The 56,873-nt window shown below is 67.2% G+C and carries 52 protein-coding genes (1 of these 52 only partly in view); 23 read left to right on the forward strand and 29 right to left on the reverse strand.

Going from position 1 to position 56,873, the window contains the following annotated elements; genetic code table 11:
- Positions 1 to 33 precede the first annotated feature (33 nt).
- The 4 genes from GV027_RS09360 to GV027_RS09375 all read right to left on the reverse strand — a co-directional run bounded on the left by GV027_RS09360 (position 34) and on the right by GV027_RS09375 (position 4,347).
- A complete protein-coding gene (locus GV027_RS09360; protein WP_031394298.1) occupies positions 34 to 354 on the reverse strand; it encodes an AtpZ/AtpI family protein in 321 nt (106 codons plus the stop codon).
- A gap of 264 nt (positions 355 to 618) precedes the next feature.
- Entirely contained in the window at positions 619 to 999 is a 381-nt protein-coding gene (locus GV027_RS09365) for a YdbL family protein (RefSeq protein ID WP_031439562.1), read from the reverse strand.
- 1 nt (position 1,000) lies between these two features.
- On the reverse strand, positions 1,001 to 1,177 hold the full coding sequence (locus tag GV027_RS09370; RefSeq protein WP_081874129.1) for a YnbE family lipoprotein: 177 nt from the start codon (positions 1,175 to 1,177) through the stop codon (positions 1,001 to 1,003).
- A gap of 47 nt (positions 1,178 to 1,224) precedes the next feature.
- A complete protein-coding gene (locus tag GV027_RS09375) occupies positions 1,225 to 4,347 on the reverse strand; it encodes a YdbH domain-containing protein (RefSeq protein WP_236559134.1) in 3,123 nt (1,040 codons plus the stop codon).
- A 173-nt stretch (positions 4,348 to 4,520) separates the two neighbouring features.
- On the opposite strand from GV027_RS09375, the gene radC reads away from it, so the two are divergent.
- Positions 4,521 to 5,213, forward strand: coding sequence for a RadC family protein (radC, locus tag GV027_RS09380; RefSeq protein WP_159511689.1), 693 nt, complete (start codon positions 4,521 to 4,523; stop codon positions 5,211 to 5,213).
- 74 nt (positions 5,214 to 5,287) lie between these two features.
- Here radC and GV027_RS09385 read toward each other — a convergent pair whose 3' ends face one another.
- Positions 5,288 to 5,725, reverse strand: coding sequence for an EF-hand domain-containing protein (locus GV027_RS09385; protein WP_159511690.1), 438 nt, complete (start codon positions 5,723 to 5,725; stop codon positions 5,288 to 5,290).
- 234 nt (positions 5,726 to 5,959) lie between these two features.
- On the opposite strand from GV027_RS09385, the gene purB reads away from it, so the two are divergent.
- Positions 5,960 to 7,258, forward strand: coding sequence for an adenylosuccinate lyase (gene purB, locus GV027_RS09390; RefSeq protein ID WP_031441496.1), 1,299 nt, complete (start codon positions 5,960 to 5,962; stop codon positions 7,256 to 7,258).
- Between the two features lie 392 nt (positions 7,259 to 7,650).
- Here purB and GV027_RS09395 read toward each other — a convergent pair whose 3' ends face one another.
- The 3 genes from GV027_RS09395 to dnaK all read right to left on the reverse strand — a co-directional run bounded on the left by GV027_RS09395 (position 7,651) and on the right by dnaK (position 11,355).
- A complete protein-coding gene (locus GV027_RS09395) occupies positions 7,651 to 8,118 on the reverse strand; it encodes a hypothetical protein (RefSeq protein ID WP_236559135.1) in 468 nt (155 codons plus the stop codon).
- Positions 8,119 to 8,153: 35 nt separating this feature from the next.
- A complete protein-coding gene (dnaJ, locus tag GV027_RS09400) occupies positions 8,154 to 9,290 on the reverse strand; it encodes a molecular chaperone DnaJ (RefSeq protein WP_159511692.1) in 1,137 nt (378 codons plus the stop codon).
- Positions 9,291 to 9,447: 157 nt separating this feature from the next.
- Positions 9,448 to 11,355: a molecular chaperone DnaK gene (gene dnaK / locus GV027_RS09405; protein WP_031441499.1), complete on the reverse strand. Its 1,908-nt coding sequence runs from the start codon at positions 11,353 to 11,355 to the stop codon at positions 9,448 to 9,450.
- A gap of 156 nt (positions 11,356 to 11,511) precedes the next feature.
- On the opposite strand from dnaK, the gene GV027_RS09410 reads away from it, so the two are divergent.
- Both GV027_RS09410 and GV027_RS09415 read left to right on the forward strand, forming a co-directional pair.
- A complete protein-coding gene (locus GV027_RS09410) occupies positions 11,512 to 11,958 on the forward strand; it encodes a copper chaperone PCu(A)C (protein ID WP_236559136.1) in 447 nt (148 codons plus the stop codon).
- Positions 11,955 to 12,437, forward strand: coding sequence for a vgr related protein (locus tag GV027_RS09415; RefSeq protein WP_159511693.1), 483 nt, complete (start codon positions 11,955 to 11,957; stop codon positions 12,435 to 12,437). The genes GV027_RS09410 and GV027_RS09415 overlap by 4 nt, the downstream gene beginning before the upstream one ends.
- Positions 12,438 to 12,497: 60 nt before the next feature.
- Here the strand turns inward: GV027_RS09415 and GV027_RS09420 are convergent, their stop codons facing one another.
- From GV027_RS09420 to hrcA, 4 genes are all read right to left on the reverse strand, one after another.
- Entirely contained in the window at positions 12,498 to 12,737 is a 240-nt protein-coding gene (locus tag GV027_RS09420) for a hypothetical protein (RefSeq protein ID WP_159511694.1), read from the reverse strand.
- Between the two features lie 95 nt (positions 12,738 to 12,832).
- Positions 12,833 to 14,056 carry a threonine synthase gene (locus tag GV027_RS09425; RefSeq protein ID WP_159511695.1) on the reverse strand — a complete coding sequence of 408 codons (1,224 nt, stop codon included), beginning with the start codon at positions 14,054 to 14,056 and terminating at the stop codon, positions 12,833 to 12,835.
- Between the two features lie 137 nt (positions 14,057 to 14,193).
- A complete protein-coding gene (gene grpE / locus GV027_RS09430) occupies positions 14,194 to 14,733 on the reverse strand; it encodes a nucleotide exchange factor GrpE (protein ID WP_031394645.1) in 540 nt (179 codons plus the stop codon).
- A 25-nt stretch (positions 14,734 to 14,758) separates the two neighbouring features.
- Positions 14,759 to 15,802, reverse strand: coding sequence for a heat-inducible transcriptional repressor HrcA (gene hrcA / locus GV027_RS09435; protein ID WP_031441504.1), 1,044 nt, complete (start codon positions 15,800 to 15,802; stop codon positions 14,759 to 14,761).
- A gap of 202 nt (positions 15,803 to 16,004) precedes the next feature.
- On the opposite strand from hrcA, the gene rph reads away from it, so the two are divergent.
- A complete protein-coding gene (gene rph, locus GV027_RS09440) occupies positions 16,005 to 16,721 on the forward strand; it encodes a ribonuclease PH (protein ID WP_031441505.1) in 717 nt (238 codons plus the stop codon).
- A complete protein-coding gene (gene rdgB, locus GV027_RS09445) occupies positions 16,718 to 17,353 on the forward strand; it encodes an RdgB/HAM1 family non-canonical purine NTP pyrophosphatase (protein ID WP_056405330.1) in 636 nt (211 codons plus the stop codon). The genes rph and rdgB overlap by 4 nt, the downstream gene beginning before the upstream one ends.
- A gap of 50 nt (positions 17,354 to 17,403) precedes the next feature.
- Here the strand turns inward: rdgB and GV027_RS09450 are convergent, their stop codons facing one another.
- Positions 17,404 to 17,961: a CAP domain-containing protein gene (locus GV027_RS09450; RefSeq protein WP_159511696.1), complete on the reverse strand. Its 558-nt coding sequence runs from the start codon at positions 17,959 to 17,961 to the stop codon at positions 17,404 to 17,406.
- Positions 17,962 to 18,004: 43 nt separating this feature from the next.
- Between GV027_RS09450 and hemW the strand changes: the two genes are divergently transcribed.
- Positions 18,005 to 19,177 carry a radical SAM family heme chaperone HemW gene (gene hemW / locus GV027_RS09455; protein WP_159511697.1) on the forward strand — a complete coding sequence of 391 codons (1,173 nt, stop codon included), beginning with the start codon at positions 18,005 to 18,007 and terminating at the stop codon, positions 19,175 to 19,177.
- A 47-nt stretch (positions 19,178 to 19,224) separates the two neighbouring features.
- Here the strand turns inward: hemW and GV027_RS09460 are convergent, their stop codons facing one another.
- Complete coding sequence (locus tag GV027_RS09460; RefSeq protein WP_037531892.1) at positions 19,225 to 20,439, reverse strand: penicillin-binding protein activator; 1,215 nt, start codon at positions 20,437 to 20,439, stop codon at positions 19,225 to 19,227.
- A gap of 10 nt (positions 20,440 to 20,449) precedes the next feature.
- Between GV027_RS09460 and rsmI the strand changes: the two genes are divergently transcribed.
- The 4 genes from rsmI to GV027_RS09480 all read left to right on the forward strand — a co-directional run bounded on the left by rsmI (position 20,450) and on the right by GV027_RS09480 (position 23,395).
- Positions 20,450 to 21,295, forward strand: a complete 846-nt coding sequence (gene rsmI / locus GV027_RS09465) for a 16S rRNA (cytidine(1402)-2'-O)-methyltransferase (RefSeq protein ID WP_236559137.1) — start codon at positions 20,450 to 20,452, stop codon at positions 21,293 to 21,295.
- Positions 21,292 to 21,690 (forward strand): YraN family protein, encoded by a 399-nt coding sequence (locus tag GV027_RS09470; RefSeq protein WP_052149316.1) that lies wholly within the window; start codon positions 21,292 to 21,294, stop codon positions 21,688 to 21,690. The genes rsmI and GV027_RS09470 overlap by 4 nt, the downstream gene beginning before the upstream one ends.
- A 64-nt stretch (positions 21,691 to 21,754) precedes the next feature.
- Positions 21,755 to 22,708 carry a glutathione synthase gene (gene gshB / locus GV027_RS09475; RefSeq protein ID WP_031441512.1) on the forward strand — a complete coding sequence of 318 codons (954 nt, stop codon included), beginning with the start codon at positions 21,755 to 21,757 and terminating at the stop codon, positions 22,706 to 22,708.
- An 87-nt stretch (positions 22,709 to 22,795) separates the two neighbouring features.
- Positions 22,796 to 23,395 carry a DedA family protein gene (locus GV027_RS09480; RefSeq protein WP_031441513.1) on the forward strand — a complete coding sequence of 200 codons (600 nt, stop codon included), beginning with the start codon at positions 22,796 to 22,798 and terminating at the stop codon, positions 23,393 to 23,395.
- A gap of 7 nt (positions 23,396 to 23,402) precedes the next feature.
- Here the strand turns inward: GV027_RS09480 and GV027_RS09485 are convergent, their stop codons facing one another.
- The gene (locus GV027_RS09485; RefSeq protein ID WP_236559138.1) at positions 23,403 to 24,302 is read right to left on the reverse strand and encodes a tyrosine recombinase XerC; all 900 of its coding nucleotides are present in this window, start codon (positions 24,300 to 24,302) and stop codon (positions 23,403 to 23,405) included.
- A 140-nt stretch (positions 24,303 to 24,442) separates the two neighbouring features.
- On the opposite strand from GV027_RS09485, the gene GV027_RS09490 reads away from it, so the two are divergent.
- From GV027_RS09490 to GV027_RS09500, 3 genes are all read left to right on the forward strand, one after another.
- The gene (locus GV027_RS09490; protein WP_236559139.1) at positions 24,443 to 25,849 is read left to right on the forward strand and encodes a sensor domain-containing diguanylate cyclase; all 1,407 of its coding nucleotides are present in this window, start codon (positions 24,443 to 24,445) and stop codon (positions 25,847 to 25,849) included.
- An 88-nt stretch (positions 25,850 to 25,937) separates the two neighbouring features.
- Positions 25,938 to 28,109 carry a primosomal protein N' gene (locus tag GV027_RS09495; RefSeq protein ID WP_159511700.1) on the forward strand — a complete coding sequence of 724 codons (2,172 nt, stop codon included), beginning with the start codon at positions 25,938 to 25,940 and terminating at the stop codon, positions 28,107 to 28,109.
- A gap of 40 nt (positions 28,110 to 28,149) precedes the next feature.
- Entirely contained in the window at positions 28,150 to 29,238 is a 1,089-nt protein-coding gene (locus tag GV027_RS09500; protein WP_236559140.1) for an acyltransferase family protein, read from the forward strand.
- 6 nt (positions 29,239 to 29,244) lie between these two features.
- Here GV027_RS09500 and GV027_RS09505 read toward each other — a convergent pair whose 3' ends face one another.
- The 5 genes from GV027_RS09505 to GV027_RS09525 all read right to left on the reverse strand — a co-directional run bounded on the left by GV027_RS09505 (position 29,245) and on the right by GV027_RS09525 (position 34,181).
- The gene (locus tag GV027_RS09505; RefSeq protein ID WP_031394429.1) at positions 29,245 to 29,499 is read right to left on the reverse strand and encodes an ATP synthase F1 subunit epsilon; all 255 of its coding nucleotides are present in this window, start codon (positions 29,497 to 29,499) and stop codon (positions 29,245 to 29,247) included.
- A 126-nt stretch (positions 29,500 to 29,625) separates the two neighbouring features.
- Complete coding sequence (atpD, locus tag GV027_RS09510) at positions 29,626 to 31,098, reverse strand: F0F1 ATP synthase subunit beta (RefSeq protein WP_037530472.1); 1,473 nt, start codon at positions 31,096 to 31,098, stop codon at positions 29,626 to 29,628.
- A gap of 17 nt (positions 31,099 to 31,115) precedes the next feature.
- Positions 31,116 to 32,009, reverse strand: a complete 894-nt coding sequence (locus GV027_RS09515) for a F0F1 ATP synthase subunit gamma (RefSeq protein WP_056405313.1) — start codon at positions 32,007 to 32,009, stop codon at positions 31,116 to 31,118.
- A gap of 70 nt (positions 32,010 to 32,079) precedes the next feature.
- The gene (atpA, locus tag GV027_RS09520; protein ID WP_031394432.1) at positions 32,080 to 33,609 is read right to left on the reverse strand and encodes a F0F1 ATP synthase subunit alpha; all 1,530 of its coding nucleotides are present in this window, start codon (positions 33,607 to 33,609) and stop codon (positions 32,080 to 32,082) included.
- 2 nt (positions 33,610 to 33,611) lie between these two features.
- Positions 33,612 to 34,181: a F0F1 ATP synthase subunit delta gene (locus GV027_RS09525; RefSeq protein ID WP_031394433.1), complete on the reverse strand. Its 570-nt coding sequence runs from the start codon at positions 34,179 to 34,181 to the stop codon at positions 33,612 to 33,614.
- A 323-nt stretch (positions 34,182 to 34,504) separates the two neighbouring features.
- Here GV027_RS09525 and GV027_RS09530 point away from each other — a divergent pair, with 323 nt between their 5' ends.
- Positions 34,505 to 35,182 carry a dienelactone hydrolase family protein gene (locus tag GV027_RS09530; RefSeq protein WP_159511702.1) on the forward strand — a complete coding sequence of 226 codons (678 nt, stop codon included), beginning with the start codon at positions 34,505 to 34,507 and terminating at the stop codon, positions 35,180 to 35,182.
- Between the two features lie 78 nt (positions 35,183 to 35,260).
- Positions 35,261 to 36,346: a bifunctional transcriptional activator/DNA repair enzyme AdaA gene (locus GV027_RS09535; RefSeq protein ID WP_159511703.1), complete on the forward strand. Its 1,086-nt coding sequence runs from the start codon at positions 35,261 to 35,263 to the stop codon at positions 36,344 to 36,346.
- A gap of 27 nt (positions 36,347 to 36,373) precedes the next feature.
- On the opposite strand, the gene GV027_RS09540 is transcribed toward GV027_RS09535, so the two are convergent.
- Together GV027_RS09540 and GV027_RS09545 are read right to left on the reverse strand one after the other, a co-directional pair.
- Complete coding sequence (locus GV027_RS09540) at positions 36,374 to 37,960, reverse strand: hypothetical protein (protein WP_159511704.1); 1,587 nt, start codon at positions 37,958 to 37,960, stop codon at positions 36,374 to 36,376.
- A gap of 79 nt (positions 37,961 to 38,039) precedes the next feature.
- On the reverse strand, positions 38,040 to 39,557 hold the full coding sequence (locus GV027_RS09545) for a S1C family serine protease (RefSeq protein ID WP_159511705.1): 1,518 nt from the start codon (positions 39,555 to 39,557) through the stop codon (positions 38,040 to 38,042).
- 131 nt (positions 39,558 to 39,688) lie between these two features.
- Here GV027_RS09545 and GV027_RS09550 point away from each other — a divergent pair, with 131 nt between their 5' ends.
- The 4 genes from GV027_RS09550 to GV027_RS09565 all read left to right on the forward strand — a co-directional run bounded on the left by GV027_RS09550 (position 39,689) and on the right by GV027_RS09565 (position 45,780).
- Positions 39,689 to 41,215: a CpaF family protein gene (locus GV027_RS09550; RefSeq protein ID WP_166746812.1), complete on the forward strand. Its 1,527-nt coding sequence runs from the start codon at positions 39,689 to 39,691 to the stop codon at positions 41,213 to 41,215.
- 231 nt (positions 41,216 to 41,446) lie between these two features.
- Positions 41,447 to 42,727, forward strand: coding sequence for a glycosyltransferase 87 family protein (locus tag GV027_RS09555; RefSeq protein WP_236559141.1), 1,281 nt, complete (start codon positions 41,447 to 41,449; stop codon positions 42,725 to 42,727).
- A gap of 261 nt (positions 42,728 to 42,988) precedes the next feature.
- Complete coding sequence (locus tag GV027_RS09560) at positions 42,989 to 44,254, forward strand: PDZ domain-containing protein (RefSeq protein ID WP_236559142.1); 1,266 nt, start codon at positions 42,989 to 42,991, stop codon at positions 44,252 to 44,254.
- A complete protein-coding gene (locus GV027_RS09565) occupies positions 44,254 to 45,780 on the forward strand; it encodes a hypothetical protein (protein WP_159511707.1) in 1,527 nt (508 codons plus the stop codon). Before GV027_RS09560 ends, GV027_RS09565 begins: the two co-directional genes overlap by 1 nt.
- On the opposite strand, the gene GV027_RS09570 is transcribed toward GV027_RS09565, so the two are convergent.
- Entirely contained in the window at positions 45,732 to 47,315 is a 1,584-nt protein-coding gene (locus tag GV027_RS09570; protein ID WP_201302603.1) for an amidase, read from the reverse strand. The genes GV027_RS09565 and GV027_RS09570 overlap by 49 nt on opposite strands.
- A 62-nt stretch (positions 47,316 to 47,377) precedes the next feature.
- Positions 47,378 to 48,205 carry a ferredoxin--NADP reductase gene (locus GV027_RS09575; RefSeq protein WP_031441376.1) on the reverse strand — a complete coding sequence of 276 codons (828 nt, stop codon included), beginning with the start codon at positions 48,203 to 48,205 and terminating at the stop codon, positions 47,378 to 47,380.
- A gap of 282 nt (positions 48,206 to 48,487) precedes the next feature.
- Here GV027_RS09575 and uvrB point away from each other — a divergent pair, with 282 nt between their 5' ends.
- On the forward strand, positions 48,488 to 50,686 hold the full coding sequence (uvrB, locus tag GV027_RS09580) for an excinuclease ABC subunit UvrB (RefSeq protein WP_159511708.1): 2,199 nt from the start codon (positions 48,488 to 48,490) through the stop codon (positions 50,684 to 50,686).
- Between the two features lie 122 nt (positions 50,687 to 50,808).
- On the opposite strand, the gene GV027_RS09585 is transcribed toward uvrB, so the two are convergent.
- Positions 50,809 to 51,186 (reverse strand): PRC-barrel domain-containing protein, encoded by a 378-nt coding sequence (locus tag GV027_RS09585; RefSeq protein ID WP_159511709.1) that lies wholly within the window; start codon positions 51,184 to 51,186, stop codon positions 50,809 to 50,811.
- A gap of 117 nt (positions 51,187 to 51,303) precedes the next feature.
- On the opposite strand from GV027_RS09585, the gene GV027_RS09590 reads away from it, so the two are divergent.
- A complete protein-coding gene (locus tag GV027_RS09590; protein ID WP_159511710.1) occupies positions 51,304 to 51,852 on the forward strand; it encodes a hypothetical protein in 549 nt (182 codons plus the stop codon).
- 561 nt (positions 51,853 to 52,413) lie between these two features.
- On the opposite strand, the gene GV027_RS21710 is transcribed toward GV027_RS09590, so the two are convergent.
- From GV027_RS21710 to GV027_RS09605, 3 genes are all read right to left on the reverse strand, one after another.
- Complete coding sequence (locus GV027_RS21710; RefSeq protein WP_159511711.1) at positions 52,414 to 52,944, reverse strand: DUF2501 domain-containing protein; 531 nt, start codon at positions 52,942 to 52,944, stop codon at positions 52,414 to 52,416.
- A gap of 71 nt (positions 52,945 to 53,015) precedes the next feature.
- Positions 53,016 to 54,533, reverse strand: a complete 1,518-nt coding sequence (locus GV027_RS09600) for a fumarate hydratase (RefSeq protein WP_159511712.1) — start codon at positions 54,531 to 54,533, stop codon at positions 53,016 to 53,018.
- A 207-nt stretch (positions 54,534 to 54,740) separates the two neighbouring features.
- On the reverse strand, positions 54,741 to 55,490 hold the full coding sequence (locus GV027_RS09605) for a hypothetical protein (protein ID WP_159511713.1): 750 nt from the start codon (positions 55,488 to 55,490) through the stop codon (positions 54,741 to 54,743).
- Between the two features lie 205 nt (positions 55,491 to 55,695).
- On the opposite strand from GV027_RS09605, the gene GV027_RS09610 reads away from it, so the two are divergent.
- The gene (locus GV027_RS09610) at positions 55,696 to 56,397 is read left to right on the forward strand and encodes an NAD-dependent deacylase (RefSeq protein ID WP_159511714.1); all 702 of its coding nucleotides are present in this window, start codon (positions 55,696 to 55,698) and stop codon (positions 56,395 to 56,397) included.
- On the opposite strand, the gene lgt is transcribed toward GV027_RS09610, so the two are convergent.
- A protein-coding gene (lgt, locus tag GV027_RS09615; protein WP_159511715.1) for a prolipoprotein diacylglyceryl transferase crosses the window boundary here: on the reverse strand, positions 56,398 to 56,873 show its 3' portion. Its footprint extends 355 nt past the window's final position; only the last 476 of its 831 coding nucleotides appear in the window; its start codon lies beyond the right edge, outside the window — the gene reads right to left on this strand; it ends in the stop codon at positions 56,398 to 56,400.

The following is a 56,873-nucleotide window of genomic DNA, read 5'->3' on the forward strand; positions in this document are numbered from 1 at the left end:
AATCCCTGCCGTCTTGAAACGACAAACGCCCGGCTACTCCGGGCGTTCGCCTGAAATTCGAATGATTTGCCTGAACGCGACCGCTATTCCGAGGAACAGCAACACGATCAGACCCCAAGGCCCAGTGCCGACCCAATGGTCAATCAACCATCCGATCAGCGCACTGCCGACGAGACTCCCGATCAGGGCGGAGATGACCCGATTGCCCTGCGAGTAACCCCGCTCGGCATCCGGCCCTCCCTGCCCCTTTTTCAGCGTCTCCCGAGCCTTGACCTCCCTCAATCGCTCATCGAGCGCGGAAAGTCGCGGATCTTCAACACCGTAGGGGTCCTGTCCGGGTTCGATCTCCGCCACGACATGCTCTCCACCTGATACGACACCGGGGAGATATACGCAGCGACGAGCGATCCCGCCAAGGCGCGGTCCGTTTAGAAAAGGGGGGGGGCCAAGTCAACCGGTGTGACAGTATCGTCATCAATGTGGTGACTGCGGGGCGCGTTACGCCGTCTATCATCCGTCATCCTGACGAAAGCCAGGATCCAGAGCCGCAGGCGGACCATGTGTGGTTCTGGATCCTGGGTCGAGCCCAGGATGACGGAGGGCATCAGGACAGCATGCTCAGACGCAGCGCGAATCACGCTCCGGTGCGGCGGCGGTGCGCGTCTTCCAGACACCACCCGGCGTCTTGTACTTCTCACCCGGATTGGTCCCCGCGATCAGGTTGCAACCGCTGGTGAACGCCAGCTGCTCGACCGTCGCGCCGCTCGCCTGCGCTTTTGCGGTATAGGCCGACTTGCGCTGGATGTTGATGCTGTTGACCAGCGCGCGCAAATCGCCGCTCGCCGCGCCGACCAGCCCGAGATAGCCGTCGGGCTGCTCGCCGACCTCGCCGCCCGCGCGCGCTGCGGCATAGGCGGGGTCACGCTGCGCCGACGCGGCGACCGACAGGCCGCCAAGCACAGCCACCGCCGCGATCATCGTCAAAGCCTTGATCTTCATCTCAGAATATCCCCGGATTCTGCTGGATCAGCGATTTCGCCTCGCCATCGAGACGATAGACCACTTCCTGCGTCACATTGATGTTGAGGTTGATCTCGATCGGCTTGTCCGGCGCCGACACGTTGATGCAGCCCGGCAGGGCGGCGGCGGTCGTGACCAGAAAGACGATCGTCCTCATCCTGTGCAAGATCGGTCTTTGCTCCAGCTTGTTCAATCCTGTTTCGGTCATGGCACGATCCTGCTTTCGGCGGGCTGAATGGATGGGGCTGCGGGGACGGCAGGCCCGGGGGATGGCGGCGCGGACTGCTGCTGGATCAGCGCGGGCAGGTTGCGTTCGATCAGCCGCTTCGGATCATAGAAGCTCTGCGCCGAATCGAGCAGTCCGCGAAACGGCGCCTTGATCCGGATGTTGAACACGAAGGGCAGCTTCTGCAGCCGGCGGACGATGAAGTTCGACTTCGCCCCCTCGCCCTGGCTGATTCCGGCGAAGCGCACATCGGTCACCATCTCGCCCGCGAGCGGCCCGTTCATGCCGACGCGGAGCGACTGGTAGCGCAGCGACTTGAGCGCCTGGAAGGCGATGTTCGCCCAGATGCCAAGATCCTTCTGGCTGAGATCGCCGACATAGGCGAGCGTCCCGCCGCCCGGCCGGACGCGCAGGTCGCCGCCCTCGATCCGACCGCCCGTCTCGTCGAAGATCATCGGCAGCACGCCGTCGAAGATCCCCGTCGCGTCGAGATTCTTGAAATCGAACTGCTGCAGGAACTGGTCCGCGGCCATGTTGGCGATGTGGAACGTCATCCGCCGCTCGCTCTGCGCGGAGAAATCGAGCAGCGTCGGGTCGAGCGTCAGCGATCCGCCCGCAAACGGCCACGCCCCGCCCTCGACCTGGACGCGCGCACCCGGCAGGGTCTGATAGCGGATCGTCCCGTCGCTGACCGGGATGCCGGGGTTGAGCGTCCGGATCGTCGCGACCTGCCCCGGTGCGCTTTGCAGATTGAGCAGGTCGGTGAAGCGGATCTCGGTCGCGATCCCGGTCACCGGGCCGAACGCGGCGGCAAGGTCGGTGCCCGCGGTCCGAAACACCCCCGTGCTCGTCACGCCGTCGGGGGTCCACGCGATGTGCCCGTCGCCGCTGACCGATCCATTGACGTCGGCGATCACGCCGAACGTCAATGGCGTCAGCGCCTCGGGTTGCAGCGCGTCCTTGGCGAACACGATCCCCGGCACCAGCAGGTCAGCGCGGCCGATGCCCGTGCTCAGTGCGTGGACAAGCGTGACGTCGGCGACCTTGGTGCTGCTGACCGGTTCGAACAGCGTTCCGGCCGCAGTGATCGTGCCGCCGACCAGCGACAGCGTCACGCCGCGCGCCGCGACCGGCTTGAACCGCGCGGTGGCGGCGGCGTCGCTGACACCCATCGTGCCTTCGAGCGCCAGCGCACCGCCGATCAGCGTCCAGTCGCCCGCCGCCTCGTTCAACAGCAGCGGCACAGTGCCGATCTGCCCTGCCCCGCCGGTGAACGCGCCGGCGATTCCCTGCGCTGTCATCCGCCCGGTGATCGTCGCGAAGTCGAGCCGCGTGACCCGCTCGGGCGCGCCGATCCGGGTCTGCACGCCGTCGATCGCAAAGCCCCGGTCGGCCAGCCGCAGCGTCGCTCCGCTCGCGTTCAGCGTAAGCGGCGTCCGCCCCAGCCGCCCCGACAGCGCGGCCGCGGCGATCCGCGCACCGCCGCGCAGACGTCCGCGATCGGTCTGCACCAGCGCTCCGTCGATCGGGCATAGCGACAGCCGCGCAGGGTCGAGCACCAGCCCCGACACCGCCAACCGCTGCACCGCTAGCGGCGTGCAGCCAGTGTTGACGACGAGCCGCGTGTTACCGTCCCAGCGGGCATCGATCGGCATCGACAGGCCTTCGACCCGGTCCTTGCCGCCGCTGCCGATCGGACCGTCGAGTGTCACCCGCGTCGTGATCGCGGTCGCCCCGCCGGGCGTCGCGCTGAACCGCACCGGGGTCAACACCAGCCGCGCGCCGTCCACGACATAAGGCGCGACCGTCGCGACGCCGCGGACGGGCGCACCCGGCCGGGCCTGGGCTAGCGCGATGCGCGCCTGCGGCAACCCGCCACCCTGCGTCGCAAGAGTCGTATCGAGCGTGACGCCTCCGCCAGAGGCACCGCGTCCGGGCCATGCGAACCGGAGCCCCTCCCCGCCATCAAGCGAGATCCTCGCGCCGCTCGCCGATGCGAGCGCGAGGCGTGACAGCACGGCCTCGCCGCGCCCGCCGCGCTGCCGCACCGCGATCACCGCATCGGCGGCAAAGCCCTTTGCGGCCCGCGTCACGGCCTGCACCGCGGCGTCCATGAGGGGCGCGACCGGCGACCCGGCTGCCGATCCCTGCAACGCCTCCACCCCGGCAAGCCGACGTGGGGCGATCGCGGCACCCGCCGCGCGAACGCGGCCCTCGAACGCGATCGTCTCGCCGAGCCGGTAGGATCCCGCGATCGCCACACGGCGTGCGCGGCCCTCGGCCGTCCGCACGGTATCCGCTGCGATATCCGCCTTGCCCGAGGTTCCCGCAGCAGTGCCCGCGAAGTCGACGTCGTCCTTTGCCGCGGCGAACGTCGCACCCGGCAGGACGGCCGGGCCTGTCGCCAGCGCGGCCCCCCCCTGCCAGCGATCGAGCGCCGCACCGAGCGTCAGGTCGAGCGTGGCGACGACGCTGTCCGCGCGCGAATCGCCGCACGCCAGCCGCCCGAGCCGCACCGGGCCCTTCAGGATCGGTTTCGCCGCATCGATCCGCACGCGGACCGTCGCGGCAAGGCGATCGCCCGTACAGCCGCCGACGCTCAGCCGGTCGCTGACCGCAGCAAGCGAGCCCCTGAAACCGTCATCGAGCTTCCCCGTCCCGGTGAGTTTCAACCCGACCAGCCCGTAAGGCGTCTCCAGCCGCATCCGCGCATCGTTGACGGTCGCGTCGAGCGCGGGCAGCGCGAACGGCTTGCCCGAGGGGGCGGGCAGAAGGCGGTCGATCGCCCCCAGCGACAACCGTCCACCGACCAGCCGCCCGCGCAGCCGCACCCGCCCCGCGCGCACCGCCTCCAGATACGGTCCCGACAGCCCGATCCCGGTCCGCGTCTCGACCCAGTCTGCGACCAGATCGGGATCGGCCGGATCGCCGAGCACGACATTGGTCAGCCTTTGCCCGCCAAGCGCCAGATCGGCGATCTCGTAGCGCGCAGGCACCTCGGCACGCGCGAGTTCGCGATCGATGAAGCCCGTAGCGATCTGCTTCCGGAGTACCCAGACTCCGATGAGCAGGGCGAGCAGGAGGAGCGCTACGACCAGCACGATTCGCTGAATCCGCGCGAGCCCGCCGCGACGGCGAGCCGGCGCGTGACGGCGAGGGTCGGGCCCTGTCTCGCTCGTCTCCGTCAACCGCTTACTCCGTCACGCTTTCCCGGCCTGCATAGGCGGTAGCGGGGGCGTCATGCAATTGCGGCTGGATGTGCTAGCATCCGGCCATGGCGGGGGCAGACGATATAGTCGACGAGCGCAAGGGGCACCGGGCGCGGCTGCGCAAGCGGCTGTTCGAGGGTGGCGGAGAGGCGCTGCTCGATCACGAGCTGATCGAATATCTCCTCGCCGTCGCAATTCCCCGTGCCGACACCAAGGCGCTCGCCAAGGCGCTGATGCGCGAATTCGGCGGGATCGGCGGCGTGCTGACCGCCGATCCGGCGGCGCTGGCGCGTGTCGATGGCATGGGCGAGATTTCGACCGCCGCGGTCAAGATCGCCCACGCCGCCGCGCTTCGCCTGTTGCAGGCGCGCGTCGGCGAGCGGCCGGTGCTCGCCAACTGGCAGGCGCTGCTCGACTATCTGCGCGCGGACATGGCGCACCACGTCATCGAGCGGTTCCGCGTCCTGCATCTCAACACGCGTAACATGCTGATCCGCGACGAGGTGATGAGCGAGGGCTCGATCGACCAGGCCGCGGTCTATGTCCGCGAGGTGATCCGCCGCGCGATCGATCTCGGCTCGGCCTCGATCATCCTCGTCCACAATCATCCCAGCGGCGACCCCTCCCCCAGTCGCGCGGACATCGAGATCACCCGCACGATCGCGGAGGCGTGCAAGCGGCTGGGAGTCGCCGTGCACGATCACATCGTCATCGGCACCGCCGGGCATGTGAGCCTCCGCGCGCAGGGACTGATCTGACGGACGCATGACACGAAAAGGCCGCCGGGGTCAGCCGGCGGCCTTGAGGTCGCGAGGATCCGCCCGCGCGTGGTTCAGCCGGCCTGGGTCAGGAACCTGGTCAGCTCGGTCTTGGTCAGCATCTTGTTCTTGTCGGCATCCGCCTGCGCGAACGCACTATCGACCCATTTGCGCGTCTCGGGCGCGGCCGCGACCGTCGTCGGGTCCGACTGCGTCTTCAGCGCGACCATCCAGGCGCCGAATTCGGACGTACTCAGCAGATTGTCGCCATTCTTGTCATATCCCGGAAATTCCGCATCGACGACCTGCGCCACCTGCGCCCCCGTCACCGGCTGCTGCGCAGTCGCTCCCGCAGGATTGCCCTGCATCGTCGAAGATGACGGCGACTGCGGCGAAGATTCCGTCTGCGCCATGGGCTGCGCCGGTGAGTTGGGCGTGCCGCCGGTCATGGTCTGCGCGGATGTCGGCGTCGCAAGCGCAATCGCACCGATAAGTAGAGTGAATTTCAGCATGTCTTCTCTCCTGCTGCGACCTAGGTGGCGACTTCTCAGTCGCGAAGGTCGTTCGTTCGGATAGTAGGCGCAACCAATGCATGACTGCCTTTGATGGTTCCGCCGGCATTGCCCGATACCCCCGGGGTTGGGTTTGAACCTTGCCGTCCGGCCTGCTACCGCGCGACCGATCGCCGCCGTGGGTCCCGCCGGGGCGCGCGTCGCGCCTCCTCTCCCCAGCCACAGGAAATCCCGATGGTCCCCCGCTATTCCCGCCCCGACATGGTCGCGATCTGGACGCCCGAAGCGCGCTTCAAGATCTGGTTCGAAATCGAGGCGCACGCCACCGACGCGCTCGCCGAACTCGGCGTCGTGCCGAAAGAGGCCGCGGCCGCGATCTGGGAAAAGGGCGCGTTCGAAGTCGACCGGATCGACGAGATTGAGCGCGAGACCAAGCATGACGTCATCGCTTTCCTGACCAACGTCGCCGAGCATGTCGGCCCCGAGGCGCGCTTCATGCACCAGGGCATGACCTCGTCCGACGTCCTCGACACCTGCCTCGCGGTGCAGCTGGCCAAGGCGAGCGACATCCTGATCGCCGACCTCGACGCGCTGTTGGTCGTGCTCGAACGCCGCGCGCGCGAGCACAAGATGACGCCGACGATCGGCCGCAGCCACGGCATCCACGCCGAGCCCGTCACCTTCGGCCTGAAGATGGCGCAGGCGCATGCCGAGTTCGCGCGCAACCGTGCACGACTGGTGGCAGCGCGCGCCGACGTCGCGACCTGCGCGATCTCTGGCGCGGTGGGCACGTTCGCCAACATCGACCCGTTCGTCGAGGACTATGTCGCGGGCAAGCTCGGCCTGTCGGTCGAGCCCGTCTCGACCCAGGTCATCCCGCGCGATCGCCATGCGATGTTCTTCGCGACACTCGGCGTGATCGCCAGCTCGATCGAGCGGCTCGCGACCGAGATCCGCCATCTCCAGCGCACCGAAGTGCTCGAGGCGGAGGAATATTTTTCGCCTGGCCAGAAGGGCTCGTCGGCGATGCCGCACAAGCGCAACCCGGTCCTGACCGAGAACCTGACCGGCCTCGCGCGCATGGTCCGCGGCTATGTCACCCCCGCGCTCGAGAATGTCGCGCTGTGGCATGAGCGCGACATCTCGCACTCGTCGGTCGAGCGGTACATCGGGCCCGACGCGACGATCACGCTCGACTTCGCGCTCGCGCGACTGACCGGGGTGATGGACAAACTCGTCGTCTATCCGGCACGAATGGAGAAGAACCTCAACAAGATGGGCGGGCTCGTCCATTCGCAGCGCGTCCTCCTCGCGCTGACGCAGGCCGGGGTGAGCCGCGAGGACGCCTATCGCCTCGTCCAGCGCAACGCGATGAAGGTGTGGGATTCGGACGGCGCACTTTCGCTGCTCGACCTGCTCAAGGCCGATCCGGAAGTGACGCTGAGCGATGCCGAGCTCGAGGACAAGTTCGACCTCGGCTATCACCTGAAGCACGTCGACACGATCTTCGCCCGGGTGTTCGGCGCGGCCTAACGGCACGGCATTAGGCCCCCACCTGTCATCCTGACGAAAGTCAGGACCCAGGGCCACGCACGGTAGCGACTGGTACTCTGGGTCCTGACGTTCGTCAGGATGACGGTGGATGAATGAGGGGATGCTGCGGACCACCTCCAAAGTGCACGCAACGCAATTACGATTTCATGTTACAAAATTGCGACAACTCGCAACTATCGCCATATCACCGATGCCGGATATTACTCCGGCATCGGAGACCTACCCATGCGCATGTTCGAAACCGTGACCAGCTCGATGCTGGCGATCGCGGCTCAAGCGCTGGTGGTCGGGGTGGTCATTTCCACCCTCTGATCCATCGGCCCGCCCGCCCCTCCAAGGAGGGGCGCGGCTAGGGTCGCAGGCTCCACCCTTCAGGCTGCTAGCGCTACACCCCGTCGATGATCGTCATCGTTGGCGCCACTAAGTGCGTCGGGTTTGCGCACGCGTATCGCACGGCGGTTTGCACCCACCGGCCGCCCACGTCGTAGAACCGCCGCCAGCCGCGCCGGCAAACCCCGGATCCGCAGGCTCGACGTAGCGCCGATCACACCGATCGCCACGTCCAGATACGCCGACACTTCGAACGATGTCAGCCAGATCGCGATGTCGGGCGCGCCCATCATGGCGACCCGGACCCTGTCGCCGTCATCGGCGAACATCATGACGCACGCTGCCGCAATCAGCACCAGACCGACCGCGACGTCGCCGCGCGTCAGCCGCTCCAGCCGCCTGACCGGCGCCTCGACCAGAAGCACGCGGAGGAACCGCGACAGGGGGATCGTGGGCGCGGCTATCATCAGCAACCAGCAAGCGAGAAACGTCAGACCGATTGCCGCCACACTATCCCCCTGTCACTCGCGCCAAGCAGCGCGGCCTATTCCGCCGCGAAGACGCCCTTCAGTTTCGCAAAGAACCCCTGGCTGTCGGGGCATTCGTCGCCGGTCTCGGTCTCGCGGAACATCTCGAGCAGTTCCTTCTGCCGGTTCGACAGACGGGTCGGGGTCTCAACGTCGATCTGCACGACCAGATCGCCATGACCACGCCCCTGCAACACCGGCATGCCCGCACCGCGCTGACGAAGCTGCTTGCCCGACTGGATGCCCGCCGGGATCTTTACCTCATGCGTGCGCCCGTCGAGGCCGGGGATCGAAAGCGATCCACCGAGCGCCGCGACCGTGAAGATGATCGGTGCGCGCGCGAACAGCGTCGTCCCCTCGCGCTCGAACAGATTATGCTTGGTGACGTGGAGGAAGATATAGAGATCGCCCGCCGGTGCACCGCGCGCGCCGGCCTCGCCCTCGCCCGTCATCCGGATCCGCGTGCCTTCATCGACACCGGGCGGCACGTTGATGCTGAGCGTCTTGGTCTTCTCGACCCGGCCCTCGCCGCGGCAATCGGGGCATGGATCGGCGATCACCTGACCCGCGCCGTTGCAGACCGGGCAGGCGCGCTCGACCACGAAGAAGCCCTGCTGTGCACGGACCTTGCCGTGACCGCCGCAATGCTGGCAGGTCTTGGCCCGCGTACCGGCCTTCGCGCCCGACCCGTCGCACGTGTCGCACACGGCCGAGACGTCGACGGTGATCTCGGTCGCCTTGCCGTGAAACGCCTCTTCCAAGCTGACTTCCATGTCGTACCGCAAATCCGCGCCGCGACGTGCCGACGATCGGCCACCACCGCCGCGCTGCGCGCCGCCCATGAATTCGCCGAAAACGCTCTCGAAAATGTCGCTGAAGCCGCCGAAATCCTGCGCGCCGCCGCCATGACCGCCGCCGCCGCCATTCTGGAACGCGGCATGGCCGAAGCGATCATAGGCCGCACGCTTCTGGGGATCCTTGAGGCAGTCATAGGCCTCGCTGACCGCCTTGAACTGGGCCTCGGAATCCTTGCAACCGGCATTCTTGTCCGGGTGATATTTCATCGCGAGCTTGCGGTAGGACGACTTGATCGTCCCCGCATCCGCGGTCCGCTCGATCTCGAGCAGTTCGTAATAGTCTGTCTGGGTACTCATAGCGGCCCTCTTAGCCCTCTCCCCTCCGGGGAGAGGGTTGGGTGAGGGCTCGTTCCGGGCGACAGTGCGCGGAACTGCCCCTCACCCCGGCCCTCTCCCCGACCGGGCACCCATGAAAATATTACTTTCATGGGACCCTGGGGAGAGGGAGTTTCAGTTACGCCTTCGGGTTCTCGTCGACTTCCGAGAATTCGGCGTCGACGACGTCGTCGTCCTTCTTCGCCGCATCACCGTCAGCCGAAGGCGAAGCGTCCGCCTGAGCCTGCTTCTCGTAGATCGCCTGGCCGAGCTTCATCGCGACCTGGGCGAGCGCGGTGCTCTTCTCGGTCATCGCGTCCGCATCGCCGCCCTCGACCGCGGCCTTGGTCGCGTCGATCGCGGCCTGGATCTCGGTCTTGAGCGCGTCGTCGACCTTGTCGCCGTTATCGGCAAGCTGACGCTCGGTCGTGTGGATCAGGCTCTCGGCGTTGTTCTTCGCCTCGGCGCCGGCACGACGCTTCTTGTCTTCCTCGGCAAAGGTCTCGGCATCGCGGACCATCTGGTCGATGTCGCTGTCCGAAAGGCCACCCGATGCCTGGATGCGGATCTGCTGCTCCTTGCCGGTGCCCTTGTCCTTGGCCGAGACGCTGACGAGACCGTTGGCGTCGATGTCGAACGTGACCTCGATCTGCGGCACGCCGCGCGGTGCCGGCGGGATGCCGACGAGATCGAAATTGCCGAGCATCTTGTTGTCGGCCGCCATCTCGCGCTCGCCCTGGAACACGCGGATCGTCACCGCGCCCTGGTTGTCGTCCGCGGTCGAATAGGTCTGCGACTTCTTGGTCGGGATCGTCGTGTTGCGATCGATCATCCGGGTGAACACGCCACCCAGCGTCTCGATGCCCAGCGACAGCGGCGTCACGTCGAGCAGCAGCACGTCCTTGACGTCGCCCTGCAGCACGCCGGCCTGGATCGCGGCGCCCATCGCGACGACCTCGTCCGGGTTGACGCCGGTGTGCGGCTCCTTGCCGAAGAATTGCTTCACGACTTCACGGACGCGCGGCATGCGCGTCATGCCGCCGACCAGCACGACCTCGGAGATGTCGTCGGCCTTCAGACCGGCGTCAGCGAGTGCCTTCTTGCAGGGGTCGAGCGTCCGCTTGACCAGATCCTCGACCATCCGCTCCAGATCGGCGCGGGTGATCGACTTCACCAGATGCTTCGGCCCGTTCTGGTCCGCGGTGATGAAGGGCAGGTTGACCTCGGTCGACTGTGCCGAGCTGAGCTCGATCTTCGCCTTCTCGGCCGCTTCCTTCAGACGCTGCAGCGCCAGCTTGTCCTTGGCGAGGTCGATGCCCTCCGCCTTCTTGAACTCGTCGGCGAGGAATTGGACGATCTTGTTGTCGAAATCCTCACCGCCGAGGAAGGTGTCGCCGTTGGTCGCCTTAACCTCGAACACACCGTCGCCGATCTCGAGGATCGAGATGTCGAACGTGCCGCCGCCGAGATCGTAGACCGCGATCGTCTTGCCGTCCTGCTTGTCGAGGCCGTAGGCCAGCGCCGCTGCGGTCGGCTCGTTGATGATGCGCAGCACTTCGAGGCCGGCGATCTGGCCGGCGTCCTTGGTCGCCTGGCGCTGTGCGTCGTTGAAGTATGCGGGAACGGTGATGACCGCCTGCGTGACCGTCTCGCCGAGATACGACTCCGCGGTTTCCTTCATCTTCTGCAGCGTGAACGCCGAGATCTGCGAGGGCGAGTAATCCTTGCCGCCGGCCGAGACCCATGCGTCGCCGTTCGGCCCGCGCGAGATCTTGTACGGGACCAGCTCGGTGTCCTTCTTGGTGATCGGATCGTCGAAACGACGGCCGATCAGGCGCTTCACCGCAAAGATGGTGTTGTCGCCGTTGGTCACTGCCTGGCGCTTGGCCGGCTGGCCGACCAGTCGCTCGCCGTCCTTGGCGAATGCGACGATCGACGGCGTGGTGCGCGCGCCTTCGGAATTCTCGATGACCTTGGGCTTGCCGCCTTCCATGACGGAAACGCAGCTGTTGGTCGTGCCGAGATCGATACCGATTACTTTAGCCATGAGTTTAAATAGCCCCTCACACATCGTAAAAAAGTCTCGGGCTCCACCCCGTTACGGCAGTGGAACCTTTCGATTGATGGGCGCGATATAGGTTGGCTCGCGCTTGCCGCAAGATTGTACGGCCCGTAGAGATCGCAAGAGGGGTATGAAGTGGCGATGATGACGATGCGTGGTATTTTTGCCGTGACGGCCCTGATCGGGGTGGCGGCCTGTGCACAGCCGCGACAGCTGTCCGTCGAGAAGGCGTGGGTCCGGCTCGCGGCGGTCAAGGGCGGACCGGCGGCAGGCTATTTCACGATCCATGGCGGGCCGACCGATGCGACGCTGATCAACGTCACCACCGACGTCGCGATCCGGAGTGAGATGCACGAGAGCATGTCGGCCGGCGGCGTGTCGTCTATGAAACCGATCGCGCGCGTCGAGATCCCGGCCAAGACCGATGTCGTGTTCGCGCCGGGCGGGCGTCACGTGATGCTGTTCGACGTAAATCCCGGCATCAAGCCCGGTGAGCGCACCATCACCTTCACCCTCACCTTCGCCGACGGCACCAGAATCCTGCAGAACGCAGCCGTGGTCGGCGCTGGCGACACCGGAACCAAGTGAGCGTTCGCGATCGGTCGACGCGAGCGCTGACCCCGGCCGAGACCAGGCTTGCCGCGTCGGTCTTCGGCGATGCGATCGACTATGCGCCGGTGCGGCTGGCACGCCGCAAATGGGCCTTCTTCCAGCCGCGCGACACGGTGATGGCGCCGCGCGGGTGCATCCATTTCCACCCCAAGGGCGATCTGTGGTGCGACGATTTCGCGCATGCCCATCTGACGTTGCAAGGACTGTTCATCCACGAGATGACGCATATCTGGCAGCACCAGCGCGGTATCTTCCTCCCGCTCGTACGGCATCCCTGGTGCCGCTACGACTATGCGCTGCGCCCCGGCGTCGCGCTGCACCGCTACGGTATCGAGCAGCAGGGCGAGATCGTCCGCCACGCCTTCCTGCTGCGTGCCGGCGCGACGGTCGCAGGCGCCCCGCCGCTCGCGCAGTACGAGACGCTGCTGCCGTTCAAGCCGCGGGTGTCGGCCTAGTCCGCCACTCCCCAAACCGTCACCCCAGCGAACGCTGGGATGACGTGGGCTAGGACAATATCAGAGCCAGCTACGCCCATCCGATCCCGCACAGCCATAAGGCGGCAACTGCCCGAAGAACCGTTCCTGCATCTTGTGACAGCCCCAGGCGCGCAGCGGCGCGGGCGCATAGCCGTTCAGCGCGATGCCGACCTCGTCATACGGGGTCTCGCCGCGCGCGACATACATGTACCAGCGCCCGCCGAACATGACCGCCGCCGCGACCAGCACGACACACACGACCTGAAGAATCTTCTGCATTTCCGCCCTTTTCGTGATGAAGGGCGCCCCGTTGCAGATAACATGGATTAATATCAACCACCGGAAGGCGGGCCCCGCCGGTGGCGATTCCCATCCTACAATGCGTCGAAATCGATAGCTTGTGTTCTATCAAGCGCTTGCGGCGCTTCGGGCATCGGATATTTCAGTCCGGTCGCACAATTAAAAAGTACGACGTGGTCGTCTTCGTCGACCAGACCGGTGTTCAGCGCCTGTCGATAGGCCGCGAGCGTCGCGCCGCCCTCGGGACACAGCAACAGCCCGTCCTGCTTCGCGGCGGCCTCGACCGCCTTCAAGATCGCCGGATCGCCGACCGCCAGCGCCCGGCCACCGCTCTCGCGGACCGCGCGCAGGATTAGGAAGTCGCCGACCGCCTTAGGCACGCGAATGCCCGCTGCGACGGTGCTCGCATCCTCCCAGCGCTCGGCATGCTCCTCGCCCGCCTCGAACGCGCGGACGATCGGCGCGCAGCCGCTGGCCTGCACCGCAAACATCTTGGGTCGTTCGGAGCCGATCCAGCCGAGCTGTTCGAGCTCGTCGAACGCCTTCCACATGCCGATCAGGCCGGTGCCGCCGCCGGTCGGGTAGAAGATCGCATCGGGCAGTTTCCAGCCAAACTGCGCGGCCAGTTCCAGCCCCATCGTCTTCTTGCCCTCGATTCGATAGGGCTCCTTCAGCGTCGAGAAGTCGAACCAGCGCCCCTCGGCGGCGCCCTTGCCGACGATCGCACCGCAATCGTCGATCAGCCCGTTGACGCGCCAGACGCGTGCGCCCTGCATCGCAATCTCGCGGACGTTGATCTCGGGCGTGTCGTCGGGACAGAGCACGATCGTCTCGATCCCGCAACGCGTGGCGTAGGCCGCCAGCGCCGCGCCCGCATTGCCGTTGGTCGGCATCGCGATTCTGGTGACGCCGAGCTCCTTCGCCATCGCCACCGCCATGACCAACCCGCGGGCCTTGAAGCTGCCGGTCGGGAGCCGCCCTTCGTCCTTCACGAGGACGTTGGGGCCACCGGACTTCGGGATCGGTACCAGCGGCGTCTCGATCTCGCCGAGGCTGACGATATTGGACGTCTGCCGCACGGGCAGCAGTTCGCGCCACCGCCACAGATCGGTGGGACGCGCCTCGATCGTGTCGCGCGAAATCGCCGAGCGCACCGCGTCGAGATCGTAGCGGACGAGCAACGGCCTGCCCGCACGCGAAAGGCCATGAAGCTGGTCCGCCTCATAGCGTTCGCCGGTGATCGAACATTCGAGATGCGTGACGAACGTCTCGCGATCGGTGGTCAGATTCTCGTTCATGGCGTCATCCCGGCGAGGCAGAAAGTTGAGCGCCGCCTCCTGCCGTTCCCCCGCAAAGGCGGTAGCCCTGGGTTACAGGCGACAGCGTTTGAAACCCTGGGCTCCCGCCTTCGCGGGAGAACACCAGGCCGACAGGCTCACCCCGCCTTGGCGACGCCCACCATCGCAGGCCGCAGCAGGCGATCCTTGATCATGTAGCCCGCCTGCATTTCCTGGACGATCGTGCCGGCCGGCTGATCGCTCGGGATCTCCAGCATTGCCTGATGCTTGTTCGGGTCGAGCATCTGGCCCTCGGCAGCGATCTTGGTGATGCCGTGGCGCTGGAACACGCTCTCCAGCTCGCGACCGGTGGCCTCGAGCCCGGTGACGAGGCCCTTCATCTTGTCGTCCGCACGCAGGTCCGCCGGGATCGCCGACAGGCCGCGGGCGAGGTTGTCGGCAACCGACAGCACGTCGCGCGCGAACGCGGTGGCGGCATAGGCGCGCGCGTCCTGCGCTTCCTTCTCGGCGCGGCGGCGGACATTCTGCACCTCGGCCTGCGCATAGAGGACATTCTGCTTGGCCTCGGCAAGCTGGTTCTCCAGCTCGGCGACGCGATCGTTCGAGGCCACTTCGGGTGCGGCTTCGGCGGTCTCTTCGCGCAGGTCGGCAGGCGTGTTCTGATCGATATCGGACATTGTTTTCCCTATAAGTTGGGCCGGCTCAACCCATCAACCGGGCGAGCGTTGCAGCCGTGAAATCCACCATGGGCACGACGCGCGCATAGTTCAACCGCGTGGGGCCGATCACGCCCACCACGCCGACCACCCGCCCGTCCAATCCGCGGAACGGTCGCGCGATCACCGACGAGCCGGACAGGGCGAATAATTTGGTCTCCGCACCGATGAAGATCCGCGTCGAATCGCCCGCCCGCGCGCTGTCGAGCAGCGATGCGACCTCCTGCTTTCCCTCGAGGTCGTCGAGCAGGTCGCGGACCCGGTCGAGATCGGCGGCGGCGGCGGCATCGATCAGCCGCCCCTGCCCGCGGACGATCAGCACCGGGCGGCGATCCGCATCCTCGCTCCACACCGCGATCCCGCCCTCGACCAGCATCCGCGCCGCACCGTCGAGCGCCGCCTGTCCGTCCGCCAGCTCGCGCTCGATCCGCAGCCGCGCCTCGGCCAGCGTCAGCCCGCCGAGCGTCGCCGACATGTAATTGCCCGCCTCGACCAGGGTCGACGGCGACATGCCCTTGGGCAGCGCGATCACGCGGTTCTCGACCGAGCCATCCTCGCTGACCAGCACCGCGAGCGCCTGATCGGGCGACAGCGCGACGAACGCGATCTGGCGCAGCGTCATCTCGCGCTTCGGCACCATCACCAGCCCCGCGCACGCCGACAGCCCCGACAGCGCAAGCGTGGTGGCGGCGAGCGCCTCCTCGACCGGGCCACCGACGCCGGCGCGCGCCTCGATCGTCTGGCGCTCCTCGAACGACGGCTCCATCGCCTGCATCATCCCGTCGACGAACAGCCGCAAGCCGCGATCGGTCGGCATCCGCCCCGCGCTCGTATGTGGGCTGGCGAGCAGTCCCAGCCCCTCCAGCTCCCCCATCACCCCGCGAATCGAGGCGGGCGACAGGCTGAGCCCGGCCAGCTGCGCGATCGTCTTCGACCCCACCGGCGTGCCGCTAGCGAGATAGCTGTCGACGACCGCACGAAAAATATCGCGCGCGCGGTCGGTCAGTTCGGTGACGGGGGGCGTGGCCATGCGGCTGATCTAGGCTGGCGAGCCGGAATGCGAAAGGCTAGGCAGCGCTTATTGCCCACCACCCGTTCGTCCTGAGTAGGGACTGAGCGAAGTCGAAGGCCCGTATCGAAGGATGTGCCTCAAGCGGGCCGATCCTTCGATACGCCGCTTCGACGAGCTCAGCAGCTACTCAGGACGAACGGAAGAAGTTTAGGAATACATCATGCGCCCATCCGGCCGTGCCCCAGACCAGATGCGCAGCATCACGATCGAACCCCGCTTCACCAAGCACGCCGAAGGCTCCGTCCTGATCGGTTTCGGCGACACGAAGGTGCTCGTCACCGCCAGCATCGAGGAGAAGGTCCCGCCGTTCCTGCGCGGCAAGGGCGAAGGCTGGGTGACCGCCGAATATGGCATGCTCCCGCGCTCGACCAACACACGCAACAACCGTGAAGCGGCCAAGGGCAAGCAGTCGGGCCGCACGCAGGAAATCCAGCGGCTGATCGGCCGTTCGCTCCGCGCCGTCACCGACCTGAAGCTGCTCGGCGAGCGCCAGATCGTGCTCGACTGCGACGTGCTTCAGGCGGACGGCGGCACGCGCACCGCTTCCATCTCGGGCGCCTGGGTCGCGCTGCGGCTCGCGATCGACGGGCTGCTGGACAGTGGCAAACTGACCGCCGATCCGCTGACGCAGAAGGTCGCCGCGATCAGCTGCGGCATCTATCAGGGCAATCCGGTGCTTGACCTCGACTATATCGAGGATTCGGGTGCGGACGCGGATGCGAATTTCGTCCTGCTCGAAAACGGCAACATCGCCGAGGCGCAGGCGACGGCCGAGGGCGCGACCTATGACGAGGAGGCGCTGCTCCGCCTGTTGCGGCTCGCCCGGATCGGCTGCGCGGACATCTTCGCGGCACAGGCCAAGGCGGTCGCCAAGTGAGCGGCGAAGGCAGCACCCCCCAGGCGATCCGCAAGCTCCAGCCCGGCAAGCTCGTCATCGCGAGCCACAACAAGGGCAAGGTCCGCGAGATCGCCGACCTGCTCGCAGGTCGCGGGTTCGACGTCGTGTCGGCGGCGGATCTCGACCTGCCCGAGCCGGTCGAAACGGGGACGACCTTCTTCGCCAATGCCGAGCTGAAGGCACGCTCCGCCGCCGACCTGTCGGGCTATCCCGCGCTCGCCGACGATAGCGGGCTGTGCGTCGATGCGCTGGGTGGCGATCCGGGCGTGTACACCGCCGACTGGGCGGAGACGCCGAACGGTCGCGACTGGTCGATGGCGATGCAGAAGGTCGAGGACGCGCTCGCCGCCAAGGGTCCCGACGCGACCCGCGGCGCGCATTTCGTCAGCGTGCTCGCGCTCGCCTGGCCCGACGGCCATGTCGAATGGTTCGAAGGCCGCGCCGAGGGCACGCTGGTCTGGCCGCCACGCGGCAAGGTCGGTTTCGGCTATGACCCGATGTTTGTGCCGCTGGGCCATGACCAGACCTATGCCGAGCTGCCGCACGAGACGAAGAACGCGATCAGCCACCGCAATGTCGCGTTCGAGCTGCTGAAGGCCGCCGTGTTCTGAAACGCCGCCGGACCGCCACCCCCGGGTGACGGTCCGGCGATCTCGGGTGCCTAGTAAGTCCGCTCGCCCACCACATTGCCCGGCGGCGAATAGCGGCACACCAGATAATCGTCGCGTTCGTTGCTCGCCATCGCGCATCCCACCGCGGTCGAACTGCGCCAGACGATCTGCGTGTAGTGCGCGACATCCTCATATTTGCCGGTCCGGCTGAACGCGGGCGTCACACCGTTGACGAAATCCTTCCGTTCGGCGACCCAGTGGCCGATCATCTCGGGATAGGCATAGGCATAGCGCGTGCCGGTCCACAGATTCTCGCCCTCGCGGCCGGGCCCCTGAACCTGATGCGCGTGCGCAAATTTGCGCGTGTTGGCCATTTCCTCGGCATAGGCGCGCGCGGTGGTCGCCAGCGTATCGCTCCATACCAGCGGCGGAACACCCACCGCCGCCCGCGCGGCATTATGCCCGTCCATCATCGCCTCCTTGAGAAGCGCGGGCCCGCGGGGCGCCGGCGCCTGCGTCTCGCGCCGCTCCACGACGCGTTCCGGCCCCTGCGCGCAGCCTGCGGCAAGCAACGCCGCCGCAACTGCCAGACCCAACCGAACCGTCATTGCGCTTCCTTCTGTCGCTCCGTGCGACCATATGCGCGAGATAATGCCCCCGATCGAAACGCCAAGCCCCGCCCCGCCGCCTTCGGGGGACCTCGCGCTCTACGTCCATTGGCCGTTCTGTGTGTCGAAATGCCCCTATTGCGACTTTAACAGCCATGTCCGCGAGGGCGTCGACCAGGCGGCGTGGCGCGCGGCGCTGCTCACCGACCTCGCGCACGAAGCGTCGGTGCTGCCGGGACGCAAGCTTCAGTCGATCTTCTTCGGCGGCGGCACGCCCTCGCTGATGCCGCCCGCAACGGTCGCCGCGATCCTCGACGCCGCCGAACGCGCCTGGGGCTTTGCCGAGGGAATCGAGATCACGCTCGAGGCCAATCCCTCCTCGGTTGAGGCCGCGCGCTTCGCCGACCTGGCCAGTGCGGGCGTCAACCGCGTGTCGCTGGGATTGCAGTCGCTCGACGATCAGGCGCTGAAATTCCTCGGCCGCGCGCATGACGTGAACGAGGGACAGGCCGCGCTGGCGACCGCGCAGAGTGTCTTTCCGCGGGTGAGCTTCGACCTGATCTATGCGCTTCCCGGCCAGCGCCTCGCCGACTGGCGCGCCGAACTCGCGCGCGCGCTGAGTTTCGGGACCGAGCATCTGTCGCTCTACCAGCTCACCATCGAGCCCGGCACGCGGTTCGCGACCGAAGCGCTGGCGGGCCGCATCGTCATTCCCGACGGCGACAGCGCAGCCGACCTGTTCGAGGCGACGCGCGCCGACACCAAAGCCGCCGGGCTCCCCGCCTATGAAACCTCGAACCACGCGCGACCGGGGTCGGAGAGCCGCCACAATCTCGCCTATTGGCGCTATCAGGATTATGCCGGGATCGGCCCCGGCGCGCATGGCCGCCGCGGTGGCCTGGCGACCGTGCGTCGCAAGAAGCCCGAAAACTGGCTCGCGGCGATCGAGCGCAACGGTCACGGCATGGAGGTCGAGGAGCCCCTCACCCCCTCGACGCGCGCGACCGAGGCGCTGCTGATGGGGCTGCGCCTGGCCGAGGGAGTCGATCTCGACCGGATCACGCAGCTCAACGCCGGCGTGGTGCCGGTGGATCTCGCCGCCGTCGCACGGCTCGAGGATCTCGGCCTCGTCGCCCGCTCACCGGGCCGGCTGCGCGTCACCGAAGCGGGGGCGCTGCTGCTCGACGCGATCCTGCCCGAGATCGTGACGGCGTAACCCTGCCGGCCTCCCCGCGCAGGCGGGAAGGCCGGTAAGGCGCTGGCTTATTTCCCGAAGCCGGTCGGCGCCGGCGACACTACGCTCGTCGTGCCGCCGCGGATTTCCTTCACCTCCAGCGCGCGCTCGGCGACATTGTCGCGGCCGAAGCGAAACGCACCGTCGATGCCCGAAAAGCCGTCGCCATCGCGCAGCCGCGACACGGGGAACGCGGTCCCCGGCTTCCAGTCGCGCGCGATCCGCACCGTCAGCAGCACCGAATCATAGCCGAGGCTCGACAGGCGGTACGGTCCGCTGCCGAAGCGTGCGCGGTATTTGGCGGCATATTGCCGGTACAGCGTATCCGACACGCTTGCGTACCAGGCGCCGTTCAACGCCGGCTTGGCGGCGACGCTCGATTCGGAATTCCACAGCTCGGTGCCGAGGATCCGGGTCGATGCGCCCGCGCCGCGCTTCACCAGCGCCGCCGCCGACGCCGCGGTCGAACCGCTGTCGGCGATCAGCACGGCGTCATAGGGTGCCTTTGCGGCGAGCCGCGTGACCGCGCCCGACACACCACCGGCGGTCCGGCCATAGGTCTGCAGCGACACGACCTGGCCGCCCGCCCCCTCGACCGCGCGGAGGAATGCGGTCGAGGCGCGCTCCCCGTAGAGTCCGTTCGGGACCAGCCCGGCAAAGTTCGACACGCCGCGCTCGCGCGCGAAATCGACGACGCGCGAAATCGACTGGGTCGGCACATAGCCCATCAGATAGGCGCCGTTGCCGGCCACCCCGAGATCGTTCGAGAAGCTCAGCACCGGCACGCCCGCCGCGCGCGCGATCGGCGCGACCGTCCGCACGTCCTCGGACAGCAGCGGCCCGAGGATCAGCTGCGCGCCTTCAGCGATCGCGCGCTGGGCCGCGGCCGCGGCACCCGTCGCGGTATCGTAATTGGTGATCCGCACGCGCTGGTTCTGCGTGTCGAGCAGCGCCATCATCGTCGCATTGGCGATCGACGTGCCGACCCCCGCATTGCTTCCCGACAGCGGCACGAGCAGCGCCACGCGGTTGCGCTCGGCATCGCGCGGGATGCCGGTCTCGACCCCGATCGTCGGCGTGTCGGCAGGACGGGTGGTTGGGCGCTGCTGCGACGGCTCGACGGGACCGCGCGGGACGATCGTCTGGCACGCGCCCAGCAGGCAGGCCATCGTGAGTGCCGCCGAGCGCCCAAACGCGCGCATCCGGTGCCGGGCCGATTGCCCTATCGTCGCTGCGTCTGCCATGACAATCCCCATGAACCCTGAAACTCCACTGAACCCCGGCCTTTACATCGTCGCGACGCCGATCGGCAATCTCGGTGATCTGTCGCCGCGTGCCGCCGATATCCTCGCGCGGGCCGACGTCGTCGCGGTCGAGGACAGCCGTGTCACCGCCGGTCTGCTCCGCCATGTCGGGACCAAGACGCCGATGGTCCCCTATCATGATCACAGCGCCGAAGGCGTCCGCCCCGCGCTGATCGCGCGGATGGCGACCGAGGCGGTGGCGCTGGTGTCCGACGCAGGCACGCCGCTGATTTCCGATCCCGGGTTCAAGCTGGTGCGCGACGCGCGCGCGGCGGGGCATCTCGTGGTGACGATCCCCGGCCCCTGCGCCGCGGTCGCCGCGCTCACGCTGGCGGGACTGCCGACCGATCGCTTCCTGTTCGTCGGCTTCCTGCCGTCCAAGGCGCATGCCCGGTCGGAGGCGATCGCCGAGATCGCGACGATCCGCGCGACGCTGGTGCTCTACGAATCGGGTCCGCGTCTCGGTGCCAGCCTTGCCGCGCTCGCCGAAGGGCTCGGCGACCGTGAAGCGGCGGTCACGCGCGAGATCACCAAGCGGTTCGAGGAGGCGGTGACTGGTACGCTGACGACCCTCGCCACCCGCTACGCCGACGCGCCGCCGCGTGGCGAGATCGTCATCGTCATCGCGCCCCCCGGCGACGCCCCCCCGGCCAGCGCGGAGGATGCAGACGTGGCGCTCGCCGACGCGCTGACCCGCCTCTCCACCGGCCAGGCCGCGAGCGAGGTTGCGAAGGCACTCGGGCTCGACCGCAAGACGCTCTACGCCCGCGCGCTCAAATTGAAGGCGAAGGGGTGACCCTCCCCGCCCCGCGCCCCTCCCGCAGACGGACGGCGAGCACCGCCGATCGACAAGTCGCGGAAGCTGCGGGGCGGCGCGGGGAACGGCTGGCCGGCTGGTGGCTGCGACTGAAGGGCTGGAGCATCCTCGACCGTCGCGTGCGGACGCCTGCGGGCGAGGTCGACATCGTCGCGCGCAAGGGGACGCTGGTCGCGTTCGTCGAGGTGAAGACGCGCGCGACGGCCGCCGAACTCGACTTCGCGATCGACGAGCGGCGGCTCGCGCGGGTCGCCGCGGCGGCAGAGTTTTTGATGCCGCGCTATGCCGGGCCCGGCGACGACATCCGCGTCGACGTCATCCTGCTCGCGCCCGGCACGCGCCCCCGCCATATCGAGAATGCATGGATCGGCTGAGCGGGTTGGGTGACTTGCGGCCCGCGCGCACCTACATGCGCTCGACCGCATAGAAGGAAGACGCATGAGCCTCACCGTCGCCGTCCAGATGGACCCGCTCGACAGCATCAATATCGCGGGCGATTCGACCTTCGCGCTGATGCTCTCCGCACAGGACCGCGGGCACCGCCTGTTCCATTACGCGGCGGAGGATCTCAACTACCGCGACGGCCGGGTCTGGGCGAAGGCGCACCCCGTCACCGTGCAGCGCGTGACCGGCGACCACTTTAGTGTCGGTGAGCCGGTGAACCTCGATCTCGGCGACGAAGCCGACGTCGTGCTCATGCGGCAGGACCCGCCCTTCGATCTCGGCTACATCACCGCGACGCATCTGCTCGAGCGGATCGCCGGCAAGACGCTGGTCGTCAACGACCCGGCACAGGTCCGCAACGCACCCGAAAAGGTGTTCGTGCTCGACTATCCGCAGTTCATGCCGCCGACGCTCGTCACGCGCAGCCTCGACGAGGCACGCGCCTTCCTGGCCGAGCACGGTGCGATCGTGATCAAGCCGCTCCACGGCAATGGCGGCAAGGCGATATTCAAGGTCGAATCGGATGGCGCCAACCTGTCCGCGCTGATCGAGGTGTTCAACATGACGTGGCGCGAGCCACATATGGTCCAGGCGTTCCTTCCCGACGTGGCCAAGGGCGACAAGCGCATCGTGCTGGTCGACGGCGAAGTCGCCGGCGCGATCAACCGCCTGCCGGGTGAGGGCGAGATCCGCTCCAACCTCGCGGTCGGCGGGTCGGCGGAAAAGACCGAGCTGACCCCGACCGAGCGCGAGATCTGCGCGGTCCTCGGGCCTGAACTCAAGAAGCGCGGGCTGCTGTTCGTCGGCATCGACGTTATCGGCGGCAAGTGGCTGACCGAGATCAACGTCACCTCGCCCACCGGCATCGTCGCGATCGAACGGTTCGACGGCACCGACGTCTCCGCGATGATCTGGGACGCGATCGAGGCAAAGGTCGCGGCGCGGTAAGGAAAACCACCATCCCGGTTCACGCCGGGATGGTGCGACCGCGCTGTCGAGGGAACACATGCGGCCTCCCGGAAGTATCGGTTAGCCATGACCGAATTCATCATCAACCTGATCGCCTGGGGCGGCTATTTCGGCATCTTCCTGCTGATGGCGCTCGAGAATATCGTCCCGCCCGTACCGTCCGAGGTGATCATGGGGCTAGGCGGCATTGCGGTTGCGCGCGGCCATATGGCGGTCGTGCCGCTGATCGTTGCGGGCACGGTCGGATCGGTCGCGGGCAATTACTTCTGGTATTATATCGGCCGGAACATCGGCTACGAGCGCTTCCGTCCGTTCGTCGAGCGGCATGGCCGCTGGCTGACAATCGAATGGTCGGATATCGAGAAGGTCCACCGCTTCTTCGTGAAGCGCGGCGGCTGGGTGATCTTCGTCTTCCGCTTCATGCCGACCTTCCGGACGATCATCTCGCTCCCGGCCGGGATGACGTACATGCCGTTGTGGAAGTTCGTGATCTGGACCGCTGCGGGCAGCGCGATCTGGAACACCGTGCTCGCCTATGCCGGCATCCTGCTCGGCTCGCGGTTCCAGCAGCTCGACCGCTATGTCGGCCCTGTCTCGGTCGCGACGTTCGTCATCATCGCGCTGGCCTATGGCTGGCGCGTGCTGACATGGAAGCCGAAAGGCTGACCTTGCGCTACGCCCGCGGATGCGCGTTGCGGTACACGTCCATCAGATGCGCGGCGTCGACCTGCGTATAGATCTGCGTCGAGCTGAGGCTCGCATGGCCGAGCAGCTCCTGCAACGCGCGCAGGTCCGCCCCGCGTCCCAGCAGATGCGTCGCGAAACTGTGGCGCAGTGCGTGCGGCGTCGTCCGCTCGCCCAGCCCCAGCCGCCCGCGGGCCCCGCGGACCGCGCGGCGCACGATCGCGGGGGCGAGCGGGCCACCCTTCGCGCCCCGGAACAGCGGCTCCCCCGGCACCAGCGCCCAGGGGCACGTTGCGACATAGGCCTCGATCGCGGTCCGGACCTGCGGCAACAGCGGCACGATCCGCGTCTTGGCGCGCTTGCCGGTTACCGACAGCGTCTCGCCGAGCGGCAGGATCGCCGGCGTCAGCAGCAGCGCCTCGCCGATTCGCAGCCCCGCGCCGTACAGCAGCATCAGCACCGCCCAGTCGCGCGCGCCGATCCACGGCTCGGCAGCGTCGTCGGCGACCTCCCCGGCCAGCGCCACCGCTTCGGCCGGCGAGATCGGGCGCGGCACGCCGCGCTGGACCCGCGGCCCCTTCAGCCGCGGCGGTTCGGCATCCGCATTCGCCCATGCGAGGAAACCGCGCACCGCGGACAGCTCGCGCGCCGCCGATGCATTCCCCAGCCCCTGCCCGCGCCGATAGGCCAGATAGGCGCGAAGATCCGCCGTGCTCGTCCGGCCCAGCGCCGCGCGATCGACCGCCCCCGCCCAGTGCCCTACCAGGAACGCCGTCAACCGCTCGGCAACCGCGCGATAGGCGCGGACCGTGTGCACCGACCGCATCCGGTCCCGCGCCAGATGCGTCGCCCAGAGCATCGACGGGGGAAGCGTGTCGGGTGAGGTCATTCCGGCATGCTAGAGCGTTTGAACGACAAAGAAAATTAACTAACGCAGGCCTATTCGAAGACATGTCGCTCCCCGAGTCCGCCCTTCGCGAAATGCCCGGATCACCATCGCGTTTTGCCTCGGCCGACGAGGAACGCCGGGTGGCGACGCTCAACGCGCTCGCGCTGCTCGATACCGAACCGGAACGCGAATTCGACGCGCTCGTCGCGCTGGCAGCCGAAATGCTCGACTGCCCCAGCGCGATGATGACGCTGATCGATCGCGACCGGTTGTGGATCAAGGCCGCCAATGACGGCGAACGCGGCGAGATCGCGCGCGACGTGACCATGTGCAACGTCACCATTCAGGGCTCGGCGCCGCTGGTCGTGGAGGACCTGTCGGGTGATTCGCGATTCGCTGCCAACCCCCTGGTTGCCGCATCCGACGGGGTGCGATTCTATGCCGGTGCCCCGATCCACGCGATCGCCGACGACGGACGACGTCACCCGATCGGCGCGCTGTGCGTGCTCGACACCCATCCGCGCAGCCTGAACGCAGCAGGGCGGAAAGCGCTTGTGCATCTCGCCACGCTTGCCGAGGCTGCGATCGCCGCGCGGACCGCGGCAATGCAGGCGCTGGCGATCGCGGTGACCGCGGATCGCCAGTCGTCCGTTCTCGCTCGCCAGGATCGCATCTTCCGCCAGGCGGAACGGATGGCGGCGATCGGATCGTGGCGGGTGCTGTGGCCCGACGGTCTGCTCGAATGGTCCGACGGCGTCTTCCGGATCCACGAGCTGCCGCTTGGCGCGCAACCCGACCCGTCGAAGGCGATCGATCACTATCCCCCCCATGCCCGCGAACAGATCGCCCAGGCGCTCACCGACGTCATCCGGACCGGTGTGCCGATCGATCTCGAACTCGATTTCACCACTGCACTGGGCAATCCACGACGCGTGCGCGTGCAGGGCGAGCTCGAACATGCGGCCCAGCGGAACGTGGACGGTCCCGTCGCGATCGTCGGCATCTTCCAGGACGTGACCGAGCGTCACGCGCTCGAACTCACGCTGCGACGCACGGCCGAAACCGATGCGCTCACCGGTCTCGCCAACCGGGCCGCCTTCGACCGGGCGCTCGACGCGGCCATCACGCGCGCGCGTGCAGCGGCAACGCCGTTGCTGCTCGCGCTGGTCGATCTCGACGGGTTCAAGGCGATCAACGACACGCTCGGCCACAACGCGGGCGACGACGTGCTGCGCGGCGTCGGCCAGATCCTGCAGGCGCCATGGCTTCGCGGCAGCCTAGCCGCGCGGCTTGGCGGTGACGAATTCGCGGTGATCGTCGACGACCCCGCGCTGGTCGGTGCACCCGAGGAGATCGTCAGCCGCCTGCAGGAGGCGTTGCAGGTGCCGGTCTCGGTCGACGGCCTGGCGATGATCAGCGCGGGCACCGTCGGCATCGCCGCGCTCGAAACCGATTGCCAGACGGTCCGTGATTTCGTCCACCGCGTCGACATCGTCCTCTACCGCGCCAAGCGCGAACGGATCGGCGAACGGCGCCGCGCCGCCTGATCGGGTTCACCCCGATGGGCGCCGCGACGACGATCACACGCCGCTAAAAGGTTTCCGTCGAGTCGATCTGCCCCCATATGCGTCGGCCATGTCGTCGCGCGCCCGTGTTCTGATCCTCAACGCCGCCCTTGGGCCGCTCGACTATCGCGTGCCCGCGGGCATGGACGTCGCGCCCGGCTCGATCGTCGTCGCGCCGCTCGGCCCGCGCCAGCTGCTCGGCGTGGTGTGGGAAGCGGAGCGGATGCCGTCCGATGCGGAGGTCGGCGACAACCGCCTGCGCAATCTGCTCGCGGTCGCGGACGTGCCGCCGCTCGGTGCGCCGCTGCGCCGGCTGATCGAATGGACCGCCGATTATTATCTGGCGCCCCCCGCCTCGGTGCTGCGGATGTCGCTCGCCTCGACTTCCGCGCTTGAGGGCGCGCGCACCGCGACCGAATATCGCGCGACCGGCACGATCCCCCCGCGCCTGACGCCGCAACGCGAACAGGCGCTCGAACGGATCGGCGATCGCCAGGGCCTGATCCGCGAACTGGCGCAGCTCGCCGAGGTAAGCGACGCGGTCATTCGCGGTCTCGTCAAGGTTGGCGGGATCGAGGCGGTCGAGGTGGATATCGACAGCCCCTACCCTGTCCCCGACCCGCTGCATCACGTCCCCGTGCTGTCGCCCGATCAGCGCGCAGCGGCGGACTCGCTCGTCAAAGGCGTCGCCGACCACATCTTCACGCCGACATTGCTCGACGGCGTGACCGGATCGGGCAAGACCGAGGTCTATTTCGAGGCGGTCGCGCAGGCGATCCGCGACGGCCGCCAGACGCTGGTGCTGCTGCCCGAGATCGCATTGACCGAGCCCTTCCTCAAGCGCTTCCACGACCGGTTCGGCTGCGAGCCGATCGCGTGGCATTCGGGACTGCGGTCGACCCAGCGAAGGCGCGCATGGCGTGCGATCGCGAGCGGCGAGGCGCTGGTGACGGTCGGCGCACGATCCGCGCTGTTCCTGCCCTATCGCGATCTTGGCCTGATCGTCGTCGACGAGGCGCACGAGACCAGCTTCAAGCAGGAGGAAGGCGTGCATTATCACGCGCGCGACGTCGCGGTGATGCGCGGCAAGTTCGAGGGATGCCCGGTCATCCTCGCCTCCGCCACGCCCGCGATCGAGACCCGCCAGCAGGTCGCGACCGGCCGTTATGCCGAGCTGAAGCTGCCCGGCCGGTTCGGCGTGGCGGAAATGCCGACGATCGAGCCGATCGACCTGATCAAGGAGCCGCCCGAGCGCGGTCGCTGGCTCGCCCCGCGGCTGGTCCAGGCGATGCAGGCGACACTGGAGAAGCGCGAACAGGCGCTGCTGTTCCTCAACCGCCGGGGCTATGCACCGCTGACGCTGTGCCGCACCTGCGGGCACCGGTTCCAGTGTCCGAACTGCACCGCGTGGATGGTCGAGCACCGGCTGACGCGGCGGCTCGCCTGCCATCATTGCGGCCATGCCGAGCCGACCCCACGCGTCTGTCCCGAATGCCAGGGCGAGGATACGCTCGTCGCCTGCGGTCCCGGCGTCGAGCGGATCGCGGACGAGGTCGCCGCGCTGTTTCCCGAGGCGAAGACCGCGGTCGTCACCTCCGACACCATCTGGTCGCCCGCCAAGGCAGCGGAATTCGTCGACCGGATGGAGGCGGGCGATATCGACATCGTCGTCGGCACGCAGCTGGTGACCAAGGGCTATCACTTCCCCAATCTGACGCTGGTCGGCGTGGTCGATGCGGATCTGGGGCTCGACGGCGGCGACCTGCGCGCGGCCGAGCGCACCTTCCAGCAGATTCGCCAAGTGTCGGGGCGTGCCGGGCGCGGCGAGAAGCCCGGCCATGTCTTCATCCAGACGCACAGCCCCGCCGCGCAGGTGATGCAGGCGCTGATCACCGGCGACGCGGACGCCTTTTATGCGGCCGAGACCGAGGCGCGCAAGGATGCGGGCGCGCCGCCCTTTGGCCGTTATGCCGCGATCGTCGTGTCGTCGGAGGATCAGCGCTGCGCGCACGACACCGCCAATCTGGTCGGGCGAAGCGCGCCGCAGGTCGAGGGGATGCATGTCTATGGCCCCGCGCCCGCACCGCTCGCGATGCTGCGCGGCCGGCACCGCTACCGCCTGCTCGTCCACGCGAAGCGCGCGCTCGACGTGCAGGACGTCATCCGTGCATGGCTCGGCACGCTCGACTGGCCGTCCAAGGTACGCGTCACCGTCGACGTCGATCCCTATAATTTTCTCTGATACGAAAGCAACCGACGCTTAACCGCTAGCACGCTATCCAATGTGGATGTCGGCGCAGCGTGTCACCCCGATCCAATGGCTGCGCGCGCTGGCGGCGACGATGGTCGTTGCCGCGCATGCAGCGAACCTGATCGATGCGGGTCCGGTCCGGATTACCGGCGCGTTCATCCCGTCGGTACCCAATCTCGCCGTGGTCGGCATCAGCGGCGTCGATCTCTTCTTCGTCATCAGCGGCTTCGTCATGGCGCAGTCGCTCGCGACCGCACCACACGATCCCTGGGGCTTTCTCGTCCAGCGCTGGCGCCGTATCGTCCCGCTCTTCGCGCTCGCCAGCATCGCCTATATCCTCGTCGCGACCGAGCCGCAGCCGGTCGAGGCGATGCTGATGTCGATCACCGTCCTCCCGCTGCTCGATGGCGCCGACTATCATCAGCCTTCGCTCTATGTCGGCTGGACGCTGGGCTTCGAATTTGCCTTCTACGCGCTCGTCGCACTCGCGATGACCGCCCGCCACCACAGGACCCGGTGGCTGCTGGTCTCGACGCTGGCCGTTGCGCTGCTCGGCTGTATCGTCCAGCCCGGCTGGGCGCCAGCGCGGCTCCTCTTCAATCCGATGCAGCTGGAATTCGCGTTTGGCCTGCTCGTCTGGATCGCCTGGCGACGGGGCATTGCTGCACCCGTCGCGGCCATCGCCATGGTCTCGGGGATCGCGCTACTCGCCATCGGTATCGCCGTCGGGCTTGGCCCCACGGTCTCGGGCGATGTCCAGGCGGCGGTCGCCGGCACCTCCGGTCTCGCACGCAGCTGGACCTGGGGGCTGCCCTGGGCGCTCGTCCTGCTCGGGGTGATCGACACGCAGGGTGGCGGCCGGTTCGACCGGGCCGTCGCGCGGATCGGCGACGCCTCCTATTCGACCTATCTCGTCCACCCTTGCCTGATCGCGCTGCTGTGGCGCATCGGCGGGTTGTTGCCGGAATGCCCGGCGCTGGTCTTCGTCGCGCTAGTCGTGACACTGTCGACGGTCGCGGGGCTCATCGTCCACCGCTGGATCGAACGGCCGCTGCTGCAGGTCTTAGCCCGGCCGCTCAAGGCGGCAGCGCCCGTCGCTACCGACGCGGCGCTCGCCTGAGGCGGTTTACTCGCCCGCCTGCTCGGCGAGGATGGTCAGGCCCTTGGCGTTGACCTCGGCGAAACCACCGCGGATCGCGATCGTCTCGGGCGTGCTGTTCTGCGTCCGATGCACCTGCACGCTTCCGTCACGGACGGTCGACATGAACGGCGCATGGCCTTCCAGCACGCCGAAATCGCCTTCGGTGCCGGGGACGACGACCATATAGACCTCCTCCGACCGGACGAGCTTTTCTGGCGTGACGAGTTCGAAATGCAGCATCTTGTTTGCCTTCTCCCTCTTCCCGTCGGGGAGAGGGTCGGGGTGAGGGGCAGTACCGGGCGAGAGCGCTCGTGGCGGCCCCTCACCCCAACCCTCTCCCCCGAGGGGAGAGGGAGCAGCAGAAGCTTACGCCTCCGCAGCCATCTTCTCGGCCTTGGCGACCGCTTCGTCGATGCCGCCGACCATGTAGAAGGCGCTCTCGGGCAGGTGATCATACTCACCCTCGACCACTGCCTTGAACGAACGGACAGTGTCCTCGAGCTGGACGAACTTGCCGCTGATGCCGGTGAAGACCTCGGCGACGTGGAACGGCTGGCTCAGGAACTTCTGGATCTTGCGCGCACGCTGCACGGTGAGCTTATCCTCCTCGGACAGCTCGTCCATGCCGAGAATCGCGATGATGTCCTGCAGCGACTTGTACTTCTGCAGCGTCGACTGAACCGCACGGGCGGTGTCGTAATGCTCTTGGCCGACGACGCGTGGCTCTAGCAGACGCGAGGTCGAGTCGAGCGGATCGACTGCCGGGTAGATGCCCAGCTCCGAGATCGCACGGTTGAGGTTGGTCGTCGCATCGAGATGCGCGAACGACGTTGCCGGTGCCGGATCGGTAAGATCGTCCGCGGGAACGTACACGGCCTGCACCGAGGTGATCGACCCCTTGTTGGTCGAGGTGATGCGCTCCTGCAGCGCGCCCATGTCGGTCGACAGCGTCGGCTGATAGCCCACCGCCGACGGAATGCGGCCGAGCAGTGCCGAAACCTCTGCGCCCGCCTGCGTGAAGCGGAAGATGTTGTCGACGAAGAACAGCACGTCCTGGCCTTCGACGTCGCGGAAATATTCGGCGATCGTCAGACCCGACAGAGCCACACGAGCACGTGCGCCCGGCGGCTCGTTCATCTGGCCGAATACGAGTGCGACCTTCGAGCCTTCCGACTGCGGATTGCCGTCGGCGTCCTTGGCGATGACGCCCGCGTCGAGGAACTCGTGGTACAGATCGTTACCCTCACGGGTACGCTCGCCGACGCCCGCGAACACCGAGGTGCCGCCGTGGCCCTTGGCGATGTTGTTGATCAGTTCCTGGATCAGCACGGTCTTGCCGACGCCGGCGCCGCCGAACAGGCCGATCTTGCCGCCCTTTGCGTACGGTGCGAGCAGATCGATGACCTTGATGCCCGTGACCAGGATCGCGCTCTCGGTCGACTGGTCGACGAACAGCGGTGCCGATGCGTGGATCGGGGCGGTCTGCTCTGCGCCGACGGGGCCACGCTCATCGATCGGCTCGCCGATGACGTTGAGGATGCGACCGAGCGTCTTCGGACCGACGGGCACGCGGATCTGCGAGCCGGTATCGGTGACGGTCTGGCCGCGGGTCAGACCCTCGGTCGCGTCCATCGCGATCGTGCGGACGGTGTTCTCGCCGAGATGCTGCGCGACTTCCAGGACGAGCCGGTTGCCGTTGTTATCGGTTTCGAGCGCCGACAGAATCGCGGGCAGGTTGTCGGGGAAATGCACGTCGACGACCGCGCCGATCACCTGCGAGATGCGACCCGTGTTGTTCGTTGCCGCCACTGGGGCGATGGTCTCTGGGGCGGTTGCCATTATCTGCTTCCTTGGGCTTACTTGAGCGCTTCGGCGCCCGAGATGATTTCGACCAGCTCGGTCGTGATCGCGGCTTGGCGTGTACGGTTATACTGGATTGAGAGGCGCGTGATCATGTCGCCCGCGTTGCGCGTGGCGTTGTCCATCGCGTTCATGCGGCTGCCCTGCTCCGACGCCGCGTTTTCGAGCAGCGCGCGGAAGATCTGGATCGCGACGTTGCGCGGCAGCAGATCGGCGAGGATCGCTTCCTCGTCGGGCTCATACTCGACCACGGCTTCCGCCGGTGCGTTGGGTTTTGCCTCTGCGCCGGGGATGGTCGAGAGCGGCACGGGGACGATCTGAATGCCGGTCGGCACCTGGACCAGCGCCGACACGAACTTGGCGTAGAACAGATGCGCGACGTCGAACTGACCCTCGCCGAAGCGCTTGATCAGGTCTTCGGAGATCGCCTGCGCGTCGCTGAACGCGAGCTTCTTGATTCCGCCCATCTCGTGATCGGCGAGAATGTCGTTCGGGAAGAAGCGCTTGATCACGCGCCCCTTCTTGCCGGCGACATAGAACTTCACGGTCTTGCCGGCCGCGATCAGCTCCTCGGCCTTGCGGCGTGCCGCGCGGACGATGTTGGTGTTGAACGCACCGGCCAGACCACGCTCCGACGTCGCGATGACGATCAGATGGACCTGGTCCTTGCCGGTCCCGGCCAGCAGGGGCGATGCGCCCGGCGCGATGCCGACGCGCCCGGCAAGGCTCGCCATCACCGCTTCGAGCCGCTCGGCATAGGGCCGGCCGGCGACCGCCGCGTCCTGCGCACGGCGCAGTTTCGCAGCGGCGACCATCTTCATCGCCTTGGTGATCTTCTGCGTCGACTTCACCGAGCCGATACGGATCTTGAGTGCCTTGAGGCTCGCCATCTACGTCCCTTTGTTCCCCCGCGACGGCGGAGGCCCAGCCTGCCCCCGCATCAGCGGGGGCATGTTCTACTTATGCAAACGTCTTGGCGAACGCCTCGAGCGCTGCCTTCAGCTTGTCCTTCGCCTCGTTACCCAGATCGCGGGTATCGCGGATCAGCTTGAGCACGTCGGCATGGTTCGCGCGCATGTCGGCGAGCAGTGCCTGCTCGTAGCGGGTCACGTCGGCGACGGGCACCTTGTCGAGGAAACCGCTGGTGCCGGCGAAGATCGACACGGTCTGCTCCTCGAACGGCAGCGGCGAGAACTGCGCCTGCTTGAGCAGCTCGGTCAGACGCGCACCGCGGTTGAGCAGCTTCTGCGTCGACGCATCGAGATCCGACCCGAACTGCGCGAACGCCGCCATCTCGCGGTACTGCGCGAGCTCGAGCTTGATCGAGCCCGACACCTTCTTCATCGCCTTGGTCTGTGCGGCCGAGCCGACGCGGCTGACCGAGAGACCGACGTTGATCGCCGGGCGCACGCCCGAGAAGAACAGGTCGGTTTCGAGGAAGATCTGGCCGTCGGTGATCGAGATCACGTTGGTCGGGATGTACGCCGAAACGTCGCCCGCCTGCGTCTCGATGATCGGCAGCGCGGTCAGCGAACCGCCGCCGTTCGCGTCCGACATCTTGGCCGCACGCTCGAGCAGACGGCTGTGAAGATAGAACACGTCGCCGGGATAGGCTTCACGGCCCGGAGGACGACGCAGAAGCAGCGACATCTGGCGGTAGGCGACCGCCTGCTTCGACAGATCGTCGTAGCAGATCAGCGCGTGCATGCCGCGATCGCGGAAATACTCGCCCATCGCGACGCCGGTATAGGGCGCGAGATACTGGAGCGGTGCGGGGTCCGACGCGGTGGCTGCAACGACGATGGAATACTCCATCGCGCCATTCTCTTCGAGCGTCTTGACGAGCTGCGCGACCGTCGAGCGCTTCTGGCCGATGGCGACATAGACGCAATACAGCTTCTTCGACTCGTCGTCGCCCGCGTTCGCGGTCTTCTGGTTGATGAACGCGTCGATCGCGACGGCCGACTTGCCGGTCTGGCGATCGCCGATGATCAACTCGCGCTGGCCACGGCCGACGGGAACGAGTGCATCGATCGCCTTGAGACCGGTCTGGACCGGCTCGCTGACCGACTGGCGCGGGATGATGCCCGGCGCCTTGACCTCGACGCGGCTGCGCTCGGTCGTGTGGATCGGGCCCTTGCCGTCGATCGGGTTGCCGAGACCGTCGACCACGCGGCCGAGCAGCTCCTTGCCGATCGGCACGTCGACGATCGTGCCGGTGCGCTTGACGATGTCGCCTTCCTTGATCTCCGAGTCAGACCCGAAGATCACGACGCCGACATTGTCGGCCTCGAGGTTGAGCGCCATGCCCTGCACGCCGTTCGAGAATTCGACCATCTCGCCGGCCTGGACGTTGTCGAGGCCGAAGATGCGCGCGATGCCGTCGCCGACGCTCAGCACCTGGCCGGTCTCGCTGACCTGGGCCTCGGTGCCGAAATTGGCGATCTGATCCTTGATGATCTTCGAGATTTCTGCGGCGCGGATATCCATGGTCAGCCTTTCATCGCCTGCGCGAGCGTGTTCAAACGGGTGCGGATCGACGAATCGATCATCTGGCTGCCGACGCGGACGACAAGTCCGCCCAGCAGCGATGGGTCGACGTTGAGGTCGACGGAAACTTCACGGCCGACCCGCTGGCGGAGCTGATGCTTCAGCTCGATCACCTGCTCTTCGGACAGCGGATGCGCAGAGGTCACTTCGGCTGCGATCTCGCCGCGATGCTGCGCAGCAAGCGTGCGGTACGCCTTGATGATCTTGGCCAGCGCGCCGAGCCGGTGGTTCTCGGCCAGCACGCCCAGGAAATTCTTCGTGGTCGCATCGACGCCGAGCTCGTCGGCGACGGCGGAGATCGCCTTCACCGCCGCGCCGCGCGATACCATCGGGCTCGTCGTGAGGTCGCGGAGCGTGTCGGACTGCGCAAGCGCATCGCGCACGGTCGACAGGCTCTGCTCGACCGCGTCGATCGTCTTGGCGTCACGCGCCAGTTCGAACAGGGCGAGCGCATAACGCCCACCTAAGCTCGCCTGGATAGCGCCGCCGCCGTTACCGGGAAGTGTCTCCACGGACCTGTCAATCCTCGTCTGAAACCGAATGTCGCCGTCCCACAAGGGAAGAGGGCGCGAAAGCACCTCTACCGGGACGCGGCGCGGGTAGCATCGGGTTCCAGCATTGGCAAGCCGGGCGGGCGGAGGAGACGACTGGTTTGTGACTGTTTTGTCATCGGTAGATGGTTGGAAGGCCCACCTCACCCTCTTCGTCATCCCCGCGCGGGCGGGGATCCATATCCGGACCCAGCGCATTCATCGCAGGGCCTGGCACTATGTGTTCCCGCCTCCGCGGGAATGACGATAATGGTCGGAACAGGATCACATGACAAGGAATCGGAATGACCGGCACGATGGAAACGATGACCATGTCCGACGGCGCGACGATCGCGGTCTATCATGCGCAGCCGACGGGAGACCGTCGCGGCGGTCTCGTCCTCGTGCAGGAGATCTTCGGCGTCACCGACCATATCCGCGATCTGTGCGACGAATATGCGGCCGATGGCTATGAAGTGCTGGCACCCGCCCTGTTCGACCGGGAGCATCCAGGCTTCGAGGCGGACTATTCGGGTGACGGCCTTGCCCGCGGGATCGAACTTGCGCGGCAGCTCCATCCCTTCGAACTGTCGCTGACCGACGTCCAGACCTGCATCGACTCGCTCGCCCCCGCCGGACCCGTGTTCGTCGTCGGCTATTGCTATGGGGGATCGGTCGCGTGGTTCGCGGCCACCCGCCTCACCGGCGTGGCCGCCGCGAGCGGCTATTATGGCAGCATGATCCCGGCGGCGGCGGACGAAGAGCCCAAGGTTCCCGTCATCCTCCATTTCGGCCGCCACGATCACGGCATCCCGATGGAGGGCGTCGAGCAGGTGATCGCCAAGGACTGGCCGAACGCGACGGTCCATGTCTACGAGGCGGGCCACGGCTTCAACTCGGATCGCCGCAAGGATTATCACGAGCCGAGCGCCGATCTGGCAAAGGCGCGCACGCTTGCGCTGTTCCACGCGAACGGCGGCTGACAAGCGCGGGCGTCTGCTCCCCGGTTTGACCGCAAGCCGCGGGATGCAGCGCCCCGACCGACGCGCTACACCTTGGCAATGACGCACACCGCCCCAGATCCGGACACCGCCTGGACCGCCTTTGCCAACCGGGAACGGGCGTGGGACGGTCGGTTCATCGTCGCGGTGAAGACCACCGGCATCTATTGCAAGCCGAGCTGTCCGGCCCGTCATCCCAGACGCGAGAATGTCGTCTTCCTTGATGACCCGGCCAGCGCCCGGGCGGCCGGGTTCCGGGCCTGCCTTCGCTGTACCCCGGACTCCGTGGGCCGCGACCGGATCGCGGTCGCCGCCGCCGTCGCGCTGCTCGAAGCCACGGACGACCGCCTCTCGCTCGACCAGCTCGCGGCGCAGGCGGGCTATACGCCGCATCATTTCCACCGGCTGTTCAAGCGCGCGACCGGGGTCACGCCGGCCGCCTATGCCCGCGGCCTGCGCAGCGCACGCGCCGCCGACGCGCTGACCCGGGAGGCGCACGTCGCCGCCGCGATCTACGATGCGGGCTATGCCGCGCCGAGTCGCTTCTACGCCGGCGCCGCGTCGCGCATGGGGATGCCGCCGAGCGTCTGGGCGCGCGGCGGCGACGGGGTCCGCATCCGCTGGACGATCGTCGCGACCAGCCTCGGGCCGCTACTGATCGCCGCGACCGATACGGGACTGTGCCGCGTGGCGTTCGACGAGGACGCGGCCGCCCTCGTCGCACGCTTTCCCAGGGCGATCGTCACGCCCGGCGATACGGCACTCGCCGATCTCGCGGCGCGCGTCGTCGCCAGCGTCGAATCACCCGAGCGCCAGCACGACCTTCCGCTCGACGTCCGCGGCACCGCGTTCCAGGAGGCGGTCTGGCAGGCACTCGCCTGCATCCCCGCGGGCGAGACGCGCACCTATACGCAACTCGCCGCTGCCGCCGGCACCCCGGCCGCGGTCCGCGCAGTCGGCAGCGCGTGCGGCGCCAATCCGATCGCCATCCTCATCCCCTGCCACCGCGCGCTTCGCACCGACGGGACACTCGGCGGCTACGCCTATGGGCTCGACCGCAAACGTGCGCTGCTGGCGAAAGAGGCGCCGCGCGAACCCGCCCTGTCGCCCGCACATTCAGGCGATCCCCGACCGTCGACATCGTGACGAGGGTCGGGGTCCGCGCCCTCGCCGCTAATTCGCCGGTGTCGGCCCAGACGGCGTCGCCGCCACCGTCTCCCCCCGTGCCTTTGCAAGCGCGAGCATCGCCGCGGGCCCCGTCACGCCGGTATCGAGGATCGCGATCAGCCGCGCCGCCGGGTTGTCCGCCGACTGGTGCGGATCATAGGCGAGCGGGCGCAGCGCGCGTCTGGCGGCATCGGTCTGACCATCCATGATCGCCTGCGCCGCGACCTTGAAGCGCAGCGCCGGGTCCTGCGGCACCAGCTCGAGCGCGCGACCGATCCCCAGGATCGCGGCCGCGCTGGGAGCCTCGCCCGCCGCGGCGAAGCTGTCATAATAGAGCGACAGCGCCTCGGCATCGTCGGGCGCCTGGCGATTGGCCGTGACGATCCAGCGCCGCGCCGCACCCCATGCTGAAGCGTCGCGCGGCGTCGACGCAGCGGCGCGCCGCATCATCACCTGCGCCTTGTACAGCATCGCCTGGCGCGACGTCGGATCGGCGGCGAGCGCGCGGTCGGCAGCAGCCAGTGCCGCATCGTCCTGCCCCGCATCATACGCCATCTCCGCCAGCCAGCCCTGCGCCAGCGCATCATCGGGAAAGGCCGCCGCGATCCGGGCGGCGCGCGCGAAGATCGGTGCGGCGGTGGCACGATTGACGCCGCGCTCCGACTGCATCCGCAGCTCGACCATCGCCGCGGCGCCCGGCGACAACGGCGTCACGACCACCGGCGCGACGGGCAGCTTATCATACGCGATTCGCAGCCCCGGGATGCGCGACTGGCGCAGATACGCATCGAGCGCCTTGTCGAGCGCGCGCAGGTCGCCGAACGCCGCGGTGGCCGCGGTTACGCTCGGCGTTCCCGCGTTCAGCGCGGTCAGATACTGCTGGAGCTGCCGGCCGCGCGCCGCGTCGAACATCAGGTAGTGCGTCAGCAGCCATCCGCGCCCGTACATCACCCCGCGCTGCTCGTCGGTCAGCTTCTGCCCGGTCGCGAACAGGGTCGCCGCGGACACCGGCTTGGCCGCGAGCAGGCTGTACGCCCGGTGCTGCGCCGCGCCGCCGAGCTGGACATACTCCTTCTCGAACGCGGCGGTCGAGACGAACTCGGCATAGCCCTCGGAAAACCACGCCGGATAGGCGGCGGCGTAATTGCCCAGCAGGAAGTGATGCGCATATTCGTGGAACAGGACGATCTGCGGAATTCCGCCGCCGCGCGTCGAACGGCTGCCGTCCCCGCCCTCGTCGATCCGCGGGGTGAAGGCGACCGACCCGCTTGCGCGCGGCAGGTAGAATCCAGCGATGCCGCGATCGCCCGACAATCGGCGGATCGCAGCGACGTCGTTCGCGACATAGACGGTGACGCGGTTCGCGCCCTTCGCGCCGGTGCCCTCCGGCGTGCGGTGGAGATGCCGGATCGCCCCGTCGAACTGCTCGAGCCGGGTCGCCATCGTCGTGAGCGCGGCGGGCGGCATGTCGGCATAGATCTCGAAATGATCGGAGGTCGCGCGCGCCCATCTCGCCGCTGCCGGCGTCCAGGCACCGACCAGTCCCGCCATGATGGTGACGCTCCACGCCACCCCATGCCTAACTCTGTGCATTACCCGCATCGCCATCCCCCTCAACACCGCCATCCTGCCATGCGGATCGACGCGTGCCGAGGGGGTAAACGAGACTCGATCAGTCTGCCGACGTGCAGGAATAGACGAGCTTCTCATTGGGCAGCGGCGGCAACGTGGCCCGGACTGCAGACTGCTGGCCGACCAGCCGCGTGATCGCCGCCGGATCGGTCGTGCACTGCCCCGGCGTGTCGCCACGCGCCGCCCGCGACGCGGTCATCCCCGCCGCCGACATCAGATAGCGCGTATTGGCGTAGGTCCGCGTCGCCGGGTCGAACGATAGTAGCGACACCGTCTGATCTGCCTCGGGCACCAGCACGCGCTCCCACCGGCCATTGCCCGCGACATATTGGGTCTTGCCGTTGACGCAGCCACCCGCGCCCCAGCTGAGCGGCACGTCTTCGCTCGACGAGATCGTGATCCGGCTCCGTTCGGGGATCAGCCGGCACATTAGCCGGCCGAGCGCCTTGTCCTCGACCACCGGCCCCGATCGCGCGACCGACGCCGCGGGAAGGTCGACCGCGCCCGACGGCCTGGCCACGAACACGACGACCGCCGCGACCACCGCGACGCCACCGCCCGCGACCGTCCAGATCGCCGCACGCCGCCGGCCGCGCGATTCGAGCAGCCCCGCCGCACCGATCCCGAGCGCGCCTGCGACCAGCAGCAGCCCCGCGATCGCCATGACGTTCTCGCGCCGGCGCTCCGCCTCGATACGCGCCTGTTCCAGCGCGCGTTCGCGCGATAGCGCCGCCTGCGTCGCCACATCACGCTGCGCCGCCGCCGCATCGGCCGCCGCGCGCACGTCTGCGTCGCTGTCCTGCCGCAGCCGCTCCTCGATCGAGGTGCACGGCGTTCCGACCGCGCTATAGGGCTGCTTCGCCTCGCGCAGGAACGCGGCGAGTTCGGTATCCGCAATCGCGAAACCGAACGTCGAATCGCCTTCTTCGCCGCGGGTGATCGCGGAATTGACGCCGATCACCCGCCCGCACCGGTCGAGCAGCGGTCCGCCCGAATTGCCGCGCGCGATATTGGCGGTGTGCAACAGCACCTCGACATCGCTCAGACTGCGCCGGCCCGAGAACACGCCCTCCGACCGCACCGGGCTGGTCGGCCGGATATAGTCCGCGGCCGAGCGCGCGGTGGCGAGGTCGACATTGCCGGGAAAGCCCAGCGACACCACCGCCCCGCCCTCATCGATCGGTCCCGTATACAGCGCGGTCTGCGGCAGGCGCGCGCCGGTGAACTCGATCAGCGCCAGATCGCGCTGCACGTCATAGGCAATCACCTTGCCCTGATAGGATTTGTCCCCCTCAGTCGGCACAACGCCGACGACGACATTGTCGGGATAGCGTTCCGCCAGCTCGACAACATGCGCGTTGGTGACGATCCGGTTGGGCGCGACCGCGAAGCCGCTGCCATGACCGAAGCCGACGACCTGATCGTCGACCACCGCGATCGTCACGACACGCACGACCCCTCGCCCGGTCGCGCTGATGTCGTCGGCGCTGGCGGGGGCGGCGATGCCGATGAGCGCGGCGAGCGGAAGGACGAGCAGGGTTAGCAGGCGGATCAGCATGCGCCCCCCTTATCCGCCCGCGCGCCGCGGCAGAACCCGTTTCCGGACGCCGCGCGGTCGCCGACCGATTGGTTAGCGAATTGGCAAGGCTTCGCCGGTAACCCCGGCATTAACGATCGAGGGACTGGTGCATGAGCGCGTTCGGACGACGCAGTGGGATGAGTGGCGGAACGGCAGCGCGGCCCGCGTTCGGAGTCGCGCGACCGATGCAGGGCGGTGGCCCAGCCCCGCGACCCGATCCCGAGGGCGGCGCGCAATTCCCTGCGCTCGACACCCTCCTGCCGATGCCCGGCGAGACCGAGGGCGGCGTGCCGATCGGTCAGGTCGACGCGATGCAGCGACTCGCCGATCGTCAGGCCGCGTCGGGCGATGCGGGCGCGAGCAAGGTCGAGGGCTTCGAACAGTCGATCCACAAGATCAAGGAACAGGTGCTCCCCCGCCTGCTCGAACGCGTCGATCCCGAGGCTGCGGCGACGCTTGGCAAGGACGAGCTGGCAGAGGAATTCCGCCCGATCATCGGCGAGGTGCTCGCCGAGCTGAAGCTGACGCTCAACCGCCGCGAACAGTTCGCTCTCGAAAAGGTATTGGTCGACGAGCTGCTCGGGCTCGGGCCGCTCGAGGAATTACTGGCGGATCCGAACATCACCGACATCATGGTGAACGGCCCCGAACAGACCTATGTCGAGCGCAAGGGCAAGCTCGAACTCGCCCCCATCCAGTTCCGCGACGAGGAGCATCTGTTCCAGATCGCGCAGCGGATCGTGAACTCGGTCGGCCGCCGCGTCGACCAGACCACACCGCTCGCCGACGCCCGCCTCAAGGACGGCAGCCGCGTCAACGTGATCGTGCCGCCGCTGAGCTTGCGCGGCACCGCGATCTCGATTCGTAAGTTTTCGGCCAAGCCGATCACGCTCGACATGATGGCCGGGTTCGGCAGCATGAGCCCCAAGATGGCGACCGCGCTCAAGATCGCCGGTGCCTCACGGTTCAACGTCGTCATCTCGGGCGGTACCGGTTCGGGCAAGACGACGATGCTCAACGCGCTGTCGAAGATGATCGACCCGGGCGAGCGCGTGCTGACGATCGAGGACGCGGCGGAGCTACGCCTGCAACAGCCGCACTGGCTGCCGCTCGAGACGCGCCCCGCCAATCTCGAGGGCCAGGGTGAGATAAGCATCCGCGATCTCGTCAAGAACGCACTGCGTATGCGTCCCGACCGGATCATCCTGGGCGAGATCCGTGGCTCCGAGTGTTTCGACATGCTCGCGGCCATGAACACCGGTCACGACGGCTCGATGTGCACGCTCCACGCCAACTCCCCGCGCGAGGCGCTCGCGCGTATGGAGAACATGGTGATGATGTCGGACATCAAGGTGCCCAAGGAGGCGATCTCGCGTCAGATCGCCGATTCGGTCGAGCTGATCATCCAGGTAAAGCGCCTGCGCGACGGCTCGCGCCGCGTGACCAACATCACCGAGGTGATCGGCATGGAGGGCCCCGTGATCGTCACGCAGGAGCTGTTCAAGTTCGAATATCTCGACGAGAGCGCGGACGGCAAGATCCTCGGCGAATACCGCTCGATGGGCCTGCGCCCCTACACGCTCGACAAGGCGAAGCAGTTCGGCTTCGATCAGGCCTATCTCGAAGCCTGTCTCTGATCCCTGCTGACCGCATAAAGGACAGGTGGTTGAGACCGTGCTAGAAATGCCAGTCTGTGTGTGCCCAGTTCCGGACGTTCAGGTCGTCTGCGCGACTACCCAAGGATTGTCGTTTATTGATTTTAATCTGATGATCTTGTTCGAGTTGTTTTACCTGTCCTCCGAACGGTGATTGTAAAGCGAGCGGCGGACCGTCCGGCCCAAGAGCGCGCCAGCGTTATCAGCGTCGATATGCACCACCAACCTCCATCCAGCTTAGCTTTTCTCGTTCGTCACCGAATGGTGTTGTTGTGCGCACTGTTGATCGTGCTGGGCTTGGCCGAACGGCTTGCATTTTTGCCGGTGCGCACGTCGGACATGGGGATCTATCAAACGCCATGGTTGCAGGCTGCCGAACGGGCAGGCGGAAGCTATCTGCGACACAAGTTCACTAACTACACGCCATTCTACGAACATTGCATGGCGCTCATGGCGCTGTTTCCCGGAACCGCGGTCCTGCGGATCAAGATCTCTGGGGTATTGTTTGACGGGGTGCTGGCATTTACCGTCACGCGTCTCGTGCCGCGAGGCAGACGACTGCTCGCCGCGGCAGTTACGCTGGCGCTGCCGACCATCGCGATGAATTCGGCCCTGCTCGCCCAGTCCGATGCGATCTATGGGGCCATGGTCGCTGCTTGCATCGCCGCTGCTCTGCGAAAGAAGCCGGTATGGGCAATGCTTGCCTTCTCGGCTGCCATTGCGGTCAAGCTGCAAGCGCTTTTGGTCGCGCCGTTGCTTGTGCTGCTGTGGCTGGACCGTCGCCAACCTTTATGTTCGTTTGCGCTTGTCCCGCTCACGTACGTGCTGTTCGCGCTGCCCATGGCCATGGCGGGCCGTTCAGCGATCGAGATCTTTGGCGTCTACAGCCAGCAATACGACTTTTTTGCAATCCTGTCCGTCAATGCGCCGAATGTCTGGCAGGTTGGGCAGAGCATGATGAGTTACGAACGCGGCCTGATGCTGGGCCTGCCCTGCGCGGTGATGCTGACGGGTACTGCCATCCTGCTGCTATGGCGCGCAGGCACGCTGCATGCGCGCAACGGGCTTCTGTTGGCTGCGGCGATCCTGCTGATCATTGTCCCCTACGTCACACCTAAAATGCATGATCGATACTTCTATCTGGTCGATCCGGTTATGGTAGCGCTGGCTTGCCGTGACCGTCGTTTCCTTGCACCCATGCTCCTCGCCCAAACAGCGTCTCTCCTGTCCTATGTGCCATTCATTGCCGACAGCTACATCGCGTTTGACCCGGTATGGGGCCGCGCCGGGGAGGTCGCGCAGGTAACCGGGCTCAATTACGGGATACTGCCCCTGTTCGGCGCCGTTGCGATGGGGGCTGCGCTGATCCTGTTGATTGGTGAGGCGTACCGGGGTGCCAAATGGGACACCGGCATTCTACGACGCTGGCCTTGGGGGGGGCGGTTTTCAGGCCTATCGCTTCGCGGACGACGGGCGGCACTCGCCGTCGGCTAGGCGGTAGGCGTCTGACGGACAACGCCGCCGTCGTCAGGAGCTACGCGACAAGCGTCGGACAATTGCAATGGAAGCGTAAGACAGCGGCAGGAAGGGCAGACAGCCCGCTCTTACGTGCGAGCGGCGCACGAGTCTGGATGAACGGCGCCGACAATCTGCGGCTTCACCAGACGCCGCCCGGCCGGTTTCCTCTCTAGCCTACCTGCCCCCGAGGGGGGTGCAGCTTGTAAGGCCCCGCCAACGCGCTAGGGACGGTTGCACATGCGTATGCTTACCCTCGCCATCGTCCCGCTGTTGGCGGTTCTGAGCGTTTCGGCGCGGCAGCCGGCATCGCAGGCCGTGCCCGAGGCCAATCCGTCCGGTTCCACCCCCGGCACATCCCCCGGCCACGCCACTTCCCCCGCCGACCGCGACCAGGGCGTCGCCCGGCTCGCCACCGATACCGAAACACGCTGGGTGCCGTTCGACCTGACGCCGGGCAACCAGATCCGGTTCGCGATGCAGATCGACGGGCGCAGCATCACCGCGATCCTCGATACGGGGGTCAGTTATACGTTGCTCGCCGACACCTCCCCCGCGGTGGTCCGGCGCGCGCTGAAGCCCGGCGGGCGGGCGAGCGCGATCGGCGGATCGGTCGCGCTGCGCTGGATGCCGACGCGGTCGATCGTGCTGGGCGGTCTGACGCGCAGCGGCGGCGGCGTCAGTGTTGCCGCCCTCCCCGCGCTCGCGACCGGCAGCGCGACGGCGGTCGACCTGCTGGTCGGGCGCGACCTGCTCGCCGCGCACGCGCTCGACATCGATTATGCCGCGCGCCGCTTCCGGCTGATCCCGACCGGGCGGCTGCCCTTTGCGGGCGAGACCGCGCCGCTGACGATCTCGTCCGATCGACGCGTCTATGAAAGCGCGATCCGGATCGGCACGCACGCGCTGGCGCCGATCGTCGTCGATACCGGCGACGGATCGGCGATCACCGTGACCGCGGCGGGCTGGCGCCGTGCCGCGCCGCCGGGGCTGCCGACCACCACCGCGATCGCCTATGGGCTCGGCGGCTCGGTCGTCAGCGGCCTCGCGATCGCCCCCGAGATCCGCGTCGGTACGCTCGTCGCGCGCGACACCGAGGTGCGGATCGAACCCGAGGCGGGCTTTTCGCAGTCGATCGGCGCCGCCGGGCGGCTCGGCTCGGGGTTTCTCCAGCATTATCGCGTGCTGCTCGACCCGAGCGCGGCGCGGATGGTCCTGCGCCGCGGAGACGTCGCCGATCCCCGCCCCATCCGGTCGACCAGCGGCCTGCTGATGGGCGTCGAGAGCAACCGGCTGAAGGTCCTGCACGTGATGCGCGGCGGCCCGGCCGAGGCGAGCGGGTGGCAGGTCGGCGACCTGATCTGTTCGATCGACGGCCAGCCCATTCCCCGCGACTATCCAGCCAGCCCGCTGGCGAACTGGACTATCCGCCCGCCCGGCAGCGTCGTCCGGCTCGGGCTGTGCGACGGTACGACGCGCACACTGACGCTCAGGACTTTCTACTGATGACATCGGCCACGACTGCATCGTCCGGATCCCGCTGGACGCCCGCGCTGATCCTGCTGATGATCGCGCTGGCGATCCGCGCCTGGGATTTCGGCAATCCGGTGATTGCCGTCGACGAGCAATATTATCTGCTGGTCGGCGACCGGATGCTGCACGGCGCGATCCCCTTTGTCGACATCTGGGATCGCAAGCCGATCGGGCTGTTCCTGCTGTTCGCGGCGATACGGCTGCTCCCCGGCGACGGGATCCTCGCCTATCAGCTCGTCGCGACCGGCTGCGCCTGGCTGACTGCGGTCCTCGTTCATCACGGCGCGATGCGGGTCGGCGCGACGCGGCGCGGTGCGCTGGCGGCGGGAGCGACCTATCTGGCCGGGCTATCGCTGCTCAGCGGCGGCGGCGGGCAGGCGCCGGTCTTCTACAATCTGCCGATCGCGATCGCCGCGCTGCTGACCTTCCGCCTGCCCGCGCTCGCGGCGGCGAACGAACGCCGCGCGATCGTGCGTGGCGGCGCGCTGGCCTGCCTGCTCGCAGGGATCGCGATCCAGATGAAATACACGCCCGCCTTCGAGGGCGCGTTCTTCGGGCTGGCGCATCTCTGGTTCCACCGCCGCACCGGCGCGTCGGTCTCAGCGACGCTGGGCGCGGCGCTGCTGTGGATCGCCGTCGGGCTCGCGCCGTCGCTCGCCGCGCTCGGCTGGTACACCGCGCACGACCTGTTCGCGACCTTCTGGTTCTCCAACGTCACCTCGATCTTCCTGCGCCCCGGCTATCCGCTCGCGCAGGTGGTGATGCGACTGCTCGGCATCCTCGTCCAGCTGCTCCCGCTGATCGCCGCCGCGGCGATCACCTGGCATCGCCGCGCGGATCTCGGGATCGACCGTGCGGTCGCGCGGCTCGCCTTTGGCTGGCTGATCGCGGCGTCGCTAGGCTTTCTCGCGATCGGAACCTTCTTCGATCATTACGGCCTGCCGCTGGTTGCCCCGCTGGCGATCGCCGCCGCGCCCGCGCTGTCACGCCATGCCAAGCTGCTCGCGATCGCGCTGATCGTCCCCTTCACGATCCTCGCAGTCGAACGCATCGTGCGGCGCGACGACGCCCCCGGCGCCTATGCGCTGGCCCGCATCGTCCAGGCGAACAGCGGCGACGAATGCCCCTATGTGTTCCGCGGCGACACGGTCACCTATCTGCTCGCGCGGACCTGTGTGCCGACGCCCTACGCCTTTCCCAACCTGCTCAGCCTGTCGACCGAACAGGGCGCGACCGGGATCGACGAGGCGGCAGAGGTTCGCCGCATCCTCGCCAACCGTCCGCCGGTGATCGTCACCTCGACGCGCCGCCTGTCAATCTGGAACGTCGGCAGCCTGCGCGCGCTGAAGGCGACGCTCGCAAGCGACTATCGCCTCGTCTTCACCACGCGCCGGCTGAAGGATCGCAGCGCCATCTATCTGCGCAACGACCGCGTGTTCGTCGCCCCCGATCAGCGGGCCCCGTCGAGTCCGGTGCCCACCGCCGCCGACGGCAGGTAACGCGGCGCGGTCCGCGCCTTGGCCCGCTGTTCATAGGCATAGCCCGCGTTCAGCACCGTGCCGTCGCCGTAGCGCGTCGCGATGAACGACAGCCCGACCGGCAGTCCGCGGACCAGCCCCATCGGCACGGTCAGGTTAGGATAGCCGGCGACCGCGGGCAGTTCGCTCGCGCTCGGTCCGCCATATTGGTCGCCGTACACCGGCTCGCTGAGCCAGGCGGGACCATAGGTCGGCTCGACGAGCACCGTTGCCCGCGCGGTCTTCAGCATCGCGTCGATCCCCTCCGCGCCTGCCAGCCGCAGTGATTTCGCACGGGCCGCCTTATAGGCCGGGTCGTCGAGCCCGCGGGTCTTGGCCGCCGCCTCGAACGTCTCCTGCGCGAAGAACGGCATCTCCGCTGCTGCATTGGCGCGGTTGAACGCGATCACCTGGTCGAGCGTCCGGGTCCGCACCGCCGCGGGGGTGGTCGCGAGATAGGTGTCGAGATCGGCCTTCAGCTCGGTCTGCAACACCAGCAGCTCCGCCTCGCCGATCCCGTCGAGCTTGGGCTGCTTAACCTCGACGAGCACCGCGCCCGCGGCCTTGAGCACCCCCAACGCGACCTCGTACCGCGCCGCGACGTCCGCGGTCATCTCGGGCCGGACGACCCCGATCCGCAACCCCGAGAGTGCGCTGGTCGACAGGGCGGCGGCATAGTCGCGCTTGTACGCGCCTGCCCCCGCGGTCGCGGCATCCGCCGGATCCGCTGCGATCATCGCCGAGAACATGGTCGCCACGTCGCGCACGCTGCGCGCCATCGGCCCGGGCGTGTCCTGGCTATGGCTGATCGGCACGACATGCGTGCGACTGACCAGCCCGATCGTCGGCTTCAGCCCGACCAGCCCGTTGATCGATGACGAGCACACGACCGAGCCATCGGTTTCGGTGCCGATCGCGGCTGCTGCAAAGCTCGCCGCGATCGCCGCGCCCGACCCGCTCGACGATCCGCACGCGGTCCGGTCGAGCGCATAGGGGTTCCGCACCAGCCCGCCGACCGCGCTCCACCCACTCATCGACCGGGTCGAGCGGATGTTCGCCCATTCGCTGAGATTGGTCTTGCCGAGGATCACCGCTCCCGCCGCGCGCAGCTCCGCGACCACCGGCGCGTCGCGACGCGTCATATTGTCCTTGAGCGCCAGGCTGCCCGCGGTGGTCGGCATCGCGTCGGCGGTCTCGACATTGTCCTTGATCAGCACCGGCACGCCGTGCAGCGGCCCGCGCACCCGCCCCGCCCGACGCTCGGCGTCGAGCGCCTTGGCCTGGGCCAGCGCGTCGGGATTGAGCGCGATCACGCTGCGCAGCGTCGGCCCCTTGCGGTCCATCGCCGCGATCCGCGCGAGATACGCCCGGACCAGATCGACACTGCTCGCCGTCCCCGCCGTCATGCTCGCCTGGAGCTGTTCGATCGAGCGTTCCTCGACCGCGACGGTCCTGGCCACCGCCGCCATTGGCATGGCGGCGGTGGCAAGCAGGATTCCGGTGATAATCTGGCGCATTTTCAGTCCCCTTTAGCATGACGCTATCGGGGATCGGACGGCGCGCCAAGCGCCCTGGCGGGTCAGCCGACGAAGGCGCGCTCGATCACGAACGTACCGGGCTTGGAATTCGCGCCCTCTTCAAAGCCCTGCGCCTCGAGCATCACCGCGAACTCCTTGATCATCTCGGTCGATCCGCACAGCATCGCGCGGTCGGTCTCGGGGTTCAGCTTCTGGTCGCCGCGCACCGGATGGCCGAACAGCGACGCGTCCTCGATCAGCGCACCGATCCGCCGCGTGGTGCGGAACGGCTCGCGCGTCACGGTCGGGATGTAGTGGAACTGCGTGGCTGCCTCCTCAGCGATCAGCGGATCCTCGGCGAGCAAGGCGACCATCTCGTCGTGATAGGCAAGGTCGCTGACGCGGCGCACGCTGTGCACGACGATCACCTGTTCATAGGCCGAATAGACGTCGGGATCGCGCATCAGGCTGAGGAACGGCGCGAGGCCTGTGCCGGTCGAGAACATGAACAGCCGCTTGCCCGGGAGCAGCGCGTCGAGCACCAAAGTGCCGGTCGGCTTCTTGCCCAGATACACCTCGTCGCCCGGCTGGATCAGCTGGAGCTTCGAGGTCAGCGGGCCGTCCTCGACCTTGATCGACAGGAATTCGAGCTCTTCCGAATAATGCGGGCTCGCGATCGAATAGGCGCGCATGATCGGCTTGCCGCCGTCCTGGGGGAGGCCGATCATCACGAATTCGCCCGAGCGGAAGCGGAAGGTCGACGGGCGCTCGATCGCGAAACTGAACAGATGCTCGTTCCAGTGGCGCACCCACAGAACCTTGGCGTTGAGGAACGCGGGCGTTTCCGGGATGAGCACGGGCGCGCGGGTTTCGAGGGTTTCGGCGGTCATGCGTCTATTCCTTGGCCGCGCGGAGTCGCGCCGGCGGGTCGATGGCTTGCGAAACGGTCGCATTATGGATGCGCGTGCGGTGGGTCAACATTAGCAAAGCTTGGGGCTGCACAATGCAGCGGTATCGGTTTCGCCGCCCCTCCCGTCATCCTGACGAAAGTCAGGACCCAGGGCCGCAAAGGACTGCCCCCGGGATACTGGGTCCTGACTTTCGTCAGGATGACGGATCAGGGCCGACCAGCACGTTGCCGACTCGACGGGTGTTCCCCATATTCCCCCTCGATGGCCATCCAGATCCGCACCAGCCTCGCCGAACCCGAAACCGGCGACACCTTCGTCCCGCACCGCCCGACCGCGCGCCCCGCAAAGGTCGAGGGCGGCAAGCGGTTCAAGCTCGTGAGCGAATATGAGCCGGCAGGCGACCAGCCGACCGCGATCGCCGAACTCGTCTCGGCGATCGGCGAGGGCGAGAAGGACCAGGTGCTGCTCGGCGTCACCGGCTCGGGCAAGACCTTCACGATGGCGAGCGTGATCGAACGCGTGCAGCGGCCTGCGCTAATCCTCGCGCCCAACAAGATCCTCGCAGCACAGCTCTACGGCGAAATGAAGTCGTTCTTTCCCGACAACGCGGTCGAATATTTCGTCAGCTATTATGATTATTACCAGCCTGAAGCTTATGTCGCGCGGTCGGACACCTATATCGAGAAGGAATCCTCGACCAACGAGTCGATCGATCGGATGCGGCATTCGGCAACGCGCGCGCTGCTCGAACGTGACGACGTGATCATCGTCGCGTCGGTGTCGTGCCTGTACGGCATCGGCTCCGTCGAGACCTATTCGGCGATGATCTTCGATCTGAAAAAGGGCACGACGGTCGACCAGCGTGAAATCGTGCGCAAGCTCGTCGCGCTGCAGTACAAGCGCAACGACGCGGCGTTCCAGCGCGGCAATTTCCGCGTGAAGGGCGACACGCTCGAAATCTTCCCGTCGCATTACGAGGACAGCGCGTGGCGCATCTCGTTCTTCGGCGACGATATCGAGGAGATCACCGAGTTCGACCTGCTGACCGGCAAGAAGGTTGCGTCGCTCAACTCGGTGCGCGTCTATGCGAACTCGCATTACGTGACGCCCGGCCCGACGCTCAAACAGGCAGGCGAGGCGATCAAGCACGAGCTGGCCGAGCGGCTGAAGGAGCTGGTGCTCGAGGGCAAGCTGCTCGAGGCGCAGCGGCTGGAGCAGCGGACGAACTTCGATCTCGAGATGATCGCGGCGACCGGCAGCTGCGCGGGAATCGAGAATTACTCGCGCTTCCTCACCGGTCGGATGCCGGGTGAGCCGCCGCCCACGCTGTTCGAATATCTGCCCGACAACGCGCTGCTGTTCGTCGATGAGAGCCATGTCACGATCGGCCAGATCAACGGCATGTCGCGCGGCGATCACCGCCGCAAGCTGACACTTGCCGAATATGGCTTCCGCCTTCCCTCGGCGATCGACAACCGGCCGCTACGGTTCAACGAATGGGACGCGATGCGCCCGCCGACGACCTATGTCTCGGCGACGCCGGGCAGCTGGGAGATGGAGCAGACCGGTGGCGTGTTCGCCGAACAGGTCATCCGCCCAACCGGGCTGATCGATCCGCCTGTCGAGATCAAGCCGGTCGAGGAGCAGGTGCAGGACCTGATCGTCGAGGTCGGGAAGACCACCGCGCTCGGATACCGTACGCTCGTCACGACGCTGACCAAGCGGATGGCGGAGGATCTGACCGAGTATATGCACGAGGCGGGGATCAAGGTCCGCTACATGCACAGCGACGTCGAGACGCTGGAGCGTATCGAGCTGATCCGCGACCTGAGGCTTGGCGTGTACGACGTGCTGATCGGCATCAACCTGTTGCGCGAGGGGTTGGACATTCCCGAATGCGGGCTGGTCGCGATCCTCGATGCGGACAAGGAGGGCTTCCTTCGGTCCGAAACATCGCTGATCCAGACGATCGGTCGTGCGGCGCGTAACGTCGACGGCCGCGTGATCCTGTACGCCGATCGCGTCACCGGTTCGATGGAGCGCGCGATGAACGAGACCGCGCGCCGTCGCGAGAAGCAGGTCGCGTACAACACCGAACACGGCATCACGCCAACGACGATCCGCCGCAACATCGGCGACATCATCGCGCATGTCGCCAGCCAGGATCAGGTTACCGTCCCGATCGACGAGGACCGCCCGCACATGGTCGGCCACAACCTGCGTGCCTATATCGAGGATCTGGAAAAGCAGATGCGCAAGGCCGCGTCGGATCTGGAATTCGAGACCGCGGGGCGGCTGCGCGACGAGATCCGGCAGTTGGAGCACGAGGAACTGGGTCTGCCGGTCGACCAGCAGAAGGCGCCGGTCATGGGCCGCTCGAACGAGGGCAAGCCAGGCACGCGCAAGACGCGCTACGGGAAGAGCCAGAAGATGCGGATGGGTGGCTCGCGCTCGCGTTGAAGCGCCTATCTCCGTTTTCGTCACCCTGACGAAAGTCAGGGCCCAGAGCCGCGGATGCTGCGGTCAGTAACTCTGGGTCCTGACTTTCGTCAGGATGACGGACGTATCGGCCCGCGCTCGCGTTACCCGACGACCAGATCCTCACGGCTCGACCCGTAATAGCTCGCCACCCGGTCGGCATAGGCCTGGTCGAAGACCGGCGCATTGTTCGACCAGCTCGGCCCGCCCTCAAGCACGCGCTTGTCGATCGTCACCACATACAGGTCACGCACCGCGTCGAACTGAAGCAGCGCGAACGGCAGCGGGTAGAAGCTCTTGCCCATGCCCAGGAACCCGCCGAGGCTCAGCACGGCATGCGTCGCGCGCCCGGTACCCTTGTGCACCATGAAGGCATAGACCGTCCCGACCGCGTCGCCATCGCGGCTCTCGACCTTCATCGTCCCCGAAATATTGGCCTGCACGAGCAGCTGGGTTGGGGTCTGGGCAACGGTATCGGACATGGATCGTCTCCTGATTTACAGTGTTCCGTCGCTGAACCGGTAGCAGCGTGCGCCGGTTCCCACGCGATCGCCGTCCTCGCGCCTTGAGCGGCCGCCGGGCGTGCCGCATAGCAGGTCATGCGCGCCCACACCCCTATCGCCGCTGGCTGGCCCATCGCCGCCGGCCTCGCCACGCTGACGCTGATCGCCGGTTGCGTCGCGCCGCCGCGCGCCGAACCGCCGCCGCCGCCACCGCGCGTCGAGGCGCCCGCCCCCGCCCCACGCCCCGCCCCGCTCGCGGCGGATTGGCGCGACTGGCCCTATACGCCGGGAAGCTGGACCTATCGCCGCGATCCGCGCGGATCGGTGGCGAGCTTCGGAACGCAGGCGGCGCTGCCCGCGCTCACCCTGCAGTGCGATACCGGCACGCGGCAAATCCATCTGTCGCGTACTGCGGCGGCGGCCACGCCAATGACGATCCGCACGTCGAGCGTCACGCGCGCCCTGTCGGTTCAGCCCGGCAATACGCCCGGCACCGTGACGGCGACGCTGCCGGCCAGCGATCCGCTGCTCGAGGCGATGGGGTTCAGCCGCGGTCGGTTCGTGATCGACCAGCAGGGCCAGCCTGCCCTCGTCATCCCCTCATGGGCGGAGATCGAGCGCGTGACCGAGGATTGTCGCGGGTAAGGGCCGGCATTCGCGCAGCCTGTCGGACAGCCTTTGAGGATTGCGCGAAATCTTCTGCAAAACAAGACTTGTATCAACAGGGCGCCCGGCACACATTGCGGTTGCGGTCAGGCTTGGCCGCGTTTTTTCAACAAGCGAAAGGAGGTGATCCGATGTCTCATGGTTCAGCAGTGAGTTCGGTTCGGTTCGTTCGGGGGACGCGCTACTGATATCCGACGGCATGTGCGGGAGGTATCGCCCTCCAATCAACGCGCATGGCACAGGATGAGGTGGTACGCATGGTCCTCCGGGCTGGAGCTCTCCGGCCGCTGACCATGTCAGGAGGTTGTCGGGTCGTCGTGAGACGCCCTGGCAACCTCTTTTCATTTCTGGGTGGTTTTGTTTGGAGGATGCGGACGTGATCCCGCATCTTTAAGAGAACGGTCCTCCCCCAACTCACACAGTCATCCTGACGAAAGTCAGGATCCAGAGCCACGCAGGTTTCCCCAAATTACCCTGGATCCTGACTTTCGTCAGGATGACGGGACGGGCGACGGCTAGCCGCCCTAGCCCGCGCGCCGCTTAGAGAAACGCCTTGGCCCGGTTGAGCACGAGGCTGCACATCTTCGTCTTCACCTGTCCGCCGAGATTGTCGAGCGACAGCCCCTGACCATTCGGCGCCTGAAGCTCCCCCGCCTGTCCCGCTGCAAAGCCGGGCGACGTCCGCACGCCCTGCCGCCCGGTCAACCGCTGCAGGATCGACTGCGCGCCCGCTGCCTGGCCCGTCGCAGGAGCCTGCGTCCGGGACTGGGGCGCCGTTTGCCGCCCGGTTAACGCGCCAAGTGCCCCGCCCTGACCGAGCAGGTTGTTCTTAAGGCAATAGCCTAGCAGACCTGCCGCATTGCCCGCACCGATCGAACCGATGCTCGACGCGCCACCGCCGAGCAGGCCGCCCAATCCGCCACCCAGCCCGCCAAGACTGTCACCCAAGCTACCGAGGCCCCCGCTGGACGTACGGGGCGCGGGCACAGGTGCCCCGCTCTGGGCAACGGCGCTCGTCGTCATCAATGTTGCGACCGCGATCGCGACGACGGGGTTGGCGGGCTTGAACATACGAAACTCCTCTGGTTCGCAAGCTCAACGGAAGGGCCGCCCTCCCCGTTCCACGTCATCAGGACGTGCGGTCACGCCGGCGCGAGCAACCGCTCCCGTGCGATCTTCTCGCGCCAGACGAGTGGCGCCAGCTGGTGGACGTTCTCGCCCGCCGAATCGACCGCGACGGTCACCGGGAAATCGGCGACTTCGAATTCGTAGATCGCTTCCATACCCAGATCCTCGAAGCCAACGACCTTCGATCCCTTGATCGCGCGCGCGACGAGATAGGCCGCACCGCCGACCGCCATCAGATAGGCCGACTTGGCCTCGGCGATCGCCTTGGTCGCATCGCCGCCGCGCTCGGCCTTGCCGACCATCGCGAGCAGGCCCTGGTCGAGCATCATGCGCGTGAACTTGTCCATCCGCGTCGCGGTAGTGGGGCCCGCGGGCCCGACCACCTCGTCGCCGACCGGATCGACCGGTCCGACATAGTAGATCACGCGGCCACGGAAATCGACGGGCAGCTCCTCGCCCCTGGCCAGCATATCCGCGATCCGCTTGTGCGCGGCGTCGCGCCCGGTCAGCATCTTGCCGTTCAACAGCAGGCGGTCGCCATGCTTCCACGTCTGCACGACCTCGGGCGTCAGCGTGTCGAGATCGACACGGATCGCGGCCTTGTCGGGCGTCCAGTTGACGTCGGGCCACTCCTCGAGCTTTGGCGCTTCAAGATAGACCGGGCCCGAGCCGTCGAGCACGAAATGCGCGTGGCGCGTGGCGGCGCAGTTCGGAATCATCGCGACGGGCTTCGACGCGGCATGCGTCGGCCAGTCGAAGATCTTGACGTCGAGGATGGTGGAAAGCCCGCCCAGCCCCTGCGCGCCGATACCCAGCGCGTTGACCTTGTCGTAGATCTCGATCCGCAGCGCCTCGATGTCGTTCTTCGGACCGCGTTCCTTCAGCTGCGCCATGTCAATCGCGCCCATCAGCGACTGCTTGGCGAGGATCATCGACTTTTCCGCGGTGCCGCCGATGCCGATGCCGAGCATCCCCGGCGGGCACCAGCCCGCGCCCATCTGCGGGATCATCTCGAGCACCCAGTCGACGATCGAGTCGCTCGGGTTCATCATCTTGAACTTCGACTTGTTCTCGCTGCCGCCGCCCTTGGCCGCGACGTCGATCGAGACGGTGTTGCCGGGCACCATCTCGACATGCATCACGCTCGGCGTGTTGTCCTTGGTGTTGCGACGCGTGAAGGCGGGATCGGCGAGTATCGAGGCGCGCAGCTTGTTCTCGGGGTTGAGATAGGCTTTGCGGACGCCTTCATCGACGACCTCCTGCAGGCTGCGGGTCGAATCGAGACGGCAATCCTGGCCCCATTTGACGAAGATCGTGACGATGCCAGTATCCTGACAGATCGGGCGATGGCCCTCGGCGCACATCCGGCTGTTGGTCAGGATCTGCGCGATCGCATCCTTGGCGGCGGGGCTCTGCTCGGCCTCGTACGCGACACCCAGCGCGCGGATGTAATCCATCGGATGGTAGTAGCTGATGAACTGGAGCGCGTCGGCGACGCTTTCGATCAGGTCGGCTTCGGTGATGACGGTCATGCAGCGCCTTTACGGATACGGGTTTGCAGGCGTCTTAGCGGCGATCGGGTGATTTATGAAGATGGGGTCGGCCGGGCGATCGCCGCGCAACCCGCCACGACGTCCGCGCTTGCACGAGGTCCGACGTGTGAGGTTCTCCAAACAAAAGGGGCTGGAGTGGACACATCACCACTCCAGCCGCTCAGGCTGTGATTACGGGCGGCAGCCTTACATCGGCGGCGTCAGGCCATCCTTGCCGACCGCGACGGACCTCGCCCCCGACGCGCCGGCCAAGGTGATCGCGAACAGCTTCTGGCCCTTTGCGAGGATCGAACGCTCAGCCGGCTCGAACCGCACGATCGGCGTGCCGACGGGCACGACGACCTGTGCCTTGCCGCCCTTGTACGAGATGCTGAGCTTGGTTTCGCCGGGCTTGCCCGCGCCGCCGGTGACCGTGCCGTTGGTCATCCCGCTCTGCTGGTCGACCGTGCCGTTGGTCATCGCGCTCTGCCCATCGACGGTGCCATTGGTCATTGCACTCTGCCCATCGGCCGCGCCGCCGCCGGCAGCCGCGACCACGCCGGGAACGTCCCAGGGATAATGGCCCTCGCCGGTCCCGCGCATCGCCTCGGGGAAGATGACGAGCTCGACCGCGCGCAGTGCGTCGTCGGGACCAGTCGTCGCGGTGCCGATGAAGTCGCCGTCCTTAAGCGTCGACAGATCAGACTTCACCACCCAGGCAACCTTGGTCTTTGCATCGAGCGGCACGCTGACCGACTTGCCGTCATAGGTCTGGACGGTCACCGCGTCGGGGCCGACCGCGGTGATCACGCCGCGGACGCGGGTGACGTCGGACGCTGCGCTTGCCGCCGCGCTGGTATTGACGGTGGCAGTGTTGGCGCCGGTCGATGTCGTGTCGCCACAGCCGCCAAGGATCGCGATCACGCCGCTCAACAGCATCAATTTTTTGGTCACCATCGCATTGGATCCTTCGAATATCATAGCGCGCGGTGCCATGACGGCATCGGCGAACGGTGTGCGGCCGGCCACAAAGACATGGTCGGTTTGGTTCAACGCCGTAAACGAGCAACCGGGCGCATCCCGCCGACCCGATGCTCGGAGACGCGAGATATCAGCGCGACTGCGGCTATCCTGGCGACAGCGCCATACGTAGAGAGTGACGATGCAGGATCTACGAAACATCGTCATTCTGACGGGCGCGGGCATCTCCGCCGAAAGCGGCATCGCGACGTTCCGCGGGCCGGGCGGCCTATGGGAAGATCACCGGGTCGAGGATGTCTGCACCCCCGAGGCACTCGCCGCGGATCCGGAGCTGGTGCACCGCTTCTACGATCTCCGTCGGGCGGCGCTGGCGATGGTCGAGCCCAATGCCGCGCACCGTGCGCTGGCGCGGCTGGACGAAGCATGGGACGGCGGATTGCTGATCGTCACGCAGAATGTCGACGACCTGCATGAGCGGGCGGGCGCGACGCGGATGCTGCATATGCATGGCGAACTGCTGTCCGCGCTATGTGCCGTCTGCGGCGCGCGCGAACCCTGGGCCGGCAGCTTGCCGGAGGGGGCGATATGCGGCGCCTGCGGGTCGGCGGCGCTGCGGCCCGACATAGTGTTCTTCGGCGAGATGCCGTACCATATGGAGCGGATCGAGGCGGCGCTGGCGCAGGCCGATCTGTTCGTGTCGATCGGGACTTCGGGGGCGGTGTATCCGGCGGCCGGCTTCGTGCAGACTGCGGCCTATCACGGCGCCGCTACCTTGGAGCTGAACCTCGACCCTTCGATGGGGAGCGTGTTTTTTGAGGAGACGCGGATCGGCGCGGCCGGAATGCTGGTGCCAGCCTGGGTCGATGAGGTTCTGGGGCGATAGTCACGGGGCGACGCGCGCGCCCTTGAGCGACCGGACGTAGAACCAGATGCCCGCGCCGATCATCGGCACGCTCAGCGTCTGCCCCATCGTCAGCCCCCACCACAGATGGTCGAGCCCGGCATCGGGCTGGCGGACGAATTCGAGCAGGAAGCGCGCGGTGCCGTACAGGATCAGCCCCGCCCCGAGCAGATGGCCGGGTCGAAGCCGCGCGTCGGTGCGCCAGAACAGATAGGCCAGCACGATCATGCTGAGACCGCCCTCGAGTGCGGCTTCGTAGAGCTGGCTCGGGTGTCTGGGAATGCCGTCATGCGTGCCCGGAAAGATCACCGCCCAGGGAAGCGAGCTTGGCCGACCCCACAACTCCCCGTTCACGAAATTGGCGATCCGCACCAGCATGAGGCCGAACGGGGTTGCACACGCCACGTAATCGCACACCCGGAGCAGCGACAAACGGTGGCGCCGCGTGAACAGGACCA

The sequence above is a fragment of the Sphingomonas sp. T1 genome, from assembly GCF_902506585.1.
Lineage (GTDB): Bacteria > Pseudomonadota > Alphaproteobacteria > Sphingomonadales > Sphingomonadaceae > Sphingomonas > Sphingomonas aerolata.

Bases quoted from the DNA above. Each gene is read 5' to 3' on its own strand.
- GV027_RS09540 (WP_159511704.1), bottom strand. From the start codon at position 37,960: ATGCACAGAGTTAGGCATGGGGTGGCGTGGAGCGTCACCATCATGGCG.
- GV027_RS09535 (WP_159511703.1), top strand. From the start codon at position 35,261: ATGACGCACACCGCCCCAGATCCGGACACCGCCTGGACCGCCTTTGCC.
- GV027_RS09460 (WP_037531892.1), bottom strand. From the start codon at position 20,439: ATGGCAGACGCAGCGACGATAGGGCAATCGGCCCGGCACCGGATGCGC.
- GV027_RS09570 (WP_201302603.1), bottom strand. From the start codon at position 47,315: ATGCGCCAGATTATCACCGGAATCCTGCTTGCCACCGCCGCCATGCCA.
- GV027_RS09370 (WP_081874129.1), bottom strand. From the start codon at position 1,177: ATGAGGACGATCGTCTTTCTGGTCACGACCGCCGCCGCCCTGCCGGGC.
- radC (WP_159511689.1), top strand. From the start codon at position 4,521: ATGGCGGGGGCAGACGATATAGTCGACGAGCGCAAGGGGCACCGGGCG.
- GV027_RS09530 (WP_159511702.1), top strand. From the start codon at position 34,505: ATGACCGGCACGATGGAAACGATGACCATGTCCGACGGCGCGACGATC.
- GV027_RS09605 (WP_159511713.1), bottom strand. From the start codon at position 55,490: ATGGTGACCAAAAAATTGATGCTGTTGAGCGGCGTGATCGCGATCCTT.
- rsmI (WP_236559137.1), top strand. From the start codon at position 20,450: ATGAACCCTGAAACTCCACTGAACCCCGGCCTTTACATCGTCGCGACG.
- GV027_RS09385 (WP_159511690.1), bottom strand. From the start codon at position 5,725: ATGCTGAAATTCACTCTACTTATCGGTGCGATTGCGCTTGCGACGCCG.
- gshB (WP_031441512.1), top strand. From the start codon at position 21,755: ATGAGCCTCACCGTCGCCGTCCAGATGGACCCGCTCGACAGCATCAAT.
- hemW (WP_159511697.1), top strand. From the start codon at position 18,005: ATGCCCCCGATCGAAACGCCAAGCCCCGCCCCGCCGCCTTCGGGGGAC.
- dnaJ (WP_159511692.1), bottom strand. From the start codon at position 9,290: ATGAGTACCCAGACAGACTATTACGAACTGCTCGAGATCGAGCGGACC.
- rph (WP_031441505.1), top strand. From the start codon at position 16,005: ATGCGCCCATCCGGCCGTGCCCCAGACCAGATGCGCAGCATCACGATC.
- GV027_RS09545 (WP_159511705.1), bottom strand. From the start codon at position 39,557: ATGCTGATCCGCCTGCTAACCCTGCTCGTCCTTCCGCTCGCCGCGCTC.
- GV027_RS09565 (WP_159511707.1), top strand. From the start codon at position 44,254: ATGACATCGGCCACGACTGCATCGTCCGGATCCCGCTGGACGCCCGCG.
- GV027_RS09495 (WP_159511700.1), top strand. From the start codon at position 25,938: ATGTCGTCGCGCGCCCGTGTTCTGATCCTCAACGCCGCCCTTGGGCCG.
- GV027_RS09365 (WP_031439562.1), bottom strand. From the start codon at position 999: ATGAAGATCAAGGCTTTGACGATGATCGCGGCGGTGGCTGTGCTTGGC.
- uvrB (WP_159511708.1), top strand. From the start codon at position 48,488: ATGGCCATCCAGATCCGCACCAGCCTCGCCGAACCCGAAACCGGCGAC.
- GV027_RS09600 (WP_159511712.1), bottom strand. From the start codon at position 54,533: ATGACCGTCATCACCGAAGCCGACCTGATCGAAAGCGTCGCCGACGCG.
- GV027_RS09550 (WP_166746812.1), top strand. From the start codon at position 39,689: ATGAGCGCGTTCGGACGACGCAGTGGGATGAGTGGCGGAACGGCAGCG.
- GV027_RS09480 (WP_031441513.1), top strand. From the start codon at position 22,796: ATGACCGAATTCATCATCAACCTGATCGCCTGGGGCGGCTATTTCGGC.
- GV027_RS09500 (WP_236559140.1), top strand. From the start codon at position 28,150: ATGTGGATGTCGGCGCAGCGTGTCACCCCGATCCAATGGCTGCGCGCG.
- atpA (WP_031394432.1), bottom strand. From the start codon at position 33,609: ATGGATATCCGCGCCGCAGAAATCTCGAAGATCATCAAGGATCAGATC.
- GV027_RS09420 (WP_159511694.1), bottom strand. From the start codon at position 12,737: ATGCAGAAGATTCTTCAGGTCGTGTGTGTCGTGCTGGTCGCGGCGGCG.
- GV027_RS09450 (WP_159511696.1), bottom strand. From the start codon at position 17,961: ATGACGGTTCGGTTGGGTCTGGCAGTTGCGGCGGCGTTGCTTGCCGCA.
- GV027_RS09555 (WP_236559141.1), top strand. From the start codon at position 41,447: ATGCACCACCAACCTCCATCCAGCTTAGCTTTTCTCGTTCGTCACCGA.
- GV027_RS09585 (WP_159511709.1), bottom strand. From the start codon at position 51,186: ATGTCCGATACCGTTGCCCAGACCCCAACCCAGCTGCTCGTGCAGGCC.
- GV027_RS09410 (WP_236559136.1), top strand. From the start codon at position 11,512: ATGATGACGATGCGTGGTATTTTTGCCGTGACGGCCCTGATCGGGGTG.
- atpD (WP_037530472.1), bottom strand. From the start codon at position 31,098: ATGGCAACCGCCCCAGAGACCATCGCCCCAGTGGCGGCAACGAACAAC.
- GV027_RS21710 (WP_159511711.1), bottom strand. From the start codon at position 52,944: ATGTTCAAGCCCGCCAACCCCGTCGTCGCGATCGCGGTCGCAACATTG.
- hrcA (WP_031441504.1), bottom strand. From the start codon at position 15,802: ATGGCCACGCCCCCCGTCACCGAACTGACCGACCGCGCGCGCGATATT.
- GV027_RS09610 (WP_159511714.1), top strand. From the start codon at position 55,696: ATGCAGGATCTACGAAACATCGTCATTCTGACGGGCGCGGGCATCTCC.
- GV027_RS09515 (WP_056405313.1), bottom strand. From the start codon at position 32,009: ATGGCGAGCCTCAAGGCACTCAAGATCCGTATCGGCTCGGTGAAGTCG.
- GV027_RS09590 (WP_159511710.1), top strand. From the start codon at position 51,304: ATGCGCGCCCACACCCCTATCGCCGCTGGCTGGCCCATCGCCGCCGGC.
- dnaK (WP_031441499.1), bottom strand. From the start codon at position 11,355: ATGGCTAAAGTAATCGGTATCGATCTCGGCACGACCAACAGCTGCGTT.
- GV027_RS09560 (WP_236559142.1), top strand. From the start codon at position 42,989: ATGCGTATGCTTACCCTCGCCATCGTCCCGCTGTTGGCGGTTCTGAGC.
- GV027_RS09575 (WP_031441376.1), bottom strand. From the start codon at position 48,205: ATGACCGCCGAAACCCTCGAAACCCGCGCGCCCGTGCTCATCCCGGAA.
- grpE (WP_031394645.1), bottom strand. From the start codon at position 14,733: ATGTCCGATATCGATCAGAACACGCCTGCCGACCTGCGCGAAGAGACC.
- GV027_RS09425 (WP_159511695.1), bottom strand. From the start codon at position 14,056: ATGAACGAGAATCTGACCACCGATCGCGAGACGTTCGTCACGCATCTC.
- GV027_RS09505 (WP_031394429.1), bottom strand. From the start codon at position 29,499: ATGCTGCATTTCGAACTCGTCACGCCAGAAAAGCTCGTCCGGTCGGAG.
- purB (WP_031441496.1), top strand. From the start codon at position 5,960: ATGGTCCCCCGCTATTCCCGCCCCGACATGGTCGCGATCTGGACGCCC.
- GV027_RS09485 (WP_236559138.1), bottom strand. From the start codon at position 24,302: ATGACCTCACCCGACACGCTTCCCCCGTCGATGCTCTGGGCGACGCAT.